The organism is Brevibacillus reuszeri (assembly GCF_001187725.1).
Lineage (GTDB): Bacteria > Bacillota > Bacilli > Brevibacillales > Brevibacillaceae > Brevibacillus > Brevibacillus reuszeri.
This window is the reverse complement of sequence record NZ_LGIQ01000002.1, coordinates 230,685-288,355: the sequence shown is the minus strand read 5'-3', so window position 1 is coordinate 288,355 and position 57,671 is coordinate 230,685. Positions and strand designations below refer to the sequence as shown.

Here is a 57,671-nt window from a genome sequence, read left to right as displayed (position 1 = left end):
CGAGAGCAGGACGCTTTGACGTGATTTCGCCTGAGCGTTGTCCAAGTGCAATAACATGGCACAATGCCTGTTCCAGCCTTCCAACATGACCACCGACCAAGCGAGCAACCGCCGTATCCTTTCCACCGCGTTCAATAGCGGCATTGATGGCTAAACAACCACGACTTACTTCCCCATTAAAATCTTGATCGATTGCCCACTCCATCAGTGCGCGCAGCCTGTCTTTGACCAGTCCGGGTTGTTCCAATATTTCTATTTGCCCCTGAATGCCCAGTTCCTGATAACGCCCCAAGGCCTTCTCGTAAAGTGCGTGTTTGCTACCGAACGCATTGTACAGACTTCCCCGTCCAAGCCCTGTTCGCTCGCATAGCTTCTCTGTTGAACTTCCCTCGAAGCCATGTTCCCAGAATACCTCCATAGCAGCGTCAATCACTGTTGTATCTTTAAATTCCCGAGGTCTGGCACTCATGCAATCAACTCCTTTAGAAGACCGGTTAAGTTCCCTTTTCACATAAGTTACTCAGAATGGGTATCATTATAGATGTTTTGTAACAATCAGTCAAATATTGATGAATCTCAAAACATTAGCCCCTTCGTTCAAAGCGAAGCAGAGGCAATTTTCTGTCTGGGATTACCGTGGATTCGATTTCGCCAATTCGTACAGCTCCCCTGGCCAAATAAAACTCTTCTGCATAAGGGTCACTGTGGATCAGGACCGTTCGCATGTTCAATGATTTCACGACCTGTGTCATATGCTCCCACATTGCTTTTCCGTAGCCTTTGCCAATTGCATTCGGGTCGATAAATAAATATCCCAGTAAAATATGATCCTCTCTACGCTCTAGCCCCATAAAACCTTTTATTCCGCCATCTTCTTCTATTACGTATACCAGTGATGTTTCGATGTAATTGGCGGTTATGGTCAAATCATCGCGACAGGCTTCCATAAACTCCTCGCTGTACCCCCAATGTGCTTTGGAACGAAAGCAGAGATCGCTTACTAGATCTGCCTCATGTATCGTGGCTTTACGAATTTTCAAAATAGACTCCTCCTCAATTTGCTTCGATCTTTAAAGGAAACAAAAAACCAGTCAAGCACGCTAGAGAGGTGGGTTGACTGGTTAGCAACGTGTGCCTTATTTCTTTAAGCTTTCGACGATCTCACTGAGACGCTCTTTACTATTTCCCGTACAAACGCCTCCGTGATACGCGATCACGGTCTCGATATCGAAGTCAAGCAGCTTTGCGATGGATTGCGTAGCCAACTCCTTGTCCGGAGTAAAGTCAGGATTGAACGACATAAGCACTCCGTCTTCTGCGGTGAGAGCATCACCTGAAACCAATGTCTTGCTCGGAATGTGATACAACGAAATATGATCAGGAGAATGTCCAGGTGTATAAATAACCTGGATACCGCCGGCATACGGCAACAGATCGCCATCCTGCAGAGCACGGTCTACCTTTACTGGTGGTGCCAAAGCTCCACTTTTGACCAAGGGCGTCTGACCTGCAAGATACGGGATCGCTACCTCATGAGCAAGCACCTCTATGCAACCATCCGCAGCGGAAACCAGATCAGGCAAGCTGCCGATATGGTCCCTGTCTTGATGCGTAATGATGATTTTTGTCAGCTTTTCAAATGGGATGGACTCCTGGGCGAGTACGGATTGGATCAGCTCCAGCTGCCCGGAGATACCTGTATCCACCAGAATCGCCTCATTCTCATCCCAGAACAATGCGGTATGAACAACAAACGGATTGCCGCCAGCATTCATCTCTAGTTTGAGCACTTTGATTCCTTCCGATTGGGCCAAATCAGACACCTCCTGCGATTTATTCAAAAGTTTTTTACCATCCACCTAATTCCGCAAAAAAGAGAAGAATCCTGCAAAAAGGCCGCCGCAAAAGTGCGACGACCTTGTTCGTTTTTATTTTGCTTCCTTCAGGCGATAAACTTCTTTACCTTCTACCAAGGTCAGGACTACAGCAGCGTCCTTGATTTGGGTAGCCGGGATGTCAAAAAGGTTTTTGTCCAGCACGATGATATCTGCCTTTTTGCCTACCTCGATCGAGCCGGTAATATCGTCTACATGGTTAGCGTAAGCACCATCGATCGTAAAGCTCGCAATCATGTCAGCCAGCGTCGCACGTTCTTCTGGGTTGGCGATTTTGGCTGCATCGGTTTGACCTTCCTCGATCCGGGTAATTCCTTGTTGAATGCCATGCAGCGGATTGAATTCCGGTGTCACGATGTAGTCAGAAGAGGATGCGATGTGTACTCCCTGATTCAAGAAGCTCTTCATTGGATATTCTGTCTCGGCGCGTTCCTGGCCGAGGTATGGTACCTCGATCTCGTCGTAGTACCCTTCTTCCTGCATAAACCAGAATGGCTGTACGATTCCAACAGCACCCAGCTTTTTGAAGCGTTCGATATCTGTCTTGTTTACGAGCTGTAAATGAACGAGTGAGTGGCGAGCGTCATGCTTGCCATTTTGCTGCTCGGCGTACTCCATTCCATCCAAAACGATGCGTGTAGAAGCATCTCCGATGGAGTGCACATGCAGCTGGAAGCCTGCTTTATCAGCAGCGGCAGCAGTCTTTTTGTATACTTCCGGCTTCCAGATCAATTCGCCGTTGGTGTGCTTATGCTCATACGGTTTTTCCAAATAAGCAGTCGCGCCTTCAACGACACCATCCATAAAAATTTTCACAGCGTTCACTTGGAATAAAGGATTTTGATTGCGCTCTCTGATTTTCACGAACTCTGCGATTTGCTCAGGGCCTTTGTCTGGATCGGCAGTAATCGCATTGCGGAAACGGATGGTCAGCTTGTTTTCTTTTGCCAGTCCCTCGTATGCTTCCAGCACATTCGGGTAGCGCAGCATATCTGGGTCACGCACGGTTGTTACGCCGCGTTCAACTGCCTTGTGCTGATACTCTTCGATGCCCGCTTTGTATTGCTGGGCGGTGTAGCCGCCAATTTTGGACAGCACCAGATCCATTGCCTTTTCACGAAGCGTACCGGACGGTTCTCCTGTTTTATCGTGCTCGATGATTCCGCCCTCTGGGTTTTTCGTGTCTTTGGTGATGCCCGCCAGCTTCAATGCTGCCGAGTTGACCCACAAGGAATGGCCGTCATCGGAAGTGAGTGCAATAGGCTTGTCAGCTGAAATCTTGTCCAGCACTTCCTTCAACGGACCGATGCCTGGCGCTACCGGGTTGCTCCAGCCGCGACCTTGGAAGTTTTTCTCAGCTGGATGCTCTTTTACAAAAGCTTGGATGACCTCTACATACTCATCCATCGATTTAGCATCAAACAAATCGATCGAAAAGATCAACCCTGTCGTTTTGCTTGCGTGCGTGTGGCTATCGATAAAGCCTGGCAGCACCATTTCACCTTTTAAATCAGTAACCTTGGTGTTTGTGCCTATGTACTTTTTGGCGCCTTCGTCACTGCCGACATAGACAATCTCTCCGCCACGAATCGCTACAGCCTGTGCCCAGTTTCTGTTTCGATCCACAGTGTACACGGTACCATTGGACAAGATGATATCTGCTGCTTGTGTTACTGCTTTGTCTGATGCTTGTCCCGCAGCTGGTGTGGTCCCTTGTGCAAATGCAGACAACGGACTCATCAATGCAGCGGTAAGCAAAAAACTCGTTAACTTCTTCCCTACCAACCAAATCCCCACCTATCTATGCTCTAAGCTGAAAAAATATACAACAGATTAGATTGTAGCATTGCAACTCTGAAAATTCCACGAAATGTCTTGATTACCAATCATACAACTGTAAAATAGTTTGACTGTAAAACTAATTAGCTGTATACTCGATATTGTTTCACGTAGTGAATTATTCACTACATATATTATTCACCTACAAAAGAAAAGGAGGGTACGACACGATGCCCAATAAACAAGGCCTTACCGAGCTTGAAGAGTTGTACATTCAAGTACAGCGAAAAGTTTCAACACAGTGGCATAAACGCTTGGACTCACTCGTTTCAGGGTCGCAAGCCTTGATCTTGCGTATCCTCGATCGCAACGGACCACAAAAGGTATCGACCATAGCGGAGCGCTTGGATATTACACCAGGAGCAGTTACCAATCTCTCCGATAAATTGATTGCTTGTGGCTACGCAAACCGAAATCGTGATACAGCTGATCGCAGAGTCGTTCATTTGGAAATCACGGATCAAGGAAGAGAGATTTTAGAGAAGTATCGAGAGGTGCTCAAAAGCACCGTGGAAAGTATTTTCGTCGGTTTGTCTGACGACGATATCGCACATTTGACCCGCATTTATCAGCAAGTGCTTGCGAATATCGAACAACCAAGAGAGGAGAACATATTATGACGAATCTAACAGAAAAGCGGAAAATTACGATCATGATCGCGATTATTACGGCTATGTTCTTCTCCGCGATCAACCAAACCATCATCGGGGTTGCCATGCCGCGCATTATCGCAAAATTAGGGGGCATGGATTATTATTCATGGGCGATCACCATTTACTTGCTGACCTCCACCGTCGCCTCGGTGCTCGTCGGTAAGCTCTCCGATATATATGGAAGAAAGCCTTTTATCCTTGCAGGTATCGGATTGTTTAGTATCGGCGCTTTGTTATCGGGCTTCTCGGGCGATATTTTTCAATTGATTACATTTCGCGCCATCCAAGGTGCCGGTGCTGGTATCATCATGTCCACAGCCTTTACCGCAATGGGCGATTTGTATGAGCCTCGCGAACGCGCCAAATGGACTGGTGTCATGAGTGCTGTCTTCGGCGTATCCAGCGTGGCAGGGCCTCTGCTTGGTGGATACATCGTCGATCACCTGGATTGGCATTGGGTGTTCTGGATCTTCCTGCCGATCGGTGTAGTAGCATTCTTGTTGATTCTGTTCAATTTCCCACAGGTTGAAAAACGAAAAGGAGAAAGCGTCGACTACTGGGGTTCTATCTTTTTGACAACAACGATTGTACCGATGCTGCTCGCTTTCTCGTGGGCAGGAGAAGGAGCGAACAAATACGCATGGGGCTCATGGCAAATTCTCAGTCTGCTTGCCATCACAGCCGTTTCTCTGCTCATCTTTATTTGGGTAGAGACCAAAGTAAAAACGCCAATGCTCCCACTCGGCTTGTTTAAAAACAGTATTTTTACGGTGTCCAATCTGATCGGTTTCTTCCTCAATGCAGGAATGATGGGCGCGATCATCTACGTCCCGTTCTTTGTTCAAGGGGTAAAAGGAATTTCTCCAACAATGGCTGGCTATGTCACCATGCCGATGTCGATTGCGATGCTGGTTACTTCAGCTCTATCCGGGCAAATCATTACCAAGACTGGCAAATATAAAAAAATGGCGATCAGCGGTCTTTTGGTGATGACACTCGGAATGGTTCTGATGTATTTCATGGTTCCATCTACACCGATTTATTTGCTCGTGCTGTACATGATCATTCTCGGTCTCGGAATGGGTATCGCGATGCCAGTCTTCTCCTTGACCGTACAAAATGCGGTTGCCCCTCAACAATTAGGGGTGGCTACAGCAACGTCGCAGCTTTTCCGTAACCTCGGGGGAACAATTGGGATTGCGGTTATGGGTAGTGTCATGAGCGCAGGAATCGCTTCGAAAATGAGCAAACTGTCGGGTACAATGGGTCAAGGAGCTGCATCCGCACCTACCGATCCAGCCCTGGCTGAAAAACTGGCTCTGTTCGCCAATCCGCAAAACCTGCTGGATCAGCCGAAAATCGAGGCAGCACTGCATAGCCTTCCGCCGGAATCCCAAGCCATGTTTACGCACATGCTTGATTTGATTCGTGAAGCCATGAGCTATGCTATCACGACTACGTTTTTGACAGGTGCTATCGTCGCAGGCTTTGCTGTTGTGCTTGCTCTGTTCCTCAAAGAAATTCCGCTTCGTTCGGGAAGTGGAAAAGCAGAGAAAAAAAACGAAGCAAAAGCAGAACAGCATTCGGATGCGGCAGGCACAGAAGGAGCAAGAGCATAACGAAGCGAAACAGGAGAAAGAGGGCTACTTTTACGCAGCCCTCTTTTTTTTGCATACAGTTATAAAAATGATTTCGCCTGTCTTTTCCTATGAATCATACGCATTCAGCGCATTTACACTATGGGCCAGAGCTGAGCCAGCCTTTAGTGCAGTCGCTACAAAAATCGCTTCTGCCAGCTCCTCCCGACTCGTGCCCAGCTGCTTTGCCTTCTTCGTGTGCACCTCGATACAATAGGCGCAGCCTGTTACGTGAGCGACAGCTACCGCAATCATCTCCTTGTCTTTTCTGCTGATCAAGCCTGCTTTCAACGCCTCCCGGTCAAACGCATTGAAGGCTTGGAAGGTGTTGGGACCCACTTCTTGAAATTCCTTGAATCGTGTTAAATTCGAGCGCTTATACAGCTCCTCATCGTCCATTTCGTCATACGCATTGAGGGCATTCAGTCCATGCGCGAGGGCGGACCCGGCTTTTAGAGCGGTAGCTATCATGACCGCTTCCATGATTTCTTCCTTTGTGGCTTCCAGTCTTTTTGCATTTGAGACGTGGGCATCGATACAATACGGACATCCGGTGACATGCGCAACAGCGACCGCGATCAGCTCTTTTGTTTTCTTCGGAATGACTCCATCTCCGAGTGCCAGCTTGTCAAACGCCAGAAAGGCTTTGAAGGTATCGGGAGCAAGCTTCCCCAGCTCCGGTAATCTGCGAATATACGATTTTTGGTACAAGCTATCATTTGCCATATACGATTCCTCCTACCTCGATTACGATACTTTTTCTACAGGATTGGTTATCACCGTTACACCTTTTTGTGTAACGATACTCACGACCAGGCTCACAATAACGTTGACCCCAAGTGCGATGAAGCCGATATTAATATCTTGGATCGCGGGTGGAAAGCTCGGGAATAGCGAGCTCATCGTCGCTCCAGTCACAGCCTGCCAGCCCACTATGATGACTCCGGCAGTGATGCCTGCGAAAACGCCTTGCTTCGTCAACGGATTCTTTTTCATAAAGTGGCAGACAATCGCTGGAGCGAACTGTGTGACGAGACCGTACCCCATCAAAAATAGCAAAGTAATGGCCGCACCGCCGCTGAATGTATTGTATAGCGCGATAAGCGCAAAAACGGGGACCATGTAGCGTGCAATCATGCCGATTTGTTTATCGGTTGCATCAGGTTTTACCACCTTGTAAATATTTTTGGCAAATAGCGTCGCCGCAGACATCAAGATCAATGAGCCCGGAACGATTGCCGTAAGCAGCCCTGCTGCCCCAATAAAGCCGACGATGACGGGATTGAATGTCTGCGTCGAGATTTTAAACAGAGCCAGGTCTACATTTCCGCCAGTCAGGCCAGGAGTCTGTAAAATGGCTGCTGCTCCAGAAAACAGGACGAACAAAATAAACAGGGCGTAGATCGGCAGCATAATCGCGTTTTTTCGCAGCGCATTGCCGCTTTTCGCTGCATAGACAGCGACAAAAGTATGCGGCCACATATAAAAGCCAAGCGAGGTCAACATAATCGTCGAAATGTACCATGAAGCACTGAAGCCTTTCTCCGGCAAGGATAAAAATCCTGGCTTGGCCGCTTCAATCGCTTCCCACATCGGCTGAATACCGCCGTAGTAATGAATCGGTAAATAGATGCCCAGAAACAGGACAACACCCAGAATCAAAAAGTCTTTTATCACTGCAGTCCAAGCCGAGCCATGAATACCCGATATCATGACGTATACAATCATCGCGATCGTCCCCAGCCAAATTGTCAGCTTGGGATCAATTGCTCCATAAGAAGCTTCCGACACAATAATACCAAGACCCTTTAATTGAATAACCAAGTACGGAATGAGAGCAATTAAACCAACCACCGCCACTAATATCCCCAGACCTTTGCTGTTGTACGCTTTTGTAAAAAAATCAGATTGTGATAAGAGCTGATGCTTTTTTCCGTAGCGCCAAATTTTCGGAGTAAGCCAGTAGGCAATAATAAAATTGAGCATCGTGATGTTATAAAAGGCTGCTCCCCCTTTTCCATACATCCAGCCGCTCGTTCCGAGAAAAGCATTGGTTGTATAGATCTCACCCGCCATCAGTAAGAAGATAAAAAGCGTTCCGAAGCCACGTCCCCCAACACTCCACTGCTCCAGGTTCATATCTTTTCCCCTGCGCGCCATGATGCCGAGAACGAGAGAGAGGATCAGAAAAAAGATAATAATTCCAATAGAAAAGACCATTACTCTACCTCCTCACGTGCATCCGGATTCAAGCGATGAACAACCATCATCAATGAGCTTCCTATTAAAATCCATAAAACCATCCAGAACAGTAAAAACGGGAGACCGAGAATATACGGCTCGGAGCTTTTAATAAATAGCACCCCGATTGGCATCCCAAAATAAGCAATGAGTGACAGGATGTAGCACAGTTTTTTGCGTGTCATATAATCTCTCCTCATTCTTTTTGGATGATGATTATAAACAGAACATTCTGTCTTTTGTTTTTGCTTTGGGCTTAGTAGCCCATTGCTTGGAATAAATCCTTCACACTCCTTTGCTCGGGAGCAAACGCAAGCTCCTGATCACTGCCAAGAAAATCAATCGTGTATTGAACCGTTGCGGCAACACCCAGCTTTAGCACCTCTTCATCGATATCAAAATGCGCGTTATGATGCTCGGCACCCGTTCCCTTCTCTTCATTTTCAATCCCCACAAAAGTAAACACTCCCGGGAAATACTTTTGGTAAAAGGCAAACGATTCTGACGCCATCCACGCCGGATATGCGTACAACGCGTGGGCACCGATTGATTTGGTGACGGCATTCATGGCTATCGCTGCACAATCCGGTTCGTTATACACCAATAAATCAACTGCTTTTGGCTCGTGCAAAAATTGGTAGGAGCAGCGGTGCAGCTCGCATGTTTTTTCTAAAATCCGTCTGAGCTCCTGCTCGGCGAGCACTCCTTGGTCATAATGCAAATAGCGAACAGTCCCGCTAAACTGCAGGGTATCCGGAATCACATTCCAGGCCGAACCAGCGCTAATGCTGCCAATGGAATAGGTCGTCGTTTTGAACGGGTCCAGTGAGGTTAACCGCATCGCTTTTAGCTGCGTGTAAAAGTCGGTAAAACAATCCAACGGGGATACTGACAAATCCGGTCTGGAACCATGTCCACCCTTACCTTTGATTTGCGCCTGAAAGCCGAATGCGCTCGACATCCTCGGTCCAGCTTCTACCGATATCTTTCCGGCTAGAATATCTGATTTGAGATGGATACCCCATACACCATCCGCACCGATTTCAACCAGCCTGCTTACTAGAGCGAAGATGCCTTTTCCGATCTCTTCTCCTTGCTCGAAAACGAGGATGACTTTTCCTTTTAGTTTGTCTTTGTTTTCGGACAATATTTTTGCCGCCCCGAGTAGCATCGCTGTATGACCGTCATGACCGCATGTATGGGCTGCGTCCTCAGTGAGGGAAACAACCGTTTTCTTTCCTTTCAAGTTCGTTTCTGCTTCCTGCATCGGCAGCGCATCCAGATCAGCGCGCAAAATTAACGCTTTGCCCTCCTGCTCACCGCAGATCGTCCCGATGATGCCTCCGTTTGGAACGATTTCGTACACGATTCCCAGCTTCTCCAATTCATCGGTAACGACTTTCATCGTTCGTACTTCCTGCATACCGATTTCAGGGTGTAAATGAAGATCACGCCGGATTCCGATTACGTATTCCTCTATTTCCTTCGCAGCCTCAAAGGCATTTAGCGCAGAGCCTGTTGTTGTCATTCGCTACACTCCTCTGTTAGGGGATTCAAAATTCTCGCGCGATTCTTTCCAGCGCTTCTTTTATGAGCGATCTGGGAGAGGGAACGCAAATCCGCTGAAATGGCAGTCCTTCTTGCCCAAACATGCTTCCGTCTTCCAATATGACGTTTGCTTTGTGGTAAATCCTCTCATGAACCTCCTCGGGTGATAGCCCGTAGCCGCTAAAGTCCATCCACATCACATACGTTCCCTCTGGAATTCTCACTTTTACTTGCGGCATGCGCTCAGCCAAAAAGGTCTGGACATCGTCCATCGTTTCGTCGATATACGCTTTTACCTGCTCCAGCCACTCCTCTCCTTCATTATACACGGCAATCAATGCTGCGATGGTGAATGGCGATGGCAAGCTCATGCCTTGCTCCTGTTTAAATCGACTTCGCAGCTCCTCATTTGGAATGATAACATTCGTACAGTGAAGCCCTGCTGTATTAAAGGTTTTATTGATAGCAGTGCAGGTGATGATGTGCTCGGAATGATTGGCAGCAGCTTTTACTAAGGGAATAAAGCGCTGATTCCTTCTGATCAGGTCGCCATGAATTTCATCGGCAATGATCAGGACGTCGTTTCTTGCACAAATATCCGCTAACTTTTGCAGCTCCTCGCTCGTAAAAATGCGTCCAGTCGGATTGTGCGGATGACAGAGTATATACATGGTGGTGCCGTCCTCTTTTGCCTTTGCTTCGAAATCCTCGAAGTCGATAGAATAATACCCTTCTTCATCGCAAATAAGAGGATTGTTGACGACCCTTCTCCCATTCCCCTCGATTGCCGACGTAAAAGGTGGATAGACAGGACGCTGAATGATAATCCCATCCCCCGGTTCTGTAAAAGCTTTTACGGCAACATGCAAGGCATGAACGGTTCCCGGGCTATAGACGATCTCTTCTTTTTTAATCTCCCAGTCATGCCTCTTTTGGAACCAATGGCGAATCGCTTCATAGTACTCGTCTGGTATGACCGAATAGCCGTAGATGCGGTGATCAACCGTTTTGTGCAAGGCGTCTATCAACGGCTGCGGTACGGGCAAATCCATATCGGCCGTAAAAAGGGGGATCGTGTCTTCGTCGTAGCGATTGGTAAAACCCAGCTCCTTTATGAGTGACTCGCCATCCCATTTCAGTGAATAGGTGTTTCTTCGATTGACCACTTCGTCAAAGTTGTACTTCACGAAAGCCTCTCCCTTTCTGATGTTTTGTCGTTCAACGCGTGTAATGTTAACGCTTGCATATTTGGAAGTTGAAATCAGTTTAGCACCTAAACAATGTACCGTCAATAATTTTTGAATTTTATAAAAACTCAAGTTTCCTTCTCTCTTTCTGAGGAAAATGATGGGCCCTCACACGCTATGGTATACTGTTTGTAGCAACTATTCGGAATGATTTCTGCTTCACAGATAAACAAAAAGTATCGATAAAAGGAGAAAAAATGACCAGAGAAGACGTATTTTTTGAGTTGATGGAAACGATTTACGAGCTCTCACGGAAAACGAGTTCGTATGAGAGCGTACCGAGAAAGTACGGGACAGAAGACGAGCTGTACATGGTGGAAGCTCATACGATTAACCTGATCGGCAATTTGGTGCAAACCAACACGTCAGAGCTTTCCAAGCTTACCAACAAGACAAAAGGTGCCATCTCGCAAATGGTAGACAAGCTCATCAAGAAGGAGCTTGTCGTCAAATACAAAAACCCTGACGATAATCGTGAAGTCATCATCGAGCTGACCGAAAAAGGAAAGACCGTCTATGAGTTTCACAAGGAGCTGGATAAAGTGGAATACGCGCGGTTTTTGAACCAGCTGGATGAGTTTACTACGGAGGATTTTCAGCGATACATTCAAATATCCTCGATCATTATTCGGGGGATTCGTGAGGGGAACTGAAGTAGAGTTGAAGGACCCGAAGAAATGCTCCAGGCTTCCCGTTTGTAGATACGCCTGTCCAATTTTTCCGGGTCCTCTCGTCATTCATTTGTGAGACAACGCTCAAGAATGATTGCTCACAAAATGATTTACCTTTCGTTCGGCAGCAAGGATAGCTGCGGCAAAATCGTTCTCCTTCTCTTGGCAACCCTCTCTCTGTCTAAAATAAAGGCTGCGCAAAAAATTTTTGGTATTCACTACCGCGATTGTTTTCCCCCGGCTTCTCGGCCATTCCTGACACTCGGCAAGTGCATGTATCCAATCCACCAGTTTCTGCTGTAGGAGTAAATGATTGGTCATCATGGTAAATACGATGGTGGCGATCCGTTCATCCTCTTGGTCGTTAAAAATATGCTTCCCGTTATGCAGCATGCCACTTATCGCAGCAAGCACCTCAAGTTGCAGCGCTTCGTCACTCTCCGAACACTGCACCAGCTCATCCAGAGCATCTGCTCCGTGTGCGGCACTATGCGCCCACCCTCCTTCGGTCAAAAAGCCACGCAAATCTTTTTCTTCCTTGTAGTAACGAAGCAGGGACTCTTTTACATGCAAGAAATCAGCTTGCTCTAAAAAAGGCTGCTTACAATGTCTCCGCAAAATCAACGCGACAGGTAAAACAGAAAACGTCCGAGTAAATACTGATGGCTCACCGTCACTGCCGATGTCATGGAACAAATGCTGCTCATCGAGTAAAGTCGCCAAAAGGCTGCGCAGCTCATCATCTGTAAACTTGTTTTCTATCGCGATCCAGTGGTGAAACGTCGGATAGATCAGATTATCCCTAAGCTCTGGCTGTGGATCACCGATGTATTGTAGCATGAGTGCGACAAACTCTTGCAGCTGCTCGCCTTCACGAAGCTGGTAATCCTCCGCTTCAATTCGTTCCAGATCCTGCATCAATTTTGTTCGAATATCTTTCATTTTGCTATCCCCTTTATCATTATCTCGATCTCCTCTATCACGCATTCCGGCTCATCATGGTGAATATAATGTCTGCTGCGCTGAGCAATTTTACATCTGCTTATGGTAGAGAGACGTTGCATTTTGATTTGTAATTCTTGCTCCATTTGCAATATTTCTTGCTGAGGCCAGCCATCTGGATGGTGATCCGGCAGCCCTCTTGTCAGGATCGCTAGCGGAATATTTCCTAGCTGTGGATGCTCTGCGACTTGCTTATAGCTTTGCAGCTTATCGATTTTCTCATGGTTCAACATCGGATCTTCGAGATACGCCCTGTTTGTTGCCTGCAGCTTTTTCGGAAGTACCTCTTCATAAGCGAGCTCTTTATATTCCACTGCCGCATCCACAAGGACGAGTCCTTCCACTAGGCTCGGATAATAGCTGGCAAACAGTCTGGCGACCAATCCACCAAAGGAATGTCCAACTATAATAAAAGGCGGCTCAACAGATATGTGCCACACAAGCTCAGCAAGCTCCTGCGCGAGATCATGACATGTCCGCGGGCCAGAAACAGCATCACTTCTACCCGTACCCGCTCTATCGTAAGAAAAGGTGCTGGTTATTTGCGCGATCCGATTCTGTACCCCTTTCCACGTTTCGCAGCTATCTCCCATTCCCGCCAGGAATAGAACTGTTGGCGCTCCTTTTCGCGAGTATTTCGTAAACATTCTGCTGCCCGCACAGGTATAGAAAGCCTCTTCAAAGTCCCTACTAAACTCCGAGTCGTCCATACTCTCCTTCTTTCTTGTGCTTTCGAAAGCATCACTTTTGGGGATCCCGTCTGCATACACCTCACTATAAAGCAAAATGACTGACATCATATTGTCAGCCATTGTAGAAGTGCATGAGTTCTTTTACATATTCTTTTAGTTCTTCTCGTAAAAAAAGCGGCTCGACAACCTCGCATTCTTTGCCAAAGCTTAAAATATATTTGAGCAAGCCCTCCTCATACGGAAACTGGGCCACCACGATATATTGGTTGTCTTCCGTTTTTCTGATGGCTTCTTTGGAAAAATACTCCGTGAGCTGCTCACCGATTCGATTGGAAAACTTTAATGTGACCTCAATGCCTCGTTTGCTGTAGCTTTCCTCGATGATCTTTTCGATTTCTTCCCAAGATGCCTCTCTTTTGCGAAAGCCTTTGCCCACCCTCAGCTTTCTGATTCGAACGAGCTTGAATCTTCGGTAGTCATTTCTTTTTCTGCAGAAGCCCACCAAATACCACTGACCGGAAACAAAAGAGATTTGCACCGGCTCTACTTCTCTTTCGGAGTACTCCATCTCTCTGTTTATATAATCAAAGACGAGCAGCTTGCTCTCTTCTATAGCTTGATTCATCAGAAACAAGTATTCCTTCAATTCCTTTTCCATGCTGAAATGGGACATCTGGATGCTCCACTTATCGCTGTCCCTTTTCTCTCGCTTATACGTATTTTCGAGCTTTAACACGATATCATTGAACTTCTCGTTTTTTCCAAAGAGAACGTCGAGATTATGCAAAACCGCCATGAACGTATGGGCTTCGGATTTATTGAAAAACAGATTGTCTACTTGATAATTTTCCATCAGGTAGTATCCCCCGCCTTTTCCACCTATCGAGGCAATCGGAATACCTGCTTCCCCGATTTTTTCGATGTCTCTATAGATGGTTCGCAGGGATACTTCAAAATGCTCCGCCAGCTCTTTTCCTGTAACCATCTCTTTTTTGGAAAGGATGAGCAGCATAGAGAGTAATCGATCTACTCGCATCTTTTTGTATGACGTTGGTTTTTCGCAACGTCTCCTCCTCCATATTGCTTACAGCTTTCTTTCGATTAAAGCATAAAAAGCGATGTGGGCATAGAAGATGCGTTACATAAGCACGGATCGATTGGGTTAAGGTAAAACGTAGCGAATCATGGGAAAGAGGTGTTCGTGCTTGAATACAACAGATGCGATCTGGTCGGCTTTAGAGGAAGTTCTCGATCCGGAGGTAGGTGTGAATATCGTGGATTTGGGGCTTGTGTATGAGATTGAGGTCGATGAAAAGGGACATGCAGACATTGAGATGACACTAACGATTCCGGAGTGTCCATTGGCAGATGAAATAGTAAGCAATGTAAAAGAGGCGGCAGCGGCCATTTCCGGGGTCAAGGATGTAAACGTCTCGCTCGTTTGGGAGCCAAAATGGAGTCCTGCCCGAATGAATGACCGCGCCAGAGAAGAGATTCGAGCACGTCAACGCATGCTCTGATTACTTTTTCAATATCCCTAAATATTCTTCCCACGGTCCCACGTCTGTTTGATAGCGCTTAGCCATAACACGAACGATTTGCGCCATATGCGTCAGGTCATGCACAGCCCACGTGGAGATCAGTTCTCTTACTTTCACGGCGCCAAATGCAGGGTGAATCCCGGTCAATTCCAGATGCTGGTCAGGATCAATCAGCTGCTTCAGCTTGGAAATATTTTCTGTTCGAACGCTTTTAAATTCGAGCAGCTTTTCTTCGAGGGTCTTTTCTGTTTTTTCATTCAAATGTGAATAACGATCAAACGGAGGAAAAGGTTTGCTTTCCCCATCCTGCAAAATCATTTCCAGTCTCGGAATCCAGTTGGTTCTCTCACCCTCAATCAGGTGCTCAATCACTTCAGTGGCATTCCACGTTCCTTCGCCCTCGTTGCATTGCACCCATCCTGCTGATAGGCCGGATAAAAAAAGCTCCAATGACTGAGGGGTACGCTCAAGTATCTCGATAGCTTCATCTAAGCGAAAATTCATAAAACTGCTCCTTTCTGTACGAAATACAGATAGCTGGATGAAAAAGTCAGTACTGTATTCCATACAGCCTTGTTCATTTCCTTCCCGTATGCTGCATCGCAATGTGCTTACTTTTGATCGATTCAATAGATGCTTTGCGCTGAATCGAGGAAAAGAGGCTGTCCAATCGAATGGATTGAATCAGCCTCCTGTTATAATCACCGGTCGCCCCAAGCCCCACGTAAAAGAGATGTTAGACGGTCAAGCTGCCATCTACACTGACCACTGCCCCAGCCATAAAGCTCGCTTTATCGGAAGCTAAAAACAGAACAACCTCAGCGATTTCATCTGGTTGACCGTGACGGCCCATCCGCATCGGAGAAATTTCCTCTGGCACATAACCGCCACCAGCAAACGCATCCGCTACGGTTTTAAAGATGGCTGTTTCGATACCGCCTGGGCATATCGCATTAATCCGAATTCCTTTTTTCGCATATTCAATCGCTGCCCCTTTTGTCAAACCAATGACGGCATGCTTGCTTGCCGAATAAACGGCGATGCTGTGTTCAGGTCGGATACCGGCAGATGATGCTGTATTGATGATTGCCCCTTTTCCTTGCTTTTCCATGATCGGCAGAGCGTATTTCATTCCGAGAAACACACTTTTCACATTCACAGACATAATTCGCTCGTACTCCTCAGCATTGACTGTTGTGAACGGAGCGAACATTTGGATGACTCCTGCATTGTTAAACAGGACATCAATGCGTCCGTACGCTTCAACTGCCATTTTCACGTAATTTTCAACATCCGCTTCTTTGGAAACATCGGCTTTTACAAAGATTCCCTCGCCGCCATTATTTTGCACGAGAGTCAGTGTTTCTTCTCCTAAAGCCTGATTGAAATCGACCAGGACAACCTGATACCCGTTTTCAGCCAGCTTGATGCTTGTGGCTCGCCCGATTCCGCTTGCTGCTCCCGTAATGATCGCTACTTGTTTTGTGTTTGACATCATCATTTCTCTCCTTATTCATCCTTATTTTTGTTTACTGTCGGAAAAGCTGCTCCTGTTTTTTAGCCTCCATGTAGTCTTCGTAATTGCCCTCATAGACCTTGGCACAGTTCGCATGAAGCTCCACGATCTTGTCTGCCAGCTTGTTAAGGAAGTACCTGTCATGGGAAATAAACAACAGAGTGCCTTCGTAATGGCTCAGTGCTGACTCCAATCCTTCCTTGCTAGACAAATCCAAATGGTTCGTCGGCTCATCCAGCACCATGACATTCGCTTCTGCCAGCACCAGCTTGGCCAAGGCTACACGTGCTTTTTCGCCTCCACTGAGCGAAGCTATCTTTTTGAATACGTCTTCTCCGGAAAACAGAAAATTTCCAAGCACTCTCCGAATTTTTGACTCTTCTAACAGAGGGAATTGACTCCACACTTCGTTCAGAATCGTTGTGTGTGGCTGGAGAGAAGCCTGCTCTTGGTCGTAATACCCGATCTTCACCTCCTTTCCCCAGATGATCTCTCCACTGCCCGGTATCACTTCACCAATAATCGACTTTAGCAAAGTTGATTTTCCGATTCCATTTGGACCGATCAGCGCAACCTTTTCCCCGCGGCTCAATTGAAAGCTGATGTTCTCCAGCAGCGATTTATACTCGGAACCATTTTCGTAGCCTATCGCAGCATTGCGAACCTGCAGCACATCCTTGTGAGAGGCTTTTCCGACACCAAGCGATAGCTTGGTTCGTTGCAAGTCACCAAGCGGCTTGTCGAATCGCTCCAATCTCTCCAGCTGCTTGCGCTTGTTTTTCGCGCTTTTCGCAGAAGTGGCGCGTACAATATGGCGTTCAACATACTCCTCCATTTTGGCGATCTGTTCTTGTTGCATTGCATACTTTTTGACATGAAGCTCGCGATTCCGCTCCTTCTCGCGCAAATAGCTGGAGTAATTCCCCTTGTAACGTTGGACTTGGGCTCTCTCTACCTCGTAAAGAGAAGTCACGAGTCCATCCAGGAAGTACCGATCGTGCGATACGACCAGAATCGCTCCCGCGTACGCACGCAAATACTCTTCCAGCCAAGCTAGGGCGGTAAAATCCAAATGATTGGTCGGCTCATCCAGAACGAGTAAATCCGATTCAGCAAGAAGCAGCTTCGCAAGTGCCAATCGCGTTTTTTGGCCTCCGCTTAGCCTATCGATCCGAGTATCCTGCGAGATATTTCCAAGCCCCATGCCATGGAGAACACCCCGGATTTTGGACTCTATCTCATAACCCCCATGCTCCAAAAACCAATCCGCTTTCGTCGCGTAACGGCTCAGCAACGCTTCATAGATGCGTTTGTCTTCCATCAGCGCAGGGTCGCCCATTTGTTCTTCCAGCTCTCTCAGCTCTTTTTCTGTCTGGAGCATATCCTTGAACACGCTCAGCAGTTCATCTTTCATCGACTTCTCCAGGCAAAGCCCACTATTTTGGCGTAAGTAGCCCATCTTTGCGCCTTTTGCCAGATAGATATCTCCCTGGTCATAGGACAGATCGCCTGCAATTATCTGCAGTAGCGTAGATTTACCTGCCCCATTTACTCCAATTAGACCTATGCGCTCCCCGCGCTCTATTTTCATGGACACGCCAGAGAGTATAGGTGTGCCGCCATAGCTCTTGCTAATCCCATTTAGTTGCAGTAACATCTTCCTCACTCATTTCTGATAAAGTAAAAGCCCGTCCTTTCATCACCCTTTTGCCAGCCTGGAATCCATAAAAACGTCTTATTCATCCCGTTTTCCTCCTTTTTTGAGAACACAAAAAAGACGCCTAATAATACCGGCGTCTGTTGCATTTCATTAGTTTTCACTACATGGCAATCATGGTAGGGTCATGGTTGCAGCTTTACTAAAAGTAGGCTAAAAGTACCGGCACCTGTTTTCGATATGAAGTTTGCTTGCCTAAAAATGGGCAGACTGGTCCCGTTGCAAGCAAATCTCCGCGCAAAATAGGTGCTTTTACCAATTTTGGTACGTTCTCGAAAACAATGAACATCACTTTAGCCTCCTTTCCCAAAATGAGAGTAATACTTAATAGCCTTAACAATAGTAGATCGTCCAGCAAAAATCAAGCTGTTTTGCATGGAAGCCGGAGTACTACTTCCTCTCCGTGCCACTCGCCTATCTCTTCAAAGCCGAGATTTTGGTACAGCTTGTAAGCGGAATGGTTGTCTGGATAGACAGTAAGACGTATTTCCTGGCACCCAGAAAAACGATTGGTAATGTAGGCGATCATCTGTTGCAATGCTGCCTTCCCGTAGCCTTTTCCCTGGTAGTTGGCATCGATTAAAAATCCGTTGATCCAGTACATATCGGTCGTTTCTTCCACAAACGCATGCATCATGAAGCCAACCATGGTCTCTTCATGGTAGATAGCAAAGGGCAAGTATTCTACGCTGTCGCCATCGGGCTTGATGTGCACCTTTGCCAGCGAAATGGCCACGGATGGTACAAATCCAGCTTGCTCCGGCTTTACTTTTAGCTCAAGCACCTCTAGCCAGTTGTCTCGTGTGACAGGCGATAATGAGATCGTCATTCGTGTGGGTTCCCCTTTTCTCAAGTGATTTTAACCGAGGGACTATTCCCGATCCGGAATCACGAACGATACGGTCGTTCCTTCCCCCAGCTTGCTTTGGATCGACAATCCTTTCCCGTACATCTGGATTAAGCGTCGGTTCGTATTGGACACGCCAATCCCGCCCTTGGCCCTCATCTCATGTCCTAGAAGAAGCTGCACGGTATCCGCCGACATTCCTTTGCCGTTATCCTTTACTTCAAAAAGCGTCGTACTTTCCTGACGTGCGATGCGAATCAAAATGGTGCCACCCTGTGCCTGGCTGAGCAGACCGTGCTTGACCGCATTTTCGACGAGCGGCTGAATCGTTAGCGGTGGAATGCGCAAATTGATTTCGGGATCGACATCCCACTCGACGGCTAGCCGATCTGGGAAACGTTCTGTTTCGATATACAGGTACGCTTGGACAAGCTCAAGCTCATGCGCGAGCGACACATGCTCCCCTGAGTTGAGGAAGTCAAAGCTGATGTGCAAATACGATGTAAAAGCATCCCCGAGCCTTCTCATTTTTTCCGTATCAAGATCACTGAGAGCCATAATCGAGCTAAGTGTGTTGAACAGGAAGTGCGGGTGGATTTGTGCCTGTAAATAAGCGGCTTCCATTCGCAGACGATCATTGATCGTTTGCTTCAATGTGGTCAACGACCAGACACGGTATTTCAACTCCATCGCATCAACGGGCTTGGTGACATAATCGTTTGCACCCGATAAAAATCCGGTGTACACATCCTCGGGTTGGCTACGAGCGGTTAAGAGTAAAATCGGCAGCTCCGAAATGTTGAAATGCTCTCGCACTTTTTGTGTCAGCTCGTAGCCGGACATATGCGGCATCATGACATCAATGATAAGCAGGTCCCATTGCTGTTTGCCCAAAAGCTCCAAAGCTTCCTTGGCAGATGTAGACGTGCAAATATTGTAGGCAGATGACGAAAGAACACTTTCGATCACCTTTAAATTCACTGGGTCATCGTCGATGGCAAGGATGTTCGACTTCCCTTTCCCATCTGCAATAGCTGGTGCCGCTTCGTGCAACGCGGACCACATACTGCCCGCGCCATCCATACGCAGCAGATTGTCTGGCGAAATTTGCTCTGCACCGACCTGCTGCTCGTAAACGGGACTCTGTACGGCTCCGATGCTCTCTAAAGCGGCAAATGCAAGCTGGAAGCTGAAAATAGAGCCTTTTCCACGCTCAGATTGAACAGTCAGTTCCCCGTTGTGCAGCTCCACCAATTGTTTGCAAATGCTCAGCCCAAGCCCGATGCCTCCCCCCTCGCTCATCCCATGAGAGCCTTGCTCGTATGGCAAAAAAATACGCTTCTGCGTTTCCACATCCATTCCTATCCCTGTATCGGATACCTGAATAACCGCATAGCCCTTCTTCGCTTTGGCTGAAATCACGACAGTTCCTTCCTCCGTGTATTTCAGCGCATTATGCAATAAGTTAAATAAGATTTGGATGAGTCGTTTTTCGTCAGCGAGCACGGGAGGTAGTGAATCTGGGATGTCCATCTTCACTTCAATCGCCTTTCCATCCACGATATACTTGAGCATGCTGATGACGCCGGACGCAACGGTTTGCAGGCTGAGTGGTTCTTTCTTCAATTTAATATGCTTGTCCTGAAGCCGAACCACATCAAGCAGATCGTCCAGTAAATGCGACATGCGGCGGCTGATTGTGATCAAAAGCTCCATGTCCTCTGTACTTCGCTTGTTCATAACATGGCCTTCACTCGTCACAACGCTTTGCGCAATGTTCATAATGCCATGCAGCGGCGTTCTTAATTCATGAGAGGTATGAGCCAAAAATTGATCCTTCAGCTTGTCGGACTTTTTCAGATGCTCGTTGAGCTTTGCATTTTCCTCTGTATTTCTGAAATAGCGTTTAAACCAATAGGCTGAAAACCCGACGATCGCGGCGATGACGTCAATCGGGTAATAGACGCCCTCTTTTTCCAGTGAAGTCGTAAACACTCCCCAGAGAACACTGGATAAAATGCTTGTGGCTACAAACAGCAAAAAGACAGCATCATGCTGATTTTTGACCACCATTCTGCCAACCAGATACATAAACCAAAACACCGGGAGCAGATAGAAAATGAGAAATACTTTGGCAGCGCTTACCCAATAGACAAGCTGCACTGGCGCTACTAGCACGAACAACGTATACAGACACAGCAAAAAATAAAATATCCGAAACTGCTTCCTGCCTGGTGGTTTTTCAGATAAATATCTAGCCATCCACAAAATCAAAAAGGACAGCCATAAATAAGAAAGCAGCTTGACCTTGAGCGCCCACGAGTAATCCAGCGGTAGCCAAAGCAACAAAATACTGTCATGATCCGCTACGATCGAAATACTGACCGACAAAAGCAGCAGGAAAAATACCAAAAAGCCCTTATTTTTCGGATTAAACGAGTACAATATTCCTGCATACAAGCCATGTAGCAGCAAAATCAGGAATGTTGTGAGTTGAAAGCCGATGGAGTACATGCGTTCATTGTCTATGGCAGCCTGTGATCCAAAGCGGATCGATTTCATGATTCCACCTTTCGTCGGATGATGAAAATTCGCTACCTGAATAAGCACGTCCAGTTCGGTTTCCCCTTTTGACTTGTAGGAGGCTGTATAAGAGAGGACCCTTGGCTTGTACTCTGACGCGTCCGCCGCTACAACCCCGAATTCCGCTTCTCTTTGCTCATTAATTTCAATAAGCGAGGATGCCTCAATCTGCTGAATCCAAAGCGTGTATGGCTGTTTTAGTGGCTGATCGACCAAAATGCGCAGCCGGTATGTTCCGTACCCGTATGAGGCGCCATTTTCTTCTGAAAAGGCACTTTTCCAATTGCCTGGCACCTTTACATATTTCGCGGTGTGCTTCGATTTCTTGGTTATATCATCATGCGTTATGAGCTCATCTGGATAAAACTCCCACTCTCCATCCAGCGGAATCGTGCGTGAATGCTCAAAATCCCATCCTCGCAAGTCAATAACCCCTTGTGATACAAATGGATGCTCTGGTGTCGCATGAACCGAATACCACAGCCATCTAATCGCCAGGAGAAACGCGAGAAACAGGATAACCATTCCTATGTGCTTCAAAATAGATCTCATAACCGATTTATTCCATGTCGATGTCATAATAAGGAAGGTTTCGACATTGTACTCATGAATCCTTTTTCAAGAGTGCCCGTCGATTCCCTTCACAGCTCTGCCCTTCCATAACGAATGGCATAAGCATAGTCACTTCTATTGTTTTCCTCTGCTCTTTTGGCTGCCAGCTCAAAATCATAGGGAAGGTTCACATGCTCCACTCTCCAGCTATTATCGAACGGAGCAACAATTACGTATTTGGCATGAGGGCTCTTTGATTCCATCGTATGAGGGTGGGGTGTTTCCTCAAAATAAGCAGGAAGACCGACACTCCCTGGATTCACGATCAGCTTGCCATCCGGCAACGAAACAGATTTTGGAACATGGGTATGCCCACAGAAGATGATATTTTGCTCAAGCGAGGACAGCTCGACCGTCAATGTTCCCACACTTTTGTCTGCACTGCCAAACGGAGACACTTCCTCAAGCATGTATACATCATCGGCAAAAGGCGTTCCGTGGCAAAACAGGAAATCATCCTGTGCCCACTGTTTGTGAAAAGATAGAATCCAGTCCAGCATCTCTTGCGTGAGCAATGGCTTCACATGCTGAAAGGTGATGGAATCCATTTGCTCTTGCAGTAAATATCTGTCACAATTGCCCATTATATGAATCATTTCAGATCGTTTCATCAGTTTTTCTGCTGTTGCAATCGGATCAATTGGACCGAACAGTGTATCTCCTAAATTCACGATCGTTTGAATTCCGCGCGAATCAATATCCCGCAGTACTGCTTCCAACGCATAAATATTGCTGTGTATGTCTGAGATGACGGCAAATGGCTGCTGTCCTTTCATTTTCATGAGTTCGTTCACTCCTAACGAATTTGGTAGAGGTGTATGTTATGAAAAAAATGGTGAAAGCAATTGAAGGATTATTCAAACAAGAAACGGCAGCTGCTCCCAAAAGCGCGTTTATTGTGCAGGTAGAACAAATGCTGGATCAGTACGAGCGTTTGTTTGAGGATGGCTCCCCGTACGTTTTACATAACAGACTGACCCAGGCACAGGTCGAGGAATTTGAAGCGATGGCAAACATCTCACTGCCTGCCGACTATAAAGACTTCCTGCTGCACATAGGTGACGGCGTTGTACGTGACAGGCAATTCCCTCTCTCCCTCTCGCATGCCAGAGATTGCTTGGAAACTAGTATACGGAATTCTGGAGGCTTTGGATATATGAGCCTTCCTTTTTCTGTAGAGAGCTGCAATCGTTATTACGGGGAAGAGTTTGACGAGATTGATGACGACATATCCGACGAAGAGCTGGACGAGATCCGGATCGAGGCATCGCAAGGCATCCTGACCGTCCATAATGATGGCTGCGGCTACTATATCGTTCTCGTTGTCGCAGGCGAGTTGAAAGGAAAGCTTTATTACATCGATACATGCCATGGGCAGGGAGCTCATCTGGTCAGCAATTCCTTTAGCGAGTATTATCTCAAATGGTTAAATCGAAAAATCAAAGAACGTCAGGCTTCTTTAGAACAGCATGACAAATTTGAATGCGTTATTACCCGTGTAAAGCTCGGGGGGAATGTCAGGGACTTGCATGTCCGCAACATGCAAAACGATTTTTCCTTTCAATTTGAATTCTTTTGTCCAGGTGATTTCGTGCGGGAGGGTGGTCATACGGAATATACAAAAGTGGATGATGAACTCGTCGTTTCCCTATCCATGGAGCATAAATCGTACAGTCCATTGGTGCTGGAAAAGCTGGACGGAAGCTTTGAGCTGGATGGAGCGCAGTCCCTTGCGATTATTGGAGATCGCTCTGTTCATACGGTTATCGGACGTGTGAATCGTTTGTTCGAGCATTCGACAGGCGAGAATTGCTTCCCGCTGTATGTGGAGGGGCTGGCGCAGGAAATCTTGATCAAAGCGCCAAGCGAGCTCACGGTTTCTGTCGGGGATGTGTACAAGGTGAAGGGGCAATTGAATGGTGAGGTTTACAGGATTATGCGGTAATTCTCTGGTAGAGTCTTACTAAATGCTTACTTCGAATATCTCAGCTGACAGAGTATGCTCTTCTCTTACAAATAGAAGAGCATCTTTTTTTATCATTTTTGTAAAAAGTTTGAGAGGGGTAGCTTTCCCCCATCGTCTATAGTAGTGAACGAACAAAAAGGAACGGCTGCGCAGCAACCTTTTTGCAAGGAGGTAACAGCATGCAAGACGATCGGGAGATCATTGCGAAGGTCCTTCAAGGAAATAAAGAGGCTTATGCTCTGATCGTCAACAAATACAAAGGCAAAATCACTTCAATTCTTCAAAAAAGCTTACAGCATTCTCATGACGTGGAGGACATCGTGCAGGAAGTGTTTATTAAAGCATACTACAGCCTGCCAGACTATAATCCAAACCACTCCTTTCCTGCCTGGCTGTATCGAATTGCTATTAATCGCGGGATTGATGAGTGGCGCAAGCGAAAACGTGCTCCTTTTGTGACAGAGATGGATATAGAGCTAAAAGACGATGGACCTGCCCCAGAGGATGCCTATCTGGTGAAGGAACAGCGTAATGGTCTCAAGCGGCAGATGATGGTCCTCGATAAGGAGCATCGAACAATTCTGGCGCTTCATTATCTTCAGCAGTTGAGCTACAGAGAGATCAGCAACAAGCTGTCTTTGTCTGTAGATACTGTGCGAATGCGTCTATCTCACGCCAGAAAAAAGCTACGAGAGCAGCTTGTCAAAACGGAGAAAAAAGGAGGGCATCCGCTTTGAAGTGCCTTACGCAAGATCAACTGATCGCTTACACGGAAGATCGTTTATCAGCAGTGAATACACAGAAGCTAGAAAGTCACCTCGACCACTGTACCTTTTGCCAAAAGCAGCTTGAGCAATGGGTTGATTTTATGGAAGAAACAGCTGATGCCTCTTGGGAAAATTACCTCTCAGAGGATCTGGACCGAAAAATTATTGGCGCACTCTCCCTACATCCTGTGAGAGTTTTGAATCGTGTCACGACTATACCAAACACATCCATATGGAAGAAAAGGAGTATCACTTTCATGAAAAGAATGACATTTGCAGCCGCCGCCTTAACAGTCGTAGTTTCGTCGGGAATGCTCATTTCTCCGACCTTTGCCAGCTATGTAAATGCCGCTTTCACAAGCGAACCAATCGATAAGAAAGCTGATCCCGCAGCATCTGTAAACCATCCTATTCTGAAAAAGCATATAGACCCCGGTATTCAGCAAGCTGCCCAGAATGGATTTGCCAAAAACGTTCAAGCAAGCGCAACCGATCAAGGAATCACTTTCACAATCGAAGAAGTAATGGCTGACCCTCTGCGGATCAGCATGGTTGCTTCCCTGACCGATCAAAACGGAAAACCTCTCGATATCTTTTGGCAGAACATGTTTGACAGCACAGATCAGGACCCGATTTTTACGATCAAGGACAAACAAGGCAACATTCTCCAGCCTGCTCGTCCTATTGACTCTGGAAAGGAAGAAACGGCACATAATCCTAATGAAGACTGGGACAGTATAAGAAACGCAGACGGCTTCCTGTTCTTGAATCGCGAGCTCCGCAGCTATTTTGATGATCTAACCAAGATTCCAGACGAGCTGGTTGTAGAATTCGATGTCAAAAAAATGGGGGAGAAAAAAGGAAGCTGGAAGCTGTCCGTACCTGTCGATATGAGAAAGGCAAAGAACGCGACGAAAACTTATGACATCAACAAATCCTTTACCACTCCGCAAGGGCTTAAGCTGGATGTCAAGCAAGTAACGTTTGCACCTAGCGCAGTGGAGGTGATCATTGATCGAAGCAACACGGAAGGCAACGCGAAAAAGGACTACAGCTACGAGCTTATAGACGATAAAGGTGCGATTCTTGGGGCATGGGATTCCAAAAATATGCTAGGAAGAGCCAGCAAACAAAACAATGTGATCAATCGCTTGAAGTGGCGCAATACATTGCAGATGTCGAACGGGGACAGAGATTATCATTACTTCCAGCCTATCGACCAGAGTAACCCGATTACTTTTAAGCTCGGTTCTGTTTACACTGAAGAAGCTGCTGCTTTTCGCGCAGTGCTAGACCTTGCCCGATTAGAGAAAGACACAATTATAGAAGAGGACCAGGGGGACCTGTTTACCTTCAAAAAGTTCGTAAAGGACCCTAACAGAGTAGTCGACGTCCCAGGCTTTGAGGACGGTGTCTACAGCTTCAAACCCGATGGAACTCCGATTAAGCTGAAAGGATATCATCTTGCCTTTAAAGGAGAGCTTGGTGAAAACACGGCTCCTATGTCCATGGTTTCCTACTACTGGTCGGTCACCGACGAAAATGGCAAGAAATACGACGATATTCAATACTATATTGATCGGACCGATTATCAAAATGGTCGGGCCACATTCGAAGGATCGTTATTCGTACAAAATATCGAACCGCTTCCAAAGCAATTGATCATCACCGCTTCGAAAAGAATGGTTGAGCATCGCCATGTAGACTGGGAGATTCCGATTCTCCCGGAAAAATAAGAAGAGATAGATTGATTTGTGTCACGATGTGCAGGTAGTTGGCGGTTGGCGGTGCCCTCATGCAACATGTTGGGGCTTGTTCCTATCGGGAAACAAGCCCTCGCTCCGCCAACCTGTTCCCTGCGTAATCATAAGCGCAATTTTGCTACAAGTTAACTGTGCACTTTGCTCAAACCGGATACATACTCCTCCTGAAGAATACCCATATGCACGAGATCATGCCATTTCCCCGCCCGAAACATAAACTGCCGCGAGATGCCCTCATGCTGGAATCCGATTCTTTCATACAGCTTTATTGCTTTTTCATTAAAGGAAAATACACGAAGTGAGACACGGTGCAAATTCATTTCCAGGAAAGCATAATCGAGCAAAAGCTTTAATGCCTCGCTTCCATATCCCTTGCCCCAGTAGTCCTTTGACCCGATATCAATAATGCACTCGGCATTGCGGTTTTTGAGATCGATCTGGATGAGTGCGGTAACGCCAATAGGTGTCTCTGTTTGTTTGTCTACGATGATGTAGCTCTTCGAGGTGCTAGAACCTAAAATCACCTGACTGACAAATTCCTGCGTGCTCTCCCGTGTATGGTTATCGAGGAATGGACTGGTCGTCTGCATGACCTCCACGTCATTTCGCCATGCGTGATAGATGTCTACATCCTCCACCGTCATTTTTCTAAGAGAGACTCTCTCCGATTGAAAAAGCATCTTAGCTCCTCCTTCTCCATTCTATACTCATTTCTCTGATGCGGGACCAAGCATTTCTCTCAGTGAAAACACAAGGGCCTCCACCTGCTCAGCTACCTTCGTTTTTTCTGCGCCCAGATGTGCTGTATCCAGCATGAGCCCATCAATAAACGTTACCAGGTAACGGGAAATCATTTCCGCGGGAAGTCGCGGTTGAAGCTCTCCCTTTTTGGTTCCGCTCTGAAAAAGCACCGTCAAAGCATCCACGATCCGGTCATAACGAGTCGTACTGTATGAATTGCTCTCTTGCTTTTTCACATCACGGATTGACAAAAAGTACTCGGAGTTCGCTTGAGTCAGCGTCTGTTCGATTTGCTCCATTTCTTTTTGCTGCTTGTGTACCCAATTCGTTATTTTTTGCCAGCTCGTTTCATCATCGTTTGGGCTGAAAAACAGCACATCCTGCTGATCCTCGAACTGAAGCAGCTCCCTGTACAGGTGCTCCACATTGTCAAAGTAGGAATACAACGCGCCTCTTGAGATGCCCGCCTCATCCATAACGTCCTGCATCGTCGCTTTTGTATATCCTTTTGTTAGAAAGACACGCTTTGCCGCTTGCAGAAGCGCTTTCTTCTTTTCGTTTTTGTATTTGTCGCTTACTTTCGGTGACACGGGTTTAGAACCTCCTTCCGATCAAAATAGACACGAATGTCGTTTTTATATTATAAACGACATCGTTGTCGTTTTTCAACTTATATTCAAAACAGGTTGAGCATTGCATTATAAAAAAAAGCCCCGGAATTACTTCCGAAGCTCACCAACCTCCAACACAACCGGACAATGATCACTCCCCATCACATGCGCGTCAATCCCCGCATTCACCAGCGATGGAGCAAGTCTTGCTGAGGCAAGAAAATAATCAATCCGCCACCCGATATTTCGCTCTCTGACTTTTGGCATAAAGGACCACCATGTATACGCGTCCGTCTGATCCGGGTAAAAATGCCGATAAGTGTCCACAAATCCCGCTGCCAATAGTCGTGTCATCTTTTCACGCTCTTCGGGTGTAAAACCGGAGTTGTTGCGGTTGGACTTGGCGTTTTTCAAATCAATCTCTTGATGCGCGACATTCATGTCCCCGCAAACAATTACTGGCTTCTGGGCGTCCAGCTCTACCAAATACTTGCGAAACCTCTCTTCCCATTCGAGGCGATAATCAAGGCGCGATAGATCACGCTTTGCATTTGGGGTGTACACGGTTACGAAATAAAAATCTTCAAACTCCAGTGTAATGACTCGTCCCTCTGGCTCATGGTCTTCTTCCAGCCCATAGCGTACGGATAGAGGTTTCATTTTGGTAAAGATCGCGGTTCCCGAATAGCCCTTTTTCTCAGCGTAATTCCAATATTGGTGATACCCGTCACCGATCTCTACTTCAATCTGCCCTTCTTGCAGCTTGGTTTCCTGCATACAAAAAATATCTGCGTCTTCTTCCCGAAAATAATCGTAAAATCCTTTATTCACGCAAGAGCGGAGTCCATTTACATTCCATGAAATCATCTTCATTTTCGCAAGTCTCCTCATCACCATTCGTTCCTATGTAAAATCATATCATATTTGGCGATGGACCACGTCTTTCGCCCGTAAGCCAGGTCTCGAGGCATTTATGAACATGAAAAAACCACCATCCCCAATCGATTGCTGCGTGATTAGAGATGATGGTTTCCTTTTTGATTCATACAAGCCTATCAATAATACGGTGAGATCATGAGATATACAATTACACCAGTCGCACTGACATAGAGCCACATCGGCATCGTCCAGCGAGCAATTTTTTTGTGTCTGTCCACTTGCATGTTTAAACCTCGTGCGGTCGTAATCAGGGCAAATGGAACGATAACCGCAGACAACAAAATATGCGAAAGCAAAATAAAGTAATAGATCGGACGCAATATGCCCTCTCCGCCGTAGGATGTGCTCGGTGCCATCCCATGATAGACCAGGTAGGAAATCAAGAAGACAGCCGTTGTGCAAAAGGCGGCAAAAATGTATCTGCGATGAAGCTGAATATTTTTGTACTTAATGATCGAGACCAGCGCAGCAATCAAAAATACAAATGTAAAACTGTTCATCACAGCGTTCAGAAACGGTAGAAACGTTAGATCGAGATGACCGAAATCGTTATTCTTCGGCATAAAGTACATGATCGCGATAATCGTGTTAATCGCTATACTCAGAATCACGATAGCAGGCGTATAGTTACGTTGTTTCATACGGGCTACTCCCTTTCTCTCAGCTCTTAATGAGTATACCCGTGGTTCCAGCAAACCAGCAACCCTATTAGCCTATCGGTCACACAATGCTTACATTTACACGATCCAGACTGTATTTCCCTTACTTCTTACCTTCACCTGGATGAGCTGCGTCCAAGGGAACAGCCTTGTTCACACCAAAAGCGAAAAAGCTGATCACTATGATCGCAAGGAAAACAATCCCTGCCACTAGCGATATGCGCGTCTCATCATTGATCCACATACCAACTAACACCATCAGTAAAAAGGCAATCGTGACGTAGTTGGTCACTGGTGCAAAAGGCATTTTGAATGGATGCTTGTCCAATTCAGCCCCTTTCGCTTTTCTAAAATTGATTTGGCTAATCAAAATGACAAACCACGGAACCATTCCTGGAAGCACACTGGCACTATAAACGTACACAAACAGATTTTCCGGAGCGATGTAGCTTAAAATAACCCCAACACCTAACCCGACCAGCACGCCAATCGTCCCCAGCAGCGGTACACCATTATGGGACAGCTTCGTAAAGACTTTTGGCGCCTGCCCGTTTACGCCTAATGTGTACAACATACGTCCCGCACTGTAAATTCCGCTATTACAGCCAGACATCGCAGCTGTAATGATGACAAAGTTAATAAGTCCCGCTGCTGCCGTAATACCAATTTTCGCAAAAGTGGCAACGAAGGGACTACCGATTGCTTGTAATTGATTCCATGGATATACGGTTACAATGACGAAAATAGCACCAATATAAAAGATCAAAATGCGCCAAATAATGTTTTGGATCGCACTCGTGAGCGTCTTCTTCGGGTCCTTTGCCTCACCGGCTGTAATCCCGATCAGCTCAACGCCTTGATAAGCTCCAATCACCAACGATAAAGCAAAGAAAAAGCCCGTCCAGCCGCCAGCGAAAAAGCCTCCATGCGCCCACAGATTAGACAATCCGATTGCGTTTCCTCCATTGCCAAAACCAAAGAAAATGATGCCCAAGCCCGCAATAATCATCAGTACGATTGTCACGATTTTGATCATGGCAAACCAAAACTCAAATTCACCAAAGGATTTTACCGAGAACAGGTTCGCCGCTCCGAGAATCACCATGGCAATGATCCCGGGAATCCAGGCAGGCAAATCAGGAAACCAATACTTCATGTACGTCCCGACGGCGATAATTTCAGACATCCCGACAATGACCCACTGGAACCAGTTGCTCCAAGCAGTCAGATAACCCGCCAAAGGATGAATGTACTTGTGACCAAAGGTCGCAAATGAGCCTGTGCTCGGTTCGACGTACAGCATTTCTCCCATGGCTCTCATGATAAAAAATATAAAAATTCCTACAATTGCATAGGCTAGCATGACGGAAGGACCTGTCCATTTAATCGTACTTGCTGAACCCATAAATAACCCAACACCAATGGTCCCGCCCAAAGCAATCATCTGAATATGACGCGCTTCCAGGCCTCTCTTCAATTCCTTGTTTGCCACCGTTGTCTTCTCTTCCTCTCTACTAGCTACTGGCGGTATTTTTTAGAAAGCTGTCAAAGTAAGCTTCATCCCAATAACGCATTAAAGCCAATACCTAATTTTATTTACAAAAAAAACGTTCAGCTACCTATCTTCTGCACTTCTTAGTAAGTATTCCTGATCGTTCGTAAGACTATTCTTTCCTTCCAGCAATCAGATTCAAGCCTGATGCACTCGTTTATTGTAGTACGTTTTTCTGATAATAACAATTATATTAATTAAAGAAATAGTTAAAAAATGCATATATCNAAGAAATAGTTAAAAAATGCATATATCTTATTTATATAAAATAACTTGCAGATCAAATATTTTCTGCTGCTTGCTACTCGTGAACTCATGCAAAAAGAGCGTTAACGCTTTAACGTTAACGCCCTCTTCTCTCTTCCTTATGAACTCTACATTCGATGCGGGATCACAAATGATACCGCAGTCCCCTCACCTGGCCTACTCTCGATCGACAAGCCTTTCCCGTACATTTGCGTCAGCCTGCGATTCGTGTTGGACACCCCGATCCCTCCTTTATCCTTCATGGACAGATCCAGGTTTTGTCTCACAATCGTCTCTTCCATTCCACACCCGTCATCCTTGACCTCGAAAAGGGTGGAGTCCTTTTGTCGGACAATACGGACTTGGACGGTTCCTCCTTCTTGTTTCGTCATGAGGCCGTGGTTGATCGCATTTTCAACCAGCGGCTGTATCGTCAGTGGAGGAATGAGAAGCTCGATATCCGGGTCCACGTCCCATACGACGGATAACCTGTCCCCGAATCGTTCTTTTTCAATATAAAGATAGGCTTGGACTAGCTCCAGCTCATGGGAGAGTGGTACCTGCTCCCCTGTATTCAAAAAGTCAAAGCTGATATGCAAGAAGGATGTAAACGCGTCTCCGAGCCTGCGCATTTTTTCCGTATCAATCTCACTGAGCGCCATAATGGAGCTGAGGGTGTTGAACAGAAAATGAGGGTGTATCTGCGCCTGCAAATACGCTGCCTCCATTCGCAAACGCTCGTCTACTGTCTGCTTTAGCGTGGTCAATGACCAGACACGGTATTTCAGCTCCAGTCCATCTACCGGCTTGCACACATAATCATTTGCCCCGGACAAATATCCGGTGTAAATGTCTTCGGCTTGGCTACGCGCTGTCAAAAGTAAAATGGGAAGCTCAGAAATGGAGAAATGCTCCCTCACCTTTCGCGTCAGCTCGTAACCGGACATATGCGGCATCATGACATCCACGATGAGCAAATCCCACTGCTCGGTAAAGAGCAAATCCAATGCTTTCTTGGCTGATGTGCATGTCTTGATGTTGTAGTGAGCTGACGAGAGCATGCGATCAAGTACCTTCAGATTGACCGGGTCGTCATCGATAGCCAGTATGTTCGCTTTCTTTTCCACAACGGAAGAGGAATGGGCTGCTGTCTGCAATGCGGACCATCCGCTTGCTGTATCATTTCGTGTGAGCTGGTTTACTGTCACCTCTTGCTCACGCTTGTCACTCTGCTGGTCAGAAGAGAATTCCTCTTCTGGCACAGCGTCTGTTGCCGCTAAAGGAAGCTGGAAGCTAAATACAGACCCTTTGCCCGGTTCAGACTGGACACGCAGCTTGCTTCCATGCAACTCAACCAGCTGCGTACTGATCGCAAGCCCAAGACCGATTCCTCCACCATCGCTTATCCCCTGTGCTCCCTGCTCATACGGCAAAAAGATACGCGCCTTGGTTTCCTCGTCCATCCCAATCCCGGTATCCTCTACATAGATCGTTACTTGACCGTTCACAAGCTTAGCTGATATCGTTACTGATCCCTGATCTGTGAATTTCAGTGCATTGTGCATGAGATTGAACAAAATTTGTACCAAGCGCTTTTCGTCTGCCAGAATGGGTGGGATCGTTTCTGGAATGTCCATTTGAAACTGGACAGGCTTGCCCGTGGCCATATGCGTGAGCATGCTGATAACCCCTGAAACAACAGATTGGATGTGCAAGGGCTTTTTATGCAGCACAATATGCTTATCCTGCAAGCGAACAGCGTCTAGCAGATCATCTAGCAAGTGCGACATTCTGCGGCTGATCGTGATGAGCAGCTGCATGTCTTCTGTACTTCGACCCGCCATGACATGCTTTTCATTGGTAACGATCGTCTGGGCGATATTCATGATGCCGTGCAAAGGAGTTCGCAGCTCGTGAGACGTGTGAGCGAGAAACTGATCCTTGAGCTTGTCGGACTTTTTCAGTTGCTCGGTGAGCTTTGCCTTTTCCTCTGAATTGCGGAAATAGCGCTTGAACCAATATGCAGAAAAGCTGACAAGAGCTGCGAGAAGATCAAGTGGATAAAAGACGTACTTGGTATCCACAAGCTGATAATCCATAAGGACGCCCCAGACTACATTGGAAAAGATACTCGTCGCCGAAATGAGCAAAAACACAGCGTCATCCTGGTTTTGAATCACCATTCTGCTAATTAAAAAAACGAACCAGACCAATGGACCAAAATAGAGCAAATTAAAATAGGGAGGAGTCGTTAAATAGTGCGCCCACTCGGCTGTCGATAGCATAAGAAGGAACGAATAAAGACCAAGCAAGAAAAAATATGTTCGAAACAGCCTTTGAGATTGCTTTCCTTCCGGCTCGGAAAGGTTTCTTACCATTAAAATTAACAGCAGCGGCTGCCATATGTAGACAAGCATCTCTACCTTGATCGCCCATGAATAATTGATCGGCAGCCAAAGCAGCAGCAGGTTATCATAACTGCACACAGTCTTTATGCCCACACAAGAAAGCAACAGGAAAAATACCAAGAACTCTTTTCGTCGGGTGTTAAATAAAAACAGGATCGTCGCATACAGGCCATGGAGCAGGAGAATCAGGAATGTAGCGAGCTGAAAACCGATCGAGTACCACCTGGCATTATCGATGGCTGCCTGTGACCCGAAGTATATCGACCTGACGATTCCCCCTTTTCGCGGACTATCAAAGTTAGCACTGCGGATGAGCACTTCAATTTCGTTGGCGTCGCCCGCATTGTAGCCAGGAGTATAAGATTCGTCTACCGGTTTATACTCTTCTGCTGTGGCCCCGAGAACCCCTGAGCCGCCTATTACCTCTCCGTTCACTTCTATGGAGGAAGCTGCCTGTATTTGCGGAATCCAAAACATGTACGGCTGATTAATCGGATGGTCTAACAAGATTCGTAGCCGATACGTACCGTACCCATATGATGAGGTAGCGTTTTCCGAAAAACCACTTCTCCAGTCACCGGGCACTTGAACAAAGCTGCTTTCAGGACGTGATGGCTGCTGTAAGTCATCATGCGCGACAAACTCTTCAGGGAAAAACTCCCATTTCCCATCCAATGCGATGGCCGGCGATTTTTCAAAGTCCCATCCTCGCAGGTCGAGAATGCCTTGACTTACTCCCTGATGCTCAGGATTCATATTTGCCGTATACCAAAGCCAGCGCAAACCAAGCAGAAAGGCTAGGAACAAAAGAATAATGACCGCTTGCTTAGCTATGGATATAGTCACATGTCGCGTGATTTGATTTCGTAACATTCTCATAGTAAGCCTCTTTTCGACACCATTCTGATTATCCCTTGTTTATCTGCTCACAAGCGATTATTAAATTTGTTTGAAGTAAAAAAGACATGCACGAAAAGCCCAAACTGGAAATTTGGCTTCGTCCACGTCTTTAATTAAAATCCAGATAAACTACTCGACTAGATTGTTTTCTTATTATCCTACTTTTACTATCCCGATTACTTTGCTTTTCGGTACAGTCGGATCATGTTGAACGATAAATGCTTTCGAAAAACGATTCAAATACGTTTCTTCGTGCGATTTGGGCGTTAATATAATCAATTTCCTTTTTAATTCCTGAACATATAAATCAAACACTTTCGATTTTCGATTTTCGTCAAGAGCACTATCGAATTCGTCAAGAACGATAAATCCCGGAGTCGTTTGTAAATTTTGCAGAAGTGCCAAGGCAAAGAGGAGAGAGCTCAGCGATTCTTCGCCACCTGATACACCTTTCCCCACTTTTCCGCCACGTGCCTTTATGCTTACATCTTCCAATGATCCACGATGACCTTCTTTTCGCGCTTTAATATACAACTTGAAATGGATTCGCTTACGCTGACCTTCATATGATTCCCAACCAATATCCCCTTCAAATTGAAAGTGACTCATATAAATCTTAAACCGCTGCTGCAGTTCGAGGACCCGCATGTTAATCGTCGTTTCCATTTTGTCTCTTAATTGCTCGGCACGTTCCTTATCTTGTTCAAGCAAAATATTTGTCCTTTTGAATTCATCGTCTAATCGCTCATATTCATATTTCGCAGTCTCATAATTTTCCGGTGCAGTCGGATCTATTCCGTCTTCGGTCCGGGCCTGATTAAACTTTACCTGTCCGCTTTCACGATCTATTTTCAATTGTGGAATAGAAGTCGGTTTTTCCAGCGCGGCATTGGCAATGACTTCAGAATAAATCCCAGGGATCAGATGCTGCAGCTCATTCAATTCTTGTATGGTCTTAACCAGCTCTTCTTTTGTAATCTCGATTTGATTCAAGTTACTTTCCTTTTGGTTCCTTCTCATGCGAAGATCGTCCTCCACATGATCCAGCTCATCGGACAACCTTCTTATCTCTCGCTGTGTCTGGTTGATCTTTCGATCGAGCTGATCTCGTTCGTTCTCCAACCGAGAAAATGTCTTCTTCTGTTCTCTTACCAAGTCTTTCTGTATCAACCCTTGCTTTTGTAGCACATTTAATTCCTCATATTTGTCTTTCATCTTGCCGAGTTCTTCGTAAAAAGCTTCCTCATCACGCAATACCTTTTCCAATGCAGCTTGCTCCAGCTGTAGACGAACGAAACGAGTCCTGTCTGATTCGAGCCGTACCCTGTCCTGCTTAATTCTTTCTTCGGTTTCGAGTTCTTCATTCAATTTATTTTTCAGTATGACTCGCTCATGTTCATGCGTCATAAATGCTTCCGCTTCCCGAACCTGATGAATAATGCTATTTAACTCCTGAACTGTCTTGGTGTCTTCCTGTATTTTCTTATCATATAGGGAAATCCTCTGGTAGAGCTCATCTATCTGCACCTGCACTTCATGCTTACGAGCTCGCAGCGCCTTCACACTCAATATATACTTGTCCTTTTCTTGCGGACCTCTAATCCCGATCGGATCGATTAACACACCATTTTGGATGGAGAATATGTTTTCCCGGAAAAATTGCTCCACCCACCAAAGTGCTTTGATCGCATGGGGAATTTCGTCTTCACTGAGCCCTTCCTTTACCTTAATATGAAGGTTGGTTAAATGAGTAATAGACCGATCAGGAACGATTTTCATCAGGGGGACGTGATACAAATCGTTTGGCGGATTCGTATGCGTACCGTTAAAAAACATCGTGTATTTGATTGTTTGAAACAACAGCTCATCTTTAAGCCGGGCAGTCTCATCCATTTCAATGAGTTCACGTAAAGGATACGCTTTTATTTGCTTAGAACGAAACCATTTCATTGACTCGATTTGACGAGCTGATAAGTCACGTTCCTCTTCCAGTAAAACAAGTTCTTCTCTTAACCCTTGCAAATCCCTTATATCGTTTCTTTTTCTGTCTTTATATTCTTCAATTCCAGCTTCCAAAGCCACAATCTTTTCTTGTACAGCGTAACTGCTCTTATATTGTCGAAGTCTTTCACGATGAACAGTTTCCAACTCGTCATCACGCGCTATTTTCTCTTTGATTCCAGCTATTTTCCCCACTTTTTTTTGCCAAGCTGTATTTTGCTCAGCCAGTAATGACTCCGTGTAATGGTGCTGCTCGTCTGTTTGCCGTTGTTCTTCTGACAACGTATGCAGCCTACCTTTAACCTCGTCTTCGGTTCGAGTAATTTGACCTTTCCGTGATGTAATCGATTCTAATTCTTTCTCAAGTTGTTCGATCTTTGTGTTGATTTCCTGAAGTTGCACAGCCGCTTCATCCATTTTGTTCCCCACGGTCTCAATCCGTGCATTCAGTATTTCAAATTCACCTTTTTCTGTTTCCAGGCCTTCCGTTGCTTTTTCCTTTTCCTCCTTTTTTAATGCTATCGCGTCTTGCACTTCATAAAGTTCCTCTTCCAACTGCTGAATAATAGCCTGGATGCTCTCTTTCTCCCTGTGTAAATGCTTCTCTAACCCGAGCAAAGATTCAATATACATCTCCGCCCCTTCTCGAAGTCTTTTTTGATTATCCAGAAAACGGTCGAGTGCCGACTTTTTCATCGCTAAGTCTGCTTTCATTAATTTTACGTTCAATTCCGAAGACCGGAGTGTTTCCTCGGTCTCCTTCATTTTTTCAATGCTTTCTTCCCAATCTCGCTGGACTTTGTCTATCCCATGTATCTCACTAAAAATGCGGAAACGCTCCTCTGGGTGCATAATCGCAAATTGATTAACTTCTTGCTGGTACCAAATTAGATAGAAAAGATCAGGATCGATTTTGTATTTATACTGTAGATCTTTCTTGTAAGCAGAAAAATTGTAATAACGATCACCTGATGTGTACGTAATTGTCTCTTCCCATGAATCAATTTGTTCCCCCTTTGAAATCGAAAACACTTTTTTCAGAGGCTGTCCGGGGTCTTGAGACATACTTAGCGTAAATTCAATGAACGAAGGCGCATCAATTTTCATGAATCCATCATTCTTAAATAAAAAAGAGATTTTTGCTCTCCATGTTTGATCAGCCAGTAAGTTACGAGATTTGAGTCCCTCAATATCTACCTTCGAGGAATACAATACCGCCCCCATACAAAACGTAATGGTCGATTTTCCCGCTCCATTTGGCCCAGTAATCAGCACATGTTGATCAGCATCAGATAAATCAACTAAAGTTGGAGAATAGTCGCGAATTCCTGAAAAAGTAAGTCTCCACGGAATCATTCATTTTCTCCTTTCTGGTAAAGGTTATACCGTCTGAAAAATTTCAAAACCTCTTCTTTGTTTAGTTGATGAGATTGACTAAATTCAACTGTTCGGCGTAAAAAAGAATCAGAGAACATGTGAATACCGATAGCCGTAAGTTGATAAGCTTTTTCATGTGAGTTTGTCTCGTATTCCTCAATTGCACCGATCTTTTTTAACGGATCAATATTCAATAGAATGCGCTGGTTTGCCTTTGTTGTTTCGTGTCCAAATGCGTTAAGCAGTTGATCAAAAAGAGTAAACTCATGCTGTAGTACTTCCTGCTGATAAAACATATATAAGAGAATCGCCAAGCTTTCCTTTGTCAAAGTGTTACGGGCTGCTCGAGCGGGCACCCTCATTAGTGCAACTACTTGATCACGCCGTTCATCATAAATTACTCGGAAATAGCGACTTACAGCTTGATTGACGCGTTTAATAAACGATGTTAGCCCTTCGTCATCCCCCTGAATCTGAAGCTGCTTCTCCACTTCTTTTCTTGAAAGACCAAAGTTCCCTGATCGTATGGAAGCAGAGGACGAAAAAAGAATGTTCATAAATGCGATCTCTTCATTCTCCGTCAAAATTCCCTTCAATGATTGCATCACATTTAATGGATTGGCATTCGTCTCTTCACTTATTTCGTTTTCGGATGATATTAGCTCGATCTTCACGATTCATCCACTCCCATTTTCGTTCATATTCCGGCAAATTTGTTTGTCCCGTTTTGTGTATCGTAATTTTTTTATTCCCAACCAACGCGGAAATGGCTGTAAGTGCATTAACTGCGTCACTCCATTGATCAGTGGTGGCTTCAATGACGACTTGTTCAATAGATGCTTCTTCGTGTTTGTCTAAAAATAATTCAATATCTTGCGTTTCTATCATCGATTTCGTCAATAGCCAGTTTGATTGCCCCATTAATTCTTCCATTTGATCCATTGAAATCTCTTCTGAAACAAAAACAAGCTCTTCGACCATTTCGTCCGATTCAACTAATGGTTCGTAAGTTTCCAAATAGTGTACAGCCTCTTCTATAGCTACAGCGGAAAGCGGGGAAGCAAATTTAAACGGGATCCACAGCCCGTCCACTGCCTCACCCTCATATTGGTCCTGTTCCATAAAACTTAACAACTGATACACGTTAGGAATATCTGAATCAAGCGGTGGATCAAACATCTGACTGATGAACTCTCGTACCTTTTCCGGCTGAATAGACGAGGTTAAGGGAGTTTTTTGCATATGGGTAAACTTCAAATACTTATTAATCATTCCTAGACTTAAATTGGTTCCCTCTGCTAGAACTGCGGTTCCTTTTTGCATTAAATTAGCAAGAATTAAGCTGTCCTCCAATGTCTGGAATTGACGAAGCCGTTCTTGCAATTTCACTTCAAGTTCTCCCATTAACTGATGAATAAGCTCTAGTTGCGGCAGTGCGTTGCGATCTGCCAGCATTTCCAATTCGCGTTCTTGCATTAACTGAATCGCATTTTCAACATTACGAATCATACTGGCAATCTTATTACCTCCAGATATCCCATGGTCGTCGTATGCTTCACTTAATTCAGCATCACGTCTAGCTTGGAAAAGCGAGCGACCTATATCATCTTCCATATAGTAGGCTAAAGAATCGTTCGCAAGCCGTATAATAGCATCCATCATTCGCTTTCCAACATCTCGTAGCTTTAACTGACGTGACTGCTTTGAAAGCCAGTTATATTTGACAAGAACATTAACAGTTTGTTCAACACTCTTTTTCGAAGGCGGTTCTGGATCTTTGTATCGATTTTGATAACGATAGTAAACAGTCTCGGCGTTTTCAATCGGCTCATCAAGACCAAGTGCTTCTTCATTAAACAGTTGGATCAAACGTAAAAAGCGCAGGATTTGAGTAGGCGCTTCAAAAGAATATTGTGACCCTAAATCACTCAATACACCCGATAAAGATGCGATATCCTTCATCGACTGTATGACCTCGGGAGCAGAATCATCAAATTGAAAAATGGATATTAGTGGGCGATCCACTTTTTCCACTCGCTCACACCCCCTAAGACTTGTTCCTGTTCCACCATTTGCTGCTTTAAAAATGCTACCATGTGCTCCTCGTATTGTTGCCAGTTTGTGATGACATCGAGTTGAGGAGTAATCCATTTAATATGTGGACTCCTAACTTGTGTCACAGCTTCGTACAATTCCCTCGCAATTATTAGCCCATCAGGGTCATAATCACTCCAAATGATAACTTGACTCAAAGAACTATTTTTTACTAATTGCTGAATGCACTTTCGATGTGATGTTCTTAAATGTCCATCTGCACATAATATAAGAGAATTTGCCTCCTTCAAAAAATTCTTTTCAGCAGCCATTCTTGTAAGTATTGATCGATTTTCAACCAGCCACAGTATGGATGTATTTGTGCAGTACTCGTCTTCAACAATCGCTAAATCTGTCAAAGCGTGAACAGGTCCAAATTGATAGGTTGAAAACCGCCCAGCGATGTGCCCTGAAAAATAGAGCGGTGTAATTTTTCCTAAACTAGTGAGGCCAAGCGTGTCCGCTGGGCATTGTGCCCAGTCTTCCAACTGTGCAATGAATTCCTCTTTGTACAAATCGAATTCCTTGGATCCTCCAATGGCTTGATAATAATTTGCTCCAATTTCTTTCCAGTCAAAATTCGTTTTATTACCAGCTAATTGCACAAAAGCCATAACAAAATGGAGAAATTTCAGTCGTTTTTCTATAGACCAATTGAATGGAAAAAGGGGTGAGTTAACTAGCTCCTCATACCCCTGGATATCTCCCTCATTTATCATGTTTATTAAAGTTAACACACCTTTTTTACTATTGGCTAAAAGGTGCTGATCGAGTTTATACTCAAACGAAGCTGCACTCTCATTCCAATTTTGAATCTGCTGATCAATGGCGTGCTTCTTTTTCTGAATCTGTTCTTCCTCATATTTGTACAATCGGTATCCTTGGCGATAATGCATGGAGTCTACCGTCTTTTCGTCTTTTTTAAATCGTAATTCTTTAATGATCCAGCCTTTTTCCAACCACCCCAACGTAATTGGATCGTGGTCATCTAGTTGCACTTTCTTTTTAGTCGTAAAATTTATTTTTTTCAACTCATTATCAGGGCTTTCTTCTTCACTGTCAGGATCATACATTGCTAATGTGAGCATCCCTACAATCCGATACGTTCTTTCTGTTTTCTTCATAATATTTACATCAATAAATGGAGAATCGAGAGCTGGAGTAAACTTTAGATCAAGATACTCTAATTTCTTTAGTATATTTTTATTAATATAGGTTATAAGTAAGGAATCAGTCATATCCAATATCTTCCTCTTTTTCATCTTTTCTATTTATTATACTAGCAGAAAGATAAACCCGTCATTGTAAGTAATTATTAGAAACTCTAAACTCAAATAACACAAATGGATGAAATCCTCGATAAACAAGGACTCCATCCATTTTTCAATAACTATCAATCACCTGGGTCACCTAGACAAACTGCCTGCTGTCATTATTTCGCCCAAACCGATAGATCGCAATCAGTGCAAAAACGACTGCAAATCCGAGCAATATCGCCATGTTCATGGTCAAGCTGCTGAGTGCTTGCCCTTGCTGGAGCTTGTTGATCATGTCAAGCAGCCAGTGCTGTGGCAGGAAGTTCGATATTTTTCTGACCGTGTCTGGCATGATCTCCATTGGGAAATAGCAGCCCGCCAGCAGACAGCTTGGCGTAATAATCAAATTTTGCAATGCCCCTGCGCCTGACGTGCTTTTTGCAAAGGCAACGATCAAAAGCGAAAGTGCCACAGCTGCCAGTGCAAACAAAAGCAGCGCCGGTATCATTTGACCGTAGGTGATTCCCGAATCGATATGGAAGACGTTTTTCATCACAAAGAGAGTCACCACAATTTGCACAAGCATGAGAAGCATGTTAACCACTACGTTTGAAATCACATACATTCGTGCTGACATCGGTGAAGATAGCAAACGCAAAAATGTGCGGTTTTCTTTTTCCTTGAGAATGATCTCTGACATATTGACGGCAGAGAACATCATGAACGAGATGAGAAAGCCAAGCGATCGATACGTCATTTCCTTTGTGATTGACGTGTTAGGCATCGCTTGCGCCGCCAGAGTAAAATTTCTCTGGCTGTACGCCGCATAAATGCTCGAAAACGCTGCTTCATCTCCTTTCGCTTCTTTACCGATGGCAGCGATATTGCCGAGGTAGCTTTGGAGCATCGTTTTGACGTAGGCGGTCACTTGTATTCCTTTCACGGAAACCATATTCAAATGGTCCGGCTGACCTCTTCGAATACTGTCTGCGAAGCCTTCTTCAAAAATTATCCCTGTGTCCAGATTGCCTTTCACAATATCCGACTGAAGCGTTTGTTCATCCGTGACGGTCACCTTGACATGACTCAACCCCTCCATAAACCGGATGGTGTCCAGTGTAATCGGTTGGCTTCCGTCCTGATTGATGACACCTACACGAATCGTGCTCGTGCTGACACTACTGTAAATCAGCATGGAGATCAAAACACCGACGATCGGCAATCCGATGTATACGAACCAGTTTCTTTTGCTACGAAAGGTATCCTTCAAGGTTTTTCGAATGAGCCACATCATTTCACTCATAATTAAAACGCCTCCCGTTTACGGATAGAGATGACAGCTGCGATCAGCACTAGCGCTGCAATCCCTACATTCAGCCCAATGGTTGACCAAGCTGCTGAGCTATTATCGGCATAAATAAGTTGCATCAAGGCTGTGTTCGCCCAGCGGATCGGCGACAGATATGTCAAGAAACCCAATACGCCTGTCGCATCATCAACCGGAAAGTAAGCACCGCCGACAAACGAAGCTACTTGCGTGAAGATCATGACAATTAACCGAGAGCCTTCTGCTTTAGCCAGGAAGCTGACGCCAAGACCCAAGCTGACTGCAACCAGCACTTCTGTCAGCAAAACAAGCACGACCATGCCATAGTGGTCACCCCAATCAGCGTGGAGCGCGTATTTGCTAAACAGAACGACCAGCAGGACACAAATCAGATTGATAACCGTACAGCCAATCACTTTCCCTGCGAAAATCGCGCCTTTGCTCACAGGTGCTGCCATCAGGCGAATAGCGGTATTGCGGGTACGTTCCCCTCTGAATAAATAGCTGGCGGAAATGATCGAATAGAGTGCGATCATCGTTGTCATCGCAATGGCGTAATAATCGATCGAGCCCGGTCTTTTCGTTGGATCAAGGGAAGACTCGCGGATAAAATCGGAGCTTTGCCCGGCGCTTTTGACAATTTCTTGGGCAATAGCTGGCTCCACCTGGTAGGCCGCTGATGCGAGTGCATAACGATCCGCGAACACGGTTAACATGCCTTGCAGGATATTGCTCTCGATTGTATCCTTACTGCTTCCATAAAACTTGATGCCACTGCTCGTAATTTCGGCGTACGCCGTATATCGATCGTTTTGAACCTCGTCCTGACCATTCATGCCTTGCTCCGCTTCAACAGCTTTGACTCCTTCTTTACTGATCTCCTCTATAAATCCGTGCCAATACGTGGTCAGTTGCGGGTCGATCGCATTGCTTTTGTACAACAAATGCAAGTCCCTCATCGTATAACCGGGGGCAAATGCATTGGACAGCGCCGCTCCCAAAATGAGGATGAGCACGATCGGCATAGCAAGCATAAAAATGAAGGTTCGCCTATTACGAAGATTTGATTTTATTTCTTTTACCGCGATGTTCCAGATGTTCATGGCAACGTCCTCCTCAGTCTCGCAGGTTTCGGCCGGTTAAGGTCAGAAACACCGACTCCAGATTAGGCGCTTGCTCCTCGACTGAACGAATCTCTACCTGATCCTTGATCAGTTGCTGAATGATCCGATTCAAGTTGTTGATCTCTGCTTTGGACACGATTTTAAGTGTATTTTCCTCCTGCAGCACAGCCGTCACGCCTGGAATCGATTTGAGCGAGTCCAACGAATACATCTCGTCGACTTTGATCCCGATCCAGATTTCTTTCGAGTCGGTAATGATTGATTTGAGCTGCTCCTTGGTGCCCTCCGCGATGATTTTTCCATGGTCGATGATGCCGATGCGACTGCAGATTTCTTCGACTTCCTCCATATAGTGGCTTGTGTAGATGATCGTGCAGCCCATCTCGTTCAGCTTGCGAACGGAGTTCAAAATATAATTTCGAGAGTGCGGGTCAATCCCGACAGTCGGCTCATCCATGATGATCAGCTTCGGGCGATGTGCGATTGCACAAGCGATATTCAAGCGGCGCTTCATTCCACCCGAAAAATTTTTGGGAAAGCTCTTGTGCTTGTCAGCAAGACCTACGAATGCCAGCGCTTCCTCCGTACGTTCCCGAAGCAAATCTCCTCTTAAGCCGTACAATCCGGCAAAAAAACTCACATTTTCATACGCCGTCATGTCCTCGTAAATGGCGAGCTCCTGCGGGACGATGCCCGTATTCATTTTGGCGAATTTGGCGTCCTTGGCTATGTTTTTTCCCAGCAGGCGGATTTCTCCCTTTGTACTGCGCAAGAGAGAGGCAATCATATTGATCGTGGTGCTCTTGCCCGCTCCATTCGCACCGAGGAACCCGAATATTTCACCTTCTCGCACGTTCAGCGACATATGATCAACGGCAATGAAATCACCGAATTTCTTGGTCAAGCTGTTGATTTCCAGTACATAGCTCATCTGGAGTCACTCCCTCACTCGTTATGTCTGTATTCTAATAAAAGAGGATGCCCTTATGTCAGTGCATAAGTTCATCCTCTGTGCATGAGAATCTTCACTTTGTTCTTCGTGAATGGTTTCACTCGTTCATGTAGGGAATGAGTGTCGTCACACGAAAGCCCCTTGTCCCGTCGACGATGACGGTACCGTTAGCCGAAGCCGCGCGCTCCTCCATTCCCAGAATACCAAGCCCTTTTACCACTTTCTCCGCACCTACACCATTATCCGAAACGATGGCTTGTATGAATTTGTTCAGTACCCGGACTTCGAGATTAATGGCCGTCGCCTTGCTATACTTGAGGGCGTTCGTTGCAGCCTCGGTCGCATTTTGCTGGATGATTTGCCACTGAAACGGCGTTATGACGTCAATATCGCCTCCAAAAGTCAGCGTGGCAGTAACTGTTCCTTTTGCCGACAGTTCATCCACAAAAAGCCGAAGCCGGTTGATTCCCATCTCCTCGGGCTTTGGCTTTACTTCCTTCAGCGTTATCCTGATCCGCTCCATCCCTTCCTTGGAAATGGCGATGGCGTTACCCAATAGCTCGGCTGCCTTTTCCCGATCCATCGAAAGCAGCATCCGCGCCGCTTCCATCTGAATCAGCGCACCAGCAACGGCATGTCCGACATCATCATGGATTTGCTGGGAGAGTCGGCTCCGCTCTTCCAGCTTGATCGTATATTCAGACTGCCGGATGTATTCGGTGTTTTCGCTCAAGGTTCGAGCCAGCTTTTGCAAATCGGCTCGCATCCTCTCCCGCTCCTCCTCCAGCCTCCCCAGCCTTTCACTCAGCACACTGCTGCATGAATACAGCAAAAAACTAAGAAAGGCGCTCAGCAAATATTGCGGAATCAATTCGAGCGGAGCGAGAAGAAGCGGGAGCAGCATCACGAGTAATGCGAGCAGTGAGCTTTTTCCAGAAAGAAAAATGAGCTCGTAGATGCTGATGGGGAGCAATAAGAGAAACAATGGCTCCAGACTGACCGCGCATGCGATGACCAGCAGGGCCGATACCCCGGCAAAGAACAGCTTAGGTTTGGGCTTTTTCATGATGGAAATCGTGATGTTCACAGCCAGATAAAGCAAATAGCACAGGATCAGCCAAGGGCTCAGCTCAGATGCCAGATTGGCCAGAAATGATGCCGTGATGATATAGCCAAGTACTGTCGCTTTATTTCCAATCGTCCAATATTCCATTGCAACTGATTTCATTTGTCCGCCATTCTCGCTTCACCTGTTAAATAGTAGATGGCAATCTGGGTACGATGCTCCAGTCCGGTCTTGTTAAAAATCGCCGTGATGTAGTTGGCAACAGTGCCTTCGGAAATAAACAGCTTCTTGGCGATCTCCTTGTTGGATAATCCTTTCGCGATGTGCTCCATGACATCAAGCTCGCGCTCTGTGAACAAGCTGCGGTTGATTTTGCAGCCAGACGGAGCTGGGGATGCTGGCTCAGCTGTTGGATTATCTGAAGCACTTGATGGAGTTTGCGCTTCTGCACGCCCCATAGCGAGATTTAATTTGATTTTATCCAGAACGACATCCTGCAAGACATGATGGTTGTTGTATACACTCTTGAGGGCGTCACGAATACGCTCTGGCTCATTATTTTTCAGCAAATATCCACGTGCTCCAGCCTTGACGGCTTCCAGGATGAACTCATCATCATCGAACGTCGTCAGGATCATCGGCTTGACTGTCGTCTGCTCGGTCAGAATACGTGCCGTCTCCACGCCGTTCATATTCGGCATCCGTACGTCCAGGAGCGCGATGTCTACTTCATTCATTTTGCAAAAAGCTATCGCTTCTGCGCCATCCGCAACGGTCCCCACTACTTCAAATTCAGCGAAGGTAGTCAGGATGATTTTCATGCCTTCCCGAATAAACGAATTGTCGTCAGCGATCAACACTTTTATTTTCACTGTGGCTTGCCTCCTGTCGCCTGAGCCTTTTGCCGCACGCTTGGCGGATGAAAGCATCCCCCTTTTGAGCAAACCAATTATAGCAGAAAAAGGGAAAGGAAATCCTCTGATTGCCATCAATAGAGCCACAAAATTCTCAGGCTCCAACAAGTATGCGCTTCGCAAGCTTTTGAAGCATTTGGTAATCAATTATAGACTGACGGTCAGTCATATGGTAATATTTAACTCGAATCTGGCAGTTAGTCAAATGAAGGAGGTCCTCATGAAACGAATTGTCAAAGACCCGCATACACGGCGTGCAGAAATAATCTCAGCTGCGGGAGAGCTTTTTCGCAATCAAGGATACGTCCATACCTCAGTAGAGTCAATTATCCAAAAGGTCGGTGTCGCCAAGGGAACCTTTTATTACTACTTCAAATCAAAGGAAGAGATACTGGACGCTTTTGTCCACTCGATGGTCGATCAGCTCTGCGAAGAATATCAAAGGATTGCCGATAACCCTGCGCTTGGAGTGATGGACAAAGTACGGCACATGCTGCGCGGACAAAGCCGTATCGCCGAACAGGAAAGTGAATGGCTGGACAGTCTGCACCGCCCCGAAAACAGGGAGCTGCATGAGCGTGTAAATATCGCCATCGTTTTAAAAATTGCCCCTGTGCTCGCACAAGTCATTGAGCAAGGGAATCAAGAATCCGTGTTTCAGGTGGAAAATGCGTTGGAGACAGTCCAATTTCTCCTGGCGGGGTCCCAATTTCTTTTGGAATCTGGCCTCTTCGACTGGGATCGGGATGAACAGCAAAAACGGATGCATGCGATGCAGGTCATCATTGAACGATCGTTGGGAGCGAAGCCTGGATCATTTTCGTTTCTGTAATTTTTCGAGCCATTGCTATTCTCATGACAGATGGGAGAGAGTATGATGAGCAGTCAGGATAAAACCTTTCGCAGCTTTTTAATAATTTGGTCGGGGCAAATGCTTTCGGCAATCGGCAGTGGACTGACAGCCTTCGCCTTGGGAGTGTATGTCTTTCAAAAGACACAATCGACCACGAGCTTTTCCCTGGTCATCCTTTGCTCCTTTTTACCTTCCTTTTTGCTGCTGCCGTTTAGCGGCGTGCTTGCAGACCGATTTGATCGCAAAAAGATGATGATCATCGGAGATTCCGGCTCGATTGCTGGCTTGTTGTTTATTCTGTTTTTCCTACTGTCGGGTACTATAGAATTGTGGCATATCTACACAGGTGTAGTGATGAGTGCGATATCTGCGTCGATTCTCACCCCCGCGTACAAGGCAGCCGTCTCCGATCTTGTTTCCGAAGAGAAGTATGCCCAGGCAAGTGGGCTCATTCAGTTGGCCGGCTCTGCCCAATACCTGATCTCCCCGATGATTGCCGGTTTTCTGCTCAGCTTCTTTGACATCAAAACGGTTTTAGTCATCGACATCCTGTCCTTCCTGCTTGCTGCCGCCGCTGTTTTTGTCATCATGAAGCAGGTTCACACCCCCAAACAGGTTGAACAGCAAAGCTTTTTTCGTGAAATGGCCGAAGCCTTTCGCTACCTTCTTTCCCAGCGTGGCGTCCTCTGGCTTGTTCTGTTAATGTCCGTCGTTTGCTTTTATATCGGACTGATGCAATCCTTGTTTGGCCCGATGATGCTGACATTGACCGATTCCAAGGTTCTCGGCATCGCCCTTTCTATCGCTGCATCCGGTATGCTCATAAGCAGTATTTTTATCGGAATTTTCGGGACAGGAAAGAACAAGGTTTTCATCCTCTCCCTGTCTCTGACAATCGCTGGTCTCTTTTATGCCTTGATGGGAGTATACACGACTGTCACCCTGATTGTCGTCTTTGGGTTCCTCTTTTTCCTTACCCTTCCGTTTGTGAACACAAGTCTGGAGGTTCTGATCCGGACGAATATCGATAACGAACGGCAAGGCAGGGTATGGTCCCTCGTTTCAGCTATATCCCAGATCGGAATGGTTCTGGCATATGGTTCAGCAGGTTTTTTGGCTGATCATCTTTTTTCGCCTCTGCTTGCGCCGGATCGGCTGTTGGGGCAGACGGTTGGGCAAGTAATGGGGACGGGACCTGGTAGGGGAATCGGATTTTTATTTGTTGTTTCTGGAGTGATGGTGGCGATTTTGGCGATTGTCATCGGGCGTGTTCGGAAGATAAAAGAGCTGGAAGGAAAAATGGCAAAGGAGAGCAACGCGTAGCAGGTCCAAACGAGATCAGGGGAGCATGTATAGCCTCCTGATCTTTTTGATGACGGATATTAGATGAAATCGCACGTTCCCAAAACAAAAATCAATTGACTGAATTATGAGTATTGTATACGATAATTATCGATAAAGATAATTTCAACAGTGAGGTGATATGTATGTTCGTGATCAATCTCACATGCCTGAAGTGCGGTACTACCCACCCGATGACTCCTACCTCATACATTTGTCCCACTTGCGAGCATGGTTCGACTGATATGGATACAGATATTGGCATTCTCGATGTACAGTATGATTATCTGGCGGCACAAGAGGCTCTTTTGCGAGGAAAGGACAACAACAGCTCTCGGTCCGATATCTTTCGTTACATTCCGCTATTGCCGGTTAAGCAGCCTGCCGATGTTCCTCATGCAGGCGGTACTCCTTTGCTGAATGCACCGCGACTGGCTTCCCGTCTCGGCCTCAAGTCTCTCTATATCAAGGACGAAACTCGAAATCCAACTCGTTGTCTAAAAGATCGCGCTACAGTGATTGCGATGACGATGGCACAAGAGATCGGTGTCACTGATTTTTATTGTGCTTCCGCTGGGAACGCTGCAATCTCGCTTGCCAGCTATTGCGGGCATCAGGGATTGAACTGCCACGTGTTTGTCCCACAGGAGGCATCCCAAACTAGACTCAACTGGCTTCGGCGATTTGGCGCAAATATCCAGGTGTCCACAGGAAACTATGATCAAGCCTTTGACGAAGCAGAAACGGCTGGAGCCAAGTACGGTTGGTACAGCCGCAACTGCGCCTACAATCCTTTTCTGGTTGAAGGAAAGAAAACGGTCGCACTTGAAATCGGCGAGCAGCTTGGTTGGCAGGCACCAGATTTAGTCGTATCCCCTGTCGGCGATGGCTGTACACTTGGTGCCATCGGCAAAGGGTTTCGTGAGCTTTCCTTCCTGGGATTGACCGATCGACTGCCCAGACTCCTTGGAATCCAGTCGGAAGTCATACAGCCTTTGGTGCATCGTTATCACGAACAGAGCATCACGCAAGACCAGAGAACGACAGCCGCGGCTTCCATGGCAGTCCGTCGCCCGCGCAATGCCCTGCGATTGCTGAAGGAGCTTCGAGCAAGCGAGGGGACGATGCTTGCCGTTTCCGACAGTCAGATTGCGGCAGCGCAAAAGCTGTTGGCAGTAGAAGCTGGAATAATAGCCGAGTTCACCAGCTCAGCTACACTTGCCGGGTTGATGAAACAGGCGGAAGCAGAGTCTTTAGCAGGCAAAACCGCAGTCCTGGTGATCACTGGAGGAAGACTTGATTCTGATTTTTAATGGAGGAGTGAAAACATTGGCGGTTCGTGAAGTTTTGCAATTAGGCAATCCGCTATTACGAGAGGCTTGTTCTACCGTCAAAGATCCTTGCTCTAGCGAAATTGCGGCTGTTTTGGCAGACATGCAAGACACATTAACACATTGGCGGGAAACAACCACTTATGGTCGTGGAATTGCGGCTCCACAAATCGGAGTAATGAAACGGATTGTACTACTAAACATCAATCACCCCTGGCCGCTCATCAATCCAACGATTACGGAGCGCTCACCCGAGACAATGATTGTTTGGGACGCTTGTCTGAGCTTTCTTTGTATATTCGCGCAAGTCACCCGCAATAGCTGGGTAAAAGTACGCTATCAAGACACTACTGGCACATGGCATGAAATAAAAGCAGAAGGACTCTTATCCGAACTTCTCCAGCACGAAATCGATCATCTGGACGGCATTCTGGCATTGGATCACATGACAGATATCCGTACACTTTGCACCCGCGAAGAGTTTGAAAAACGTTATCGTGCAGAAAGCCCGTATCGCCAATGAGTCCAAAACAACCTCTGCGTGAGCAATTGAGAAAAATCGTGTTGGAGCGTGTACTGAAGGGTGATTTTCCAGCAGGCACCCGAATCGTCGAGTCAGCACTGTCAACCGAATTGGGTGTAAGCCGGACACCTCTACGAGAAGCGCTGCTTGATTTGACAAAAGAAGGTCTTTTACGTTCCGACTTGTCCAGAGGGTTTACCGTTCGACCATTTACTGCTCGCGAGGTGCGGGAGATGTACCCGATCCTCTGGACCCTGGAATGTCTGGCTCTGCGAATGGCAGCAGATATCCCCGCTCTAAGCGAGCTGGATGATTGCAATGCACAGCTTCTGCAGGCAAAAGGAAAACCCGCGTCTGCATTGGAGATCGATTTTCATTGGCATGAACTCTTGATTGCCGGCTGTCTCAATCAACGGTTGCATGAAATGATTGCGGATGTAAAAAAAATGATTCGGCGCTACGAATATTCCTTTATGTGGGACGCAGAGCTCATCCACAGATCATTTTTACAGCATCAAGAAATCATTGCTGCTTTGGAACAAAAGGACATCGAGCTAGCCAGCCAGCTCCTCGAGACACACTGGCGCACAGGTATGTCGTCTTTGCTTGAACAAATCACTGTTTAGGTTGAACTGGGGACTTTTCATCCGATTGTCCTGTCTACTATAATCAAAAATACAAATTTTGCGAGGGAATAATCTTGAGAAAAATGATTTGGCTTGTCTGCTTTCTATTTACTTTTCCATCGCTACTAAGTGGTTGTAATACTGCTGTTTCTTCAACTGCTCAACAACCAAAGCAAGTACAGGTGGATAAAAATTATTTACTCGCACTACATACAGCCAACAACTTCCTGATTGCGTGGTTGAACAGAGACGCTTCGAAAGGTAGTGAATTGCTTACTGATCACGCTAAAAAATCAGTTAGCCCAGAAGATTTAACCATGTTTTTTTCAGGGTTATCAAATCCTCACCATCAAGGATTCGAGATCATTGGACATGAAAATGCAGGTGAAAATACGGTGACGTTTCATGTTTGGTTATATGAGTATTATTCTGGCGATACACCGGAACCAGAGAAACGTCCTGAGCCTTACACCATTGAAGTGAGTAAAGTGGATGAGAATACATGGTTAGTTAATAATCTGCCCAAATAGAGGTACACAAAAAAAGAGGGGACTCTCATATGGTAACAATCTATCATGCTTACCCCTCTACGTTTTTTTTATTCAGGAGTTTTTTCATCTGCTTCCCTGCAACCTTTTAATCAGGTAAATAAGTATATGATTATAGTAAAATGTAGTAACTGCTCCAAATGAAGACGATATGCAAGCACATTGGAAGATTCGAGGAAATTACCTATGAAGAGAATACAACGAGCAGGTATGTTGATCATGTTAGTGATACTGCTAAGTACAGCTAACTGCTTACCGGCTCTTGCCGCACCACAGGTCCATGTAGCCGTGGATGGGCAATATGTGTCCTTTCCTGATGGGGCACCGTATGTAGATGTAAAGTCCAAGCGCACAATGGTTCCAGTAAGATTTGTAGCAGAAAGGCTTGGTCTCAGTGTGCAATGGAATGGGGAAACCAATCAGGTGACGCTGAAGAAAAAAGACGAAACCATCCATTTAACCATTGGGCAAAACCAGGCGCAGGTGAATGGGAAGGATGTAACCCTTGTTGCACCAGCGGTGATTAAAAACAAGCGCACAATGGTTCCGCTTCGCTTCATCAGTGAAGCCTTTCATGCACAAATCGATTGGATTGCCGAGCGTAATCTGGTTGTCGTGACAACCCCAGGGCATGCGAAAGTGGTGCCTCCGCCCTCGCCACCGTCCACTATCGATCGCACTTCGCAGATTCAACGAGGTACATGGATTTGGAATGCCAGCCTCATCAAAACGGAACAAGAAAGCATCCTAAAGTTTGCTAGTGACAACAAATTAACTACGATATACCTTCAGATTGATAAAGACATACCTGCAGCGGCTTATCAAAGTTTTGTTCGCGGAGCAAAGGAAAAACAAATCAAAGTGGAAGCACTTGAAGGCCGTCCCAATTGGGCTTTTACTCATAATCAAAACCAAATCAGGCAGTTTATTTCATGGGTAAAATCATACAATGCAGCAGCTGGAGCAGATGAAAGGTTTGAAGGACTGCACTTTGATATTGAGCCCTATATTTTAGCGGAATGGAAAACAAAAAATCAGCTGGTTATTGAAAATTGGATGAACAATATGCGGTTTATTGAGAGAGAAACAAAAGGAAGTGGTTTGAAAATTACGTTGGATATTCCTTTTTGGCTTCATCTCGTCAAGGTCCCCAGCTCCAACTATAGCTTCAGTGCGTGGCTATTAGAGAAGGTAGATTCTGTTGTCATCATGGATTATCGAAATGCTGCTTTAGGCAATGATGGGATCGTTGCCAATGCAAAGACAATCTTAAAGGAAGCAAGTACGCTTAAAAAGAACGTGATCGTTGCGGTGGAAACTGCACCCACTTCGGAAGGTGCCTTCACGACGTTTTATTCGTTAAGTACAGGGGCTATGAAAGCCGAATTAAAAAAAGCAGAGGAACAGCTGTCTCAGTATCCAAGCTATGCAGGGTACGCGATCCATAACTATGAAAGCTGGACGGCATTAGATGCAAAATCAAAGTGATTCATCAATGAGTAGGGCCCTATTCATACCTGTCTAGTTGATGAAAGCCCCGCCAGTTTTAGTGTGGCAGGGCTTCTCCAGACTTGTCTACTTTTTCATTTCTAGCAATAGAGGCACACCATTTTCCTGGATCTTCTTTACAACCTCATCGGTAAGCGTTACATTTGCAGCTCGATCTTTCAGTTCTTGCTCGATTTGCTGCTCCACGCGCTCAGCTTCCTTTAGCCAGCTGCTATATTCCACGGTAAGCAATTCTTTGTTATATCTGGAGAAAGAGATTTGGGCCTGATCCCCTTTATCCGAATTTACCCGGAAGCTAATATCCGAATTTTTGGCTCCTGCCTTATTTTCCTGATATCCTTGGGATGCATACTCTACGGAAGTCACTTTACCAGAAACGAATTGATATTTTTCTGCTGCTGCTTTCGCTAGCTCTTGATAGTCTTGATTGTTTTTCAACAGGTTAAAGTCCATTCCCTCAGGAATATTCGCCTTGTGATAAATTCTTTTTGCTATCGAATGCTTTTCACCCGTCACGGCATCCAGAGCAAATTCATAGGACAGCGTATCTGTAATCGTTACATTCACTTCCCATATAGCCCGCAGGTGCGAGGTACTGACGGGACTGTACGTCATTTCCAGTGTTTTCCCGTTCAAATCGATCTGGAAGACCCTCCACAAATTTTGGCTGGCCAGCTCAGCTGCCTCTTCCATTTTCATATCATTTATCGTCGGCTGATCCACTCCGACCATCTTCACTTTGTAATCCTTTTTCACATAGCCCGCAGGTACATTGGTGCTGGCCATTGCCGCATAAGGTATGCTGTAGCTCGTAGGCACCACTTGCTTTTTCCCGATTTCCGATGCTTTTACCATTTGACAAACACCGCCGAAAGCCAGTGTAGCAACTGCAATGGCTGCAACAGAACCAAGAATCATTTTTCTCATTTCATTTCCTTTAGCCATACTCAACTCATTTTTCCTCCTTTGATCTTGCATTGTGGAATGTGATTACAATTGTCATAATAGAAAAGCAATATCATGAAACAATCACGAACTTATTAGCAACTTGTAAAAGTTAATTTGGCTGTTGTACCTCTACCTAGCTCAGAGGAAAAACTCAGCTTCGCCCCGTGATTGGCTGCAATTTGCTGACAGAGCGTCAGACCTAATCCCGCTCCCCCTCCAGAACGACTGCGCGAGGCATCTACTCGATAAAATGCCTCGGTTATATGGGCCAGATGATCCTCTCCCATGCCTTTGCCATTATCTTGGACAGAGATGACCTTATGCCCATTCTCCAAGTCAGCTACCAATCGGATGGCTCCCTCCTGTCCACATGCTTTCATCGCATTATCAAGCAAATTAACAAGCAAAATATGCAACAAGTCGGCATCACACACCAGCGTGTCAAAGCAATATTCATAGGTAATCGAAATGTTCTGCTCTGCAGCCCTCATGGTCAGAGATTGCTCAACCTCGCGAAGCAGCTCATCCATCCGAACACTGCTCAGCTCGAGCTTATTCTCACGCAGGGTTGCCATATCCAGTAAACGGTAGGCGATATTCTGGAGTCTGCGACTCTCTGACATAATGTAATTGGTCGCAAATAGCTTGTCCTCTTCTGTGCGAACGACCTTTTGAATGTATTCCGCATAGCCGTAAATCGCAGTCAGAGGAGTCCTGAGCTCATGAGCCAAATTATCGGCAAATTGCTGCTTCTGTTGCGCTGCCGTAGCGAGCTGCTGTATCTGACTCTGGATTTCCTCCGCCATATGATTGAAGCTTTCCGCCATCTCAGCGAGCTCGTCATGTCCCTTCACCTCGATCCGGTTCCCATACTGCCCCTGCGCAATACTCTTCGATGCAGTCCTGATTTGCTGCAGAGGCTTGAATACGCGATTCAATACGAGCATGAGACAGATTGCCAGCAATGCGCTAAATAACATTCCCATCCCGAACAACGTCACCGTCATTTGGGACCACGCAGAAATGACTGCAGACACATCGTAGTAATAGACAAGCGTATACATATCATATGGCGCGGGCAAAGTGCCTGCTACGCTGATATATTCCTTGTTCTCCACCTTTTCCAGCGAAATCAGGCGCTCAGCTTTCTTCGAAATAACTGGCGGCAAGGGGAAGACTTGAGACTCTTCCATAAAATTGTTCGCAATACTTCGGCCATCCTTGGCAATGGTCAGGATTACTTTTTGCTTGCTATAAAAATCAAAATAGGAGCGATAGAGAGAAACGACTCCACTTTCGGGCGATTCTCCTCTTTTTTCCAAGGCATTCAAATCTTTTGCATACGACGACGCAATGAAGTAGTGTTCTCTGAGACTGCGATCTTTTGAACTATCCAAATTGCTCTTCAGCGTCACTACTGAAGCGAGCAAAATGCCACTATAAAAAAACAGAAGGAATAGAGTGAGCGTAAGCAAAAAAGTCCGCGATTTCATCTCTACACCTCCAAACGGTATCCCATTTTATAGACGGTCTTGATTCGATTTTCCATATCGAGCTTCTTTCTTAATTTTTGAATATGAACATCTACGGTTCTTGTATCTCCTGCGTAGTCAAAGTCCCAAGCAAGCTCGATTAATTTTTCACGCGATAGCGCAATATTTCGGTTTGTTACCAGCACCTCTAGCAAATCGAATTCTTTAGGGGTACATTCAACTGGACTTTCATTTAGAAATACTTGCCTTCTCTCAAAATCGATTCTCAGCGCATCCAATTCAAAGCTTTTGCTTTCTTTCTTCGTGCGCCGCAGAACCGCGTCTATTCGGGCCAGCAGCTCCAACATTTCAAAAGGCTTGACCAAATAATCATCTGCGCCAAGCGTCAAGCCCTTCACCTTATCGGATAAACTGCTGCGAGCGGTCAAAAAAATCGTTGGAGTGCCTCGAACCTGCTGAAAAACATCATACCCATCCACCTCGGGAAGCATGACGTCCAGCAAAATAAGATCGACTTCTTTTTGTGCTTGTATTTGAATGGCCTCTTTTCCATCGAACGCGGAAAGGCATATATGTCCTACTGCTTGCAGATTTCTTCTGATCAGTTCATGGATCGGGATTTCATCCTCGACAATTAAAATGGTTGCCACACGGATCACCTCTCTATTAGCATAGCACGGTGTTGTTATCGAGTTGTAAAAGCAACCATTCTTTCCTATTGATTTGATTACTCTCACTAGCAAAAGGAATGAAAAAAGCCCAAGTGATTGTCTCCACTTGAGCTCTGCTGGTCATTCACTTAGGTACATGTACTGCTCTTTCAATGTTCTATAACGCGGCCCAGGTGTTTTCAAGCCACTGCTCAAACTCAGCCCCTTTTTCACCCTCGTACGCATCATATACATCTGTTCTCATCTTCTGTAGCTTCTCTTTGAACTGTTCAAACGTATGATCTTTTGGCAAACTCTTCTTAATTCTTACCAAGGCTTTTGTTGTTCCTTTAATCAAGTCGCCTTTTTTCTGTGCTGGTAATTGGACTTCTTCGCCAAATTCCTTAAGCTTCGTATACGCAGCCTTTTGAACCTTGTACACAGCATCACTAGTCATGATTCGCTTTAATATATCGATGGTTTGGCTGTGTTTCCACTGACCTAACTCTTCAACAGCATCAAAACGTTCTCTCCAGTTCGATGTTCGATTGGCAGATTTTTTTAGCTCCTCGTAATTTGAGGGTAACTCATTATTTGCTCCGTTATGATTCAAAAAGATCAAACTCCTTTTATTCTTGTCCAATCTATTATGGCACTATTTTTGTTTCTTTAATATAAGCCTTTCACATTTCCTACGCTCCAAACCGCTGACGATACCCGCATCTCCTGCATAGCTCCTCGACAGCCTCTCTGCGTGAAAAGCCTTCGACGAGGTTGTTCGCACGCTCACCGTCGACGATGTCCGAAAAAGAAGTCTGGTTAATATTCCCCAAATTAATGACGCCTTCCCCGTCCAGACAGCATGGCACGACCGTTCCGTCCACCAAAATAGCCGCCTGGCTGCGCAGTCCGTGGCAAAAGCCCTTGCCGTCATCCTCTGGCGCT

At 45.8% G+C, this 57,671-nt stretch carries 53 protein-coding genes (2 of these 53 cut by a window edge); 14 read left to right on the top strand and 39 right to left on the bottom strand.

Annotation, left to right across the window (positions count from 1 at the left end; translation table 11 throughout):
• The 4 genes from ADS79_RS01840 to ADS79_RS01825 all read right to left on the bottom strand — a co-directional run.
• Positions 1-469, bottom strand: the 5' portion of a protein-coding gene (locus tag ADS79_RS01840; protein ID WP_049736701.1) for a TetR/AcrR family transcriptional regulator. Its footprint begins 113 nt before the window's first position; the window shows 469 of its 582 coding nt (coding positions 1-469); its start codon is at positions 467-469; its stop codon lies beyond the left edge, outside the window.
• A gap of 115 nt (positions 470-584) precedes the next feature.
• The gene (locus ADS79_RS01835; protein WP_049736700.1) at positions 585-1,040 is read right to left on the bottom strand and encodes a GNAT family N-acetyltransferase; all 456 of its coding nucleotides are present in this window, start codon (positions 1,038-1,040) and stop codon (positions 585-587) included.
• 96 nt (positions 1,041-1,136) lie between these two features.
• Positions 1,137-1,814 (bottom strand): MBL fold metallo-hydrolase, encoded by a 678-nt coding sequence (locus ADS79_RS01830; protein ID WP_049736699.1) that lies wholly within the window; start codon positions 1,812-1,814, stop codon positions 1,137-1,139.
• A gap of 114 nt (positions 1,815-1,928) precedes the next feature.
• Positions 1,929-3,680: an amidohydrolase gene (locus ADS79_RS01825; RefSeq protein WP_049736698.1), complete on the bottom strand. Its 1,752-nt coding sequence runs from the start codon at positions 3,678-3,680 to the stop codon at positions 1,929-1,931.
• 224 nt (positions 3,681-3,904) lie between these two features.
• Between ADS79_RS01825 and ADS79_RS01820 the strand changes: the two genes are divergently transcribed.
• Both ADS79_RS01820 and ADS79_RS01815 read left to right on the top strand, forming a co-directional pair.
• The gene (locus ADS79_RS01820) at positions 3,905-4,354 is read left to right on the top strand and encodes a MarR family winged helix-turn-helix transcriptional regulator (RefSeq protein ID WP_049736697.1); all 450 of its coding nucleotides are present in this window, start codon (positions 3,905-3,907) and stop codon (positions 4,352-4,354) included.
• Positions 4,351-6,006: an MDR family MFS transporter gene (locus tag ADS79_RS01815; RefSeq protein WP_049736696.1), complete on the top strand. Its 1,656-nt coding sequence runs from the start codon at positions 4,351-4,353 to the stop codon at positions 6,004-6,006. The genes ADS79_RS01820 and ADS79_RS01815 overlap by 4 nt, the downstream gene beginning before the upstream one ends.
• Positions 6,007-6,093: 87 nt before the next feature.
• Here the strand turns inward: ADS79_RS01815 and ADS79_RS01810 are convergent, their stop codons facing one another.
• The 5 genes from ADS79_RS01810 to ADS79_RS01790 form a co-directional block, all read right to left on the bottom strand.
• Positions 6,094-6,750 (bottom strand): carboxymuconolactone decarboxylase family protein, encoded by a 657-nt coding sequence (locus ADS79_RS01810; protein WP_049736695.1) that lies wholly within the window; start codon positions 6,748-6,750, stop codon positions 6,094-6,096.
• 21 nt (positions 6,751-6,771) lie between these two features.
• Positions 6,772-8,244, bottom strand: a complete 1,473-nt coding sequence (locus ADS79_RS01805) for a sodium:solute symporter family protein (RefSeq protein WP_049736694.1) — start codon at positions 8,242-8,244, stop codon at positions 6,772-6,774.
• On the bottom strand, positions 8,244-8,450 hold the full coding sequence (locus ADS79_RS01800; protein ID WP_049736693.1) for a DUF3311 domain-containing protein: 207 nt from the start codon (positions 8,448-8,450) through the stop codon (positions 8,244-8,246). The genes ADS79_RS01805 and ADS79_RS01800 overlap by 1 nt, the downstream gene beginning before the upstream one ends.
• A 71-nt stretch (positions 8,451-8,521) precedes the next feature.
• Complete coding sequence (locus ADS79_RS01795) at positions 8,522-9,793, bottom strand: amidohydrolase (protein WP_049736692.1); 1,272 nt, start codon at positions 9,791-9,793, stop codon at positions 8,522-8,524.
• Between the two features lie 25 nt (positions 9,794-9,818).
• Complete coding sequence (locus tag ADS79_RS01790) at positions 9,819-11,000, bottom strand: MalY/PatB family protein (protein ID WP_049736983.1); 1,182 nt, start codon at positions 10,998-11,000, stop codon at positions 9,819-9,821.
• Positions 11,001-11,257: 257 nt separating this feature from the next.
• Between ADS79_RS01790 and ADS79_RS01785 the strand changes: the two genes are divergently transcribed.
• Positions 11,258-11,713 (top strand): MarR family winged helix-turn-helix transcriptional regulator, encoded by a 456-nt coding sequence (locus ADS79_RS01785; RefSeq protein WP_049736691.1) that lies wholly within the window; start codon positions 11,258-11,260, stop codon positions 11,711-11,713.
• 102 nt (positions 11,714-11,815) lie between these two features.
• On the opposite strand, the gene ADS79_RS01780 is transcribed toward ADS79_RS01785, so the two are convergent.
• The 3 genes from ADS79_RS01780 to ADS79_RS01770 form a co-directional block, all read right to left on the bottom strand.
• Entirely contained in the window at positions 11,816-12,673 is an 858-nt protein-coding gene (locus ADS79_RS01780) for a DUF2785 domain-containing protein (protein ID WP_049736690.1), read from the bottom strand.
• Complete coding sequence (locus tag ADS79_RS01775; RefSeq protein WP_049736982.1) at positions 12,670-13,443, bottom strand: alpha/beta fold hydrolase; 774 nt, start codon at positions 13,441-13,443, stop codon at positions 12,670-12,672. The genes ADS79_RS01780 and ADS79_RS01775 overlap by 4 nt, the downstream gene beginning before the upstream one ends.
• Before the next feature lie 94 nt (positions 13,444-13,537).
• Entirely contained in the window at positions 13,538-14,461 is a 924-nt protein-coding gene (locus tag ADS79_RS01770) for a helix-turn-helix transcriptional regulator (RefSeq protein ID WP_049736689.1), read from the bottom strand.
• Positions 14,462-14,630: 169 nt separating this feature from the next.
• Between ADS79_RS01770 and ADS79_RS01765 the strand changes: the two genes are divergently transcribed.
• Positions 14,631-14,945: a metal-sulfur cluster assembly factor gene (locus ADS79_RS01765; protein ID WP_236699853.1), complete on the top strand. Its 315-nt coding sequence runs from the start codon at positions 14,631-14,633 to the stop codon at positions 14,943-14,945.
• On the opposite strand, the gene ADS79_RS01760 is transcribed toward ADS79_RS01765, so the two are convergent.
• The 7 genes from ADS79_RS01760 to ADS79_RS01735 form a co-directional block, all read right to left on the bottom strand.
• On the bottom strand, positions 14,946-15,470 hold the full coding sequence (locus ADS79_RS01760) for a DinB family protein (RefSeq protein ID WP_049736687.1): 525 nt from the start codon (positions 15,468-15,470) through the stop codon (positions 14,946-14,948). It lies immediately after the preceding gene.
• A 232-nt stretch (positions 15,471-15,702) separates the two neighbouring features.
• Positions 15,703-16,461: an SDR family NAD(P)-dependent oxidoreductase gene (locus ADS79_RS01755; protein ID WP_049736686.1), complete on the bottom strand. Its 759-nt coding sequence runs from the start codon at positions 16,459-16,461 to the stop codon at positions 15,703-15,705.
• Between the two features lie 34 nt (positions 16,462-16,495).
• Positions 16,496-18,139 carry an ABC-F family ATP-binding cassette domain-containing protein gene (locus tag ADS79_RS01750; RefSeq protein WP_049736685.1) on the bottom strand — a complete coding sequence of 548 codons (1,644 nt, stop codon included), beginning with the start codon at positions 18,137-18,139 and terminating at the stop codon, positions 16,496-16,498.
• Positions 18,140-18,341: 202 nt separating this feature from the next.
• Entirely contained in the window at positions 18,342-18,488 is a 147-nt protein-coding gene (locus tag ADS79_RS35505) for a hypothetical protein (protein WP_162839498.1), read from the bottom strand.
• Between the two features lie 72 nt (positions 18,489-18,560).
• Positions 18,561-19,028: a GNAT family N-acetyltransferase gene (locus ADS79_RS01745; protein WP_049736684.1), complete on the bottom strand. Its 468-nt coding sequence runs from the start codon at positions 19,026-19,028 to the stop codon at positions 18,561-18,563.
• A 42-nt stretch (positions 19,029-19,070) separates the two neighbouring features.
• On the bottom strand, positions 19,071-22,181 hold the full coding sequence (locus ADS79_RS01740; RefSeq protein ID WP_236699852.1) for a hybrid sensor histidine kinase/response regulator: 3,111 nt from the start codon (positions 22,179-22,181) through the stop codon (positions 19,071-19,073).
• Between the two features lie 89 nt (positions 22,182-22,270).
• Entirely contained in the window at positions 22,271-23,023 is a 753-nt protein-coding gene (locus ADS79_RS01735; protein WP_049736682.1) for a metallophosphoesterase family protein, read from the bottom strand.
• 41 nt (positions 23,024-23,064) lie between these two features.
• Between ADS79_RS01735 and ADS79_RS01730 the strand changes: the two genes are divergently transcribed.
• From ADS79_RS01730 to ADS79_RS01720, 3 genes are all read left to right on the top strand, one after another.
• Positions 23,065-24,186: an SMI1/KNR4 family protein gene (locus tag ADS79_RS01730; protein ID WP_236699851.1), complete on the top strand. Its 1,122-nt coding sequence runs from the start codon at positions 23,065-23,067 to the stop codon at positions 24,184-24,186.
• Between the two features lie 200 nt (positions 24,187-24,386).
• Complete coding sequence (locus ADS79_RS01725; protein WP_049736681.1) at positions 24,387-24,944, top strand: RNA polymerase sigma factor; 558 nt, start codon at positions 24,387-24,389, stop codon at positions 24,942-24,944.
• Between the two features lie 287 nt (positions 24,945-25,231).
• Positions 25,232-26,710, top strand: a complete 1,479-nt coding sequence (locus ADS79_RS01720) for a DUF4179 domain-containing protein (protein ID WP_236699850.1) — start codon at positions 25,232-25,234, stop codon at positions 26,708-26,710.
• A gap of 152 nt (positions 26,711-26,862) precedes the next feature.
• Here ADS79_RS01720 and ADS79_RS01715 read toward each other — a convergent pair whose 3' ends face one another.
• From ADS79_RS01715 to ADS79_RS01645, 15 genes are all read right to left on the bottom strand, one after another.
• The gene (locus ADS79_RS01715) at positions 26,863-27,417 is read right to left on the bottom strand and encodes a GNAT family N-acetyltransferase (protein WP_049736679.1); all 555 of its coding nucleotides are present in this window, start codon (positions 27,415-27,417) and stop codon (positions 26,863-26,865) included.
• A gap of 27 nt (positions 27,418-27,444) precedes the next feature.
• Positions 27,445-28,068 (bottom strand): TetR/AcrR family transcriptional regulator, encoded by a 624-nt coding sequence (locus ADS79_RS01710; RefSeq protein WP_049736678.1) that lies wholly within the window; start codon positions 28,066-28,068, stop codon positions 27,445-27,447.
• Between the two features lie 129 nt (positions 28,069-28,197).
• Entirely contained in the window at positions 28,198-28,962 is a 765-nt protein-coding gene (locus tag ADS79_RS01705) for an exodeoxyribonuclease III (RefSeq protein WP_049736677.1), read from the bottom strand.
• Between the two features lie 182 nt (positions 28,963-29,144).
• Positions 29,145-29,669: a DUF420 domain-containing protein gene (locus tag ADS79_RS01700; protein ID WP_049736676.1), complete on the bottom strand. Its 525-nt coding sequence runs from the start codon at positions 29,667-29,669 to the stop codon at positions 29,145-29,147.
• Between the two features lie 121 nt (positions 29,670-29,790).
• Positions 29,791-31,179, bottom strand: coding sequence for an amino acid permease (locus ADS79_RS01695; RefSeq protein WP_049736675.1), 1,389 nt, complete (start codon positions 31,177-31,179; stop codon positions 29,791-29,793).
• Between the two features lie 434 nt (positions 31,180-31,613).
• Positions 31,614-34,766, bottom strand: coding sequence for a hybrid sensor histidine kinase/response regulator (locus tag ADS79_RS01690; RefSeq protein ID WP_049736980.1), 3,153 nt, complete (start codon positions 34,764-34,766; stop codon positions 31,614-31,616).
• A 180-nt stretch (positions 34,767-34,946) separates the two neighbouring features.
• Entirely contained in the window at positions 34,947-38,150 is a 3,204-nt protein-coding gene (locus ADS79_RS01685) for an AAA family ATPase (RefSeq protein WP_049736674.1), read from the bottom strand.
• Positions 38,147-38,776, bottom strand: coding sequence for a hypothetical protein (locus tag ADS79_RS01680; RefSeq protein ID WP_049736979.1), 630 nt, complete (start codon positions 38,774-38,776; stop codon positions 38,147-38,149). The genes ADS79_RS01685 and ADS79_RS01680 overlap by 4 nt, the downstream gene beginning before the upstream one ends.
• 28 nt (positions 38,777-38,804) lie before the next feature.
• On the bottom strand, positions 38,805-40,205 hold the full coding sequence (locus ADS79_RS01675; RefSeq protein WP_049736673.1) for a hypothetical protein: 1,401 nt from the start codon (positions 40,203-40,205) through the stop codon (positions 38,805-38,807).
• Complete coding sequence (locus ADS79_RS01670) at positions 40,181-41,503, bottom strand: DUF2399 domain-containing protein (protein ID WP_049736672.1); 1,323 nt, start codon at positions 41,501-41,503, stop codon at positions 40,181-40,183. The genes ADS79_RS01675 and ADS79_RS01670 overlap by 25 nt, the downstream gene beginning before the upstream one ends.
• Positions 41,504-41,675: 172 nt before the next feature.
• Positions 41,676-42,824: an ABC transporter permease gene (locus ADS79_RS01665; RefSeq protein WP_049736671.1), complete on the bottom strand. Its 1,149-nt coding sequence runs from the start codon at positions 42,822-42,824 to the stop codon at positions 41,676-41,678.
• 2 nt (positions 42,825-42,826) lie between these two features.
• Positions 42,827-43,951 carry an ABC transporter permease gene (locus ADS79_RS01660; protein ID WP_049736670.1) on the bottom strand — a complete coding sequence of 375 codons (1,125 nt, stop codon included), beginning with the start codon at positions 43,949-43,951 and terminating at the stop codon, positions 42,827-42,829.
• A gap of 13 nt (positions 43,952-43,964) precedes the next feature.
• Positions 43,965-44,903, bottom strand: coding sequence for an ABC transporter ATP-binding protein (locus ADS79_RS01655; protein ID WP_049736669.1), 939 nt, complete (start codon positions 44,901-44,903; stop codon positions 43,965-43,967).
• Positions 44,904-45,021: 118 nt separating this feature from the next.
• Positions 45,022-46,152, bottom strand: a complete 1,131-nt coding sequence (locus ADS79_RS01650; RefSeq protein ID WP_236699849.1) for a sensor histidine kinase — start codon at positions 46,150-46,152, stop codon at positions 45,022-45,024.
• The gene (locus ADS79_RS01645) at positions 46,149-46,919 is read right to left on the bottom strand and encodes a response regulator (protein WP_409362410.1); all 771 of its coding nucleotides are present in this window, start codon (positions 46,917-46,919) and stop codon (positions 46,149-46,151) included. Before ADS79_RS01645 ends, ADS79_RS01650 begins: the two co-directional genes overlap by 4 nt.
• A gap of 205 nt (positions 46,920-47,124) precedes the next feature.
• Between ADS79_RS01645 and ADS79_RS01640 the strand changes: the two genes are divergently transcribed.
• The 7 genes from ADS79_RS01640 to ADS79_RS01610 all read left to right on the top strand — a co-directional run bounded on the left by ADS79_RS01640 (position 47,125) and on the right by ADS79_RS01610 (position 53,614).
• Entirely contained in the window at positions 47,125-47,736 is a 612-nt protein-coding gene (locus ADS79_RS01640; RefSeq protein ID WP_049736977.1) for a TetR/AcrR family transcriptional regulator, read from the top strand.
• 45 nt (positions 47,737-47,781) lie between these two features.
• On the top strand, positions 47,782-49,080 hold the full coding sequence (locus ADS79_RS01635) for an MFS transporter (RefSeq protein ID WP_049736667.1): 1,299 nt from the start codon (positions 47,782-47,784) through the stop codon (positions 49,078-49,080).
• Positions 49,081-49,244: 164 nt separating this feature from the next.
• Positions 49,245-50,411 carry a threonine synthase gene (locus tag ADS79_RS01630; RefSeq protein ID WP_084765548.1) on the top strand — a complete coding sequence of 389 codons (1,167 nt, stop codon included), beginning with the start codon at positions 49,245-49,247 and terminating at the stop codon, positions 50,409-50,411.
• The gene (gene def / locus ADS79_RS01625; RefSeq protein ID WP_201783396.1) at positions 50,395-50,952 is read left to right on the top strand and encodes a peptide deformylase; all 558 of its coding nucleotides are present in this window, start codon (positions 50,395-50,397) and stop codon (positions 50,950-50,952) included. The genes ADS79_RS01630 and def overlap by 17 nt, the downstream gene beginning before the upstream one ends.
• Positions 50,949-51,578 (top strand): GntR family transcriptional regulator, encoded by a 630-nt coding sequence (locus ADS79_RS01620; protein WP_049736665.1) that lies wholly within the window; start codon positions 50,949-50,951, stop codon positions 51,576-51,578. The genes def and ADS79_RS01620 overlap by 4 nt, the downstream gene beginning before the upstream one ends.
• Before the next feature lie 74 nt (positions 51,579-51,652).
• Positions 51,653-52,108: a hypothetical protein gene (locus tag ADS79_RS01615; protein WP_049736664.1), complete on the top strand. Its 456-nt coding sequence runs from the start codon at positions 51,653-51,655 to the stop codon at positions 52,106-52,108.
• Positions 52,109-52,345: 237 nt separating this feature from the next.
• Entirely contained in the window at positions 52,346-53,614 is a 1,269-nt protein-coding gene (locus tag ADS79_RS01610) for a copper amine oxidase N-terminal domain-containing protein (RefSeq protein WP_236699848.1), read from the top strand.
• An 87-nt stretch (positions 53,615-53,701) separates the two neighbouring features.
• Here ADS79_RS01610 and ADS79_RS01605 read toward each other — a convergent pair whose 3' ends face one another.
• The 5 genes from ADS79_RS01605 to ADS79_RS01585 all read right to left on the bottom strand — a co-directional run.
• Positions 53,702-54,586 carry a hypothetical protein gene (locus tag ADS79_RS01605; RefSeq protein WP_141260886.1) on the bottom strand — a complete coding sequence of 295 codons (885 nt, stop codon included), beginning with the start codon at positions 54,584-54,586 and terminating at the stop codon, positions 53,702-53,704.
• Positions 54,587-54,675: 89 nt separating this feature from the next.
• On the bottom strand, positions 54,676-56,076 hold the full coding sequence (locus ADS79_RS01600) for a sensor histidine kinase (RefSeq protein ID WP_049736661.1): 1,401 nt from the start codon (positions 56,074-56,076) through the stop codon (positions 54,676-54,678).
• A 2-nt stretch (positions 56,077-56,078) separates the two neighbouring features.
• The gene (locus ADS79_RS01595; RefSeq protein WP_049736660.1) at positions 56,079-56,726 is read right to left on the bottom strand and encodes a response regulator transcription factor; all 648 of its coding nucleotides are present in this window, start codon (positions 56,724-56,726) and stop codon (positions 56,079-56,081) included.
• Between the two features lie 178 nt (positions 56,727-56,904).
• Positions 56,905-57,339: a HEAT repeat domain-containing protein gene (locus tag ADS79_RS01590; RefSeq protein ID WP_049736659.1), complete on the bottom strand. Its 435-nt coding sequence runs from the start codon at positions 57,337-57,339 to the stop codon at positions 56,905-56,907.
• 79 nt (positions 57,340-57,418) lie between these two features.
• A protein-coding gene (locus tag ADS79_RS01585; protein WP_049736658.1) for a radical SAM/SPASM domain-containing protein crosses the window boundary here: on the bottom strand, positions 57,419-57,671 show its final stretch. The gene runs 623 nt beyond the window's last position; 253 of the gene's 876 nt are visible here — the last part of the coding sequence; its start codon lies beyond the right edge, outside the window; its stop codon occupies positions 57,419-57,421.

Bases quoted from the DNA above. Each gene is read 5' to 3' on its own strand.
- ADS79_RS01750 (WP_049736685.1), bottom strand. From the start codon at position 18,139: ATGTTACTGCAACTAAATGGGATTAGCAAGAGCTATGGCGGCACACCT.
- ADS79_RS01650 (WP_236699849.1), bottom strand. From the start codon at position 46,152: ATGAAATCAGTTGCAATGGAATATTGGACGATTGGAAATAAAGCGACA.
- ADS79_RS01685 (WP_049736674.1), bottom strand. From the start codon at position 38,150: ATGATTCCGTGGAGACTTACTTTTTCAGGAATTCGCGACTATTCTCCA.
- ADS79_RS01730 (WP_236699851.1), top strand. From the start codon at position 23,065: ATGAAAAAAATGGTGAAAGCAATTGAAGGATTATTCAAACAAGAAACG.
- ADS79_RS01715 (WP_049736679.1), bottom strand. From the start codon at position 27,417: ATGCTTTTTCAATCGGAGAGAGTCTCTCTTAGAAAAATGACGGTGGAG.
- ADS79_RS35505 (WP_162839498.1), bottom strand. From the start codon at position 18,488: ATGTTCATTGTTTTCGAGAACGTACCAAAATTGGTAAAAGCACCTATT.
- ADS79_RS01600 (WP_049736661.1), bottom strand. From the start codon at position 56,076: ATGAAATCGCGGACTTTTTTGCTTACGCTCACTCTATTCCTTCTGTTT.
- ADS79_RS01690 (WP_049736980.1), bottom strand. From the start codon at position 34,766: ATGTTACGAAATCAAATCACGCGACATGTGACTATATCCATAGCTAAG.
- ADS79_RS01720 (WP_236699850.1), top strand. From the start codon at position 25,232: ATGAAAAGAATGACATTTGCAGCCGCCGCCTTAACAGTCGTAGTTTCG.
- ADS79_RS01740 (WP_236699852.1), bottom strand. From the start codon at position 22,181: ATGAGATCTATTTTGAAGCACATAGGAATGGTTATCCTGTTTCTCGCG.
- ADS79_RS01665 (WP_049736671.1), bottom strand. From the start codon at position 42,824: ATGAGTGAAATGATGTGGCTCATTCGAAAAACCTTGAAGGATACCTTT.
- ADS79_RS01775 (WP_049736982.1), bottom strand. From the start codon at position 13,443: ATGGACGACTCGGAGTTTAGTAGGGACTTTGAAGAGGCTTTCTATACC.
- ADS79_RS01805 (WP_049736694.1), bottom strand. From the start codon at position 8,244: ATGGTCTTTTCTATTGGAATTATTATCTTTTTTCTGATCCTCTCTCTC.
- ADS79_RS01645 (WP_409362410.1), bottom strand. From the start codon at position 46,919: ATGCTTTCATCCGCCAAGCGTGCGGCAAAAGGCTCAGGCGACAGGAGG.
- ADS79_RS01745 (WP_049736684.1), bottom strand. From the start codon at position 19,028: ATGACGATCTCATTATCGCCTGTCACACGAGACAACTGGCTAGAGGTG.
- ADS79_RS01640 (WP_049736977.1), top strand. From the start codon at position 47,125: ATGAAACGAATTGTCAAAGACCCGCATACACGGCGTGCAGAAATAATC.
- ADS79_RS01700 (WP_049736676.1), bottom strand. From the start codon at position 29,669: ATGAAACAACGTAACTATACGCCTGCTATCGTGATTCTGAGTATAGCG.
- ADS79_RS01800 (WP_049736693.1), bottom strand. From the start codon at position 8,450: ATGACACGCAAAAAACTGTGCTACATCCTGTCACTCATTGCTTATTTT.
- ADS79_RS01680 (WP_049736979.1), bottom strand. From the start codon at position 38,776: ATGCAATCATTGAAGGGAATTTTGACGGAGAATGAAGAGATCGCATTT.
- ADS79_RS01635 (WP_049736667.1), top strand. From the start codon at position 47,782: ATGAGCAGTCAGGATAAAACCTTTCGCAGCTTTTTAATAATTTGGTCG.
- ADS79_RS01815 (WP_049736696.1), top strand. From the start codon at position 4,351: ATGACGAATCTAACAGAAAAGCGGAAAATTACGATCATGATCGCGATT.
- ADS79_RS01735 (WP_049736682.1), bottom strand. From the start codon at position 23,023: ATGAAAATGAAAGGACAGCAGCCATTTGCCGTCATCTCAGACATACAC.
- ADS79_RS01785 (WP_049736691.1), top strand. From the start codon at position 11,258: ATGACCAGAGAAGACGTATTTTTTGAGTTGATGGAAACGATTTACGAG.
- ADS79_RS01770 (WP_049736689.1), bottom strand. From the start codon at position 14,461: ATGCGAGTAGATCGATTACTCTCTATGCTGCTCATCCTTTCCAAAAAA.
- ADS79_RS01670 (WP_049736672.1), bottom strand. From the start codon at position 41,503: ATGACTGATTCCTTACTTATAACCTATATTAATAAAAATATACTAAAG.
- ADS79_RS01755 (WP_049736686.1), bottom strand. From the start codon at position 16,461: ATGTCAAACACAAAACAAGTAGCGATCATTACGGGAGCAGCAAGCGGA.
- ADS79_RS01630 (WP_084765548.1), top strand. From the start codon at position 49,245: ATGTTCGTGATCAATCTCACATGCCTGAAGTGCGGTACTACCCACCCG.
- ADS79_RS01760 (WP_049736687.1), bottom strand. From the start codon at position 15,470: ATGAATTTTCGCTTAGATGAAGCTATCGAGATACTTGAGCGTACCCCT.
- ADS79_RS01610 (WP_236699848.1), top strand. From the start codon at position 52,346: ATGTTAGTGATACTGCTAAGTACAGCTAACTGCTTACCGGCTCTTGCC.
- ADS79_RS01795 (WP_049736692.1), bottom strand. From the start codon at position 9,793: ATGACAACAACAGGCTCTGCGCTAAATGCCTTTGAGGCTGCGAAGGAA.
- ADS79_RS01620 (WP_049736665.1), top strand. From the start codon at position 50,949: ATGAGTCCAAAACAACCTCTGCGTGAGCAATTGAGAAAAATCGTGTTG.
- ADS79_RS01780 (WP_049736690.1), bottom strand. From the start codon at position 12,673: ATGAAAGATATTCGAACAAAATTGATGCAGGATCTGGAACGAATTGAA.
- ADS79_RS01705 (WP_049736677.1), bottom strand. From the start codon at position 28,962: ATGAAGATGATTTCATGGAATGTAAATGGACTCCGCTCTTGCGTGAAT.
- ADS79_RS01660 (WP_049736670.1), bottom strand. From the start codon at position 43,951: ATGAACATCTGGAACATCGCGGTAAAAGAAATAAAATCAAATCTTCGT.
- ADS79_RS01810 (WP_049736695.1), bottom strand. From the start codon at position 6,750: ATGGCAAATGATAGCTTGTACCAAAAATCGTATATTCGCAGATTACCG.
- ADS79_RS01655 (WP_049736669.1), bottom strand. From the start codon at position 44,903: ATGAGCTATGTACTGGAAATCAACAGCTTGACCAAGAAATTCGGTGAT.
- ADS79_RS01725 (WP_049736681.1), top strand. From the start codon at position 24,387: ATGCAAGACGATCGGGAGATCATTGCGAAGGTCCTTCAAGGAAATAAA.
- ADS79_RS01820 (WP_049736697.1), top strand. From the start codon at position 3,905: ATGCCCAATAAACAAGGCCTTACCGAGCTTGAAGAGTTGTACATTCAA.